The organism is Vibrio sp. 779(2023), assembly GCF_033344285.1.
GTDB classification, from domain to species: domain Bacteria; phylum Pseudomonadota; class Gammaproteobacteria; order Enterobacterales; family Vibrionaceae; genus Vibrio; species Vibrio alginolyticus.
In genome coordinates this window covers 57,672-115,342 of sequence record NZ_JAWPOM010000005.1, presented here as the reverse complement: position 1 = coordinate 115,342, position 57,671 = coordinate 57,672, and the positions used below count along the sequence as shown (strand labels likewise).

Genomic DNA, 57,671 nt, shown 5'->3' with positions numbered 1-57,671 from the left:
GCTTCACGACGCTCATCTACGACAGTAGTGAGTTTATCTAGAGCTTCTTCCAATTGTTCTAGAGTCAGCTCACGAGAAAATGCACGAAGGCTACGGATATTTAGAAGGGTTTTAGTCAGCTCTGACATAACGATTCCTATTAAAAGGTTAATGTGTTGGGCACTTTTTATCGTTACGATTAAATAATGCCAATCTATAAATAAACAAAGAGTCCTTATATTTAACTTTATCTTTTCCTTATGTGCAAATGCTAAATCAAGATTTTGTTTAAATTTGACTATTTTTTAAAGCAATTAATATTATTACACTCGAAATAAATCATTATTAGATGAGAACTAAAATCAACAATCATTATTGTATAGAGAGAGTGACAGCTTGGTTTTTTATAAAAAAATTTGAGTTATTACTTAAAAATATGAAGCATCCATCTTTAATGCTGTGTCATATATCCTTAATTTATTGATATAAGATAAACCATGATATTTCTAAGGTAGTAATAATGTTTCATAAATAACATGATTGATGTGATTTCAGTTGCACAAAACTTATGGAAGTAGGCAAGGTTTATAAATTATCTCAGTCATTATTTATTTGTTTAATTTAGTTTGATGTGTTGCATTGACTCTCATCATAAGTACAATGGCTGCCACCTGATGCAATATTGCAGACAATTTGTTGTTAATTTGTACAGTTAGTGGTTAATTGTTTGTTGTTGCCGTAGAGGCGCGGTCTCGAAGAGTAGCTATTATTGGGGTGATGCCAATGAATAATAGTGGAAGGCGAAGATTGCCGAAGTAAGTAACTCATCAAAGTTACTTGCTGGGGTTGTATCTGAAAGGAACAACACTGCCATAGTATATATTCACATTAAACTATGGAGCGCTACTGTAGGGTTGGGTGGAGTGTTCGCTTCCCTGTCGCTAAGTTCAACATGAGCACGTATCGTATGCTACGTGACTTGTCTGCAGTAGATCTCTAGCCAAACTTTGGTTTTTGAAGATCATGAATTTAATAGATTTTTCTAGTTCTCCTGTTTCATTATTGCCACCTATTGTCGCTTTGACTTTGGCGATTTTGACTCGACGTGTATTAGTTTCCTTGGGTGTAGGTATCGTGCTAGGTGCGGTGCTACTTAATAGCTGGTCTATCAGCGACACCGCAGGTTACGTCAGTTCTCAAGTTTCTTCTGTCTTTATTGAAGATGGCGGAATTAACACTTGGAACATGAGCATTGTTGGTTTCCTAATCTTATTAGGTATGACAACAGCTTTATTAACGCTATCTGGCGGTACTCGTGCTTTTGCTGAATGGGCACAATCTCGAGTGAAGAGTAAACGCGGCTCCAAACTTCTTGCCGCCTTTTTAGGCGTATTCATTTTTGTCGATGATTACTTTAATAGCCTTGCTGTTGGTGCGATCTCTCGCCCAGTAACCGATCGCTTTTATGTGTCTCGCGCTAAGCTTGCGTACATTCTAGACTCAACCGCTGCTCCAATGTGTGTAATTATGCCTGCTTCTAGCTGGGGTGCTTACATTATTACTATTATTGGCGGGATCTTAGTCTCACATGGGATCACAGAGTATTCGGCTCTTGGCGCATATGTTCGTCTTATCCCAATGAACTTCTACGCCGTTTTTGCGCTGCTAATGGTGTTCGCTGTTGCGTGGTTTGGTCTTGATATTGGTAAAATGCGTGAGCATGAGATCTCTGCATCGCAAGGTCGTGGCTTTGATAAAGACAAAGAAAATGACTCGCAAGAAGCGCATGACCTAAACGAAGAGCTAGATATCCGTGAAAGTGAAAAGGGTAAAGTGTCAGATTTGATACTTCCTATCGTGACGCTGATTATCGCGACTATCGCTTCAATGCTTTACACGGGTGGCCAAGCATTGGCTGCTGATGGTAAGGAGTTTGCGCTTCTTGGTGCTTTTGAAAATACAGATGTAGGTACATCACTAATCTACGGTAGCTTGCTTGGCTTAGCAGTTGCACTGTTTACTGTTGTGAAGCAAGGTCTACCAATGGCTGAGATCGCACGTACACTTTGGATTGGTGCTAAGTCTATGTTTGGTGCGATTCTAATCTTAGTATTTGCCTGGACCATTGGTTCTGTTATCGGTGATATGAAGACTGGTACTTACCTTTCGACAATGGCGCAGGGCAATATCAACCCTCATTGGCTCCCAGTTATCCTATTCTTGTTGTCTGGCCTGATGGCGTTCTCAACAGGTACTTCATGGGGTACGTTCGGCATCATGCTTCCAATCGCTGGAGACATGGCTGGCGCAACAGACGTAGCGCTAATGCTACCGATGCTGAGTGCGGTTTTAGCTGGTGCGGTATTCGGTGACCATTGTTCACCAATCTCAGATACGACTATCTTGTCATCGACGGGTGCACGTTGTAACCACATTGATCACGTATCAACACAGCTACCTTATGCATTATCAGTCGCGCTTGTTTCATGCGTCGGCTTTATTGCCCTTGGTATGACTGCTTCAATAGCGTTCTCTTTCATCGCAGCGTCGATAACATTCATTATCGTTTGCGCTATTTTGTCATGGCTTTCAAAGTCTAAAATAGCGTCTTGCCAGAGTGCGTAATTCACTGATTTAAAAAGTAAATTTATAGGAGGCTTCGGCCTCCTTTTTTATTTGTATTATACAATTCGAATTTTTTTAAAATTAAGGGTTGAAAAAAGTAATCAGCTTGGTTAGTGTTGTTGGTAACAAAGCAAATGAGAAGAGCCTTGAAATAAGTATGCGTAATTTTGTAATGAACATTCATCACCATCATCACCCAATCTAGTCTTTCGGGCGATGTACGCATACCCGGGAGGCAGGAAACTCCCGGAGGTAAAATCAAAGTAAAAGCAGATTTTAAACCCTCGGGAGACTTCAATCTCCCGAGGGTTTTTTAGTTTTATTAGTTTGAAAAATACTTAGATATCAAAATCTTGCATAGGGACAAAGCAATGCAAACACAACGTTTAAGAATCGCAATTCAGAAAAAAGGTCGTCTTAGCAAAGAGAGTCAAGCTCTACTAAAACAGTGCGGCGTAAAGTTCAACGTAATGGGCGAGCGTTTAGTTGTCCATTCTGAAAATATGCCAATTGATTTACTCTTGGTTCGTGACGACGACATCCCAGGTTTAATTATGGATGGCGTGGTTGACCTTGGCTTTATTGGCGAAAATGAACTAGAAGAAGTTCGCCTTGACCGCAAAGCATTAGGTGAACCCTGCGAGTTTGTTCAGCTTCGTCGACTTGATTTTGGTGGCTGTCGTTTATCTATCGCAATCGACAAGGACGAAGAGTACAACGGTCCACAAGACTTAGCTGGCAAGCGTATTGCTACAACGTATCCTCAACTTCTAAAAGCGTACATGGATGAAGCCGGCGTTCCATTCTCTACATGTATGCTGACAGGCTCTGTAGAAGTTGCCCCTCGCGCGGGTCTCGCTGATGCTATCGCTGATTTGGTTTCTACAGGTGCAACACTGGAAGCGAACGGCCTTAAAGAAGCTGAAATTATCTTCAAATCAAAAGCGACATTGATTCAACGCACAGGTGAGTTCGACGCAGACAAAGTGGCGCTAATCGAAAAGCTGTTAACTCGCATGCAAGGCGTGCAGCAAGCGAAAGAATCTAAGTACATTATGCTTCACGCCCCAGCAGAGAAGTTAGATCAAATTAAAGCACTACTGCCAGGTGCTGAAGACCCAACTGTTCTTCCTCTTTCTGCAGATAAGCAGAAAATGGCTGTTCACTTAGTGAGTTCTGAAAACCTATTCTGGGAAACAATGGAACAGCTGAAAGAGTTGGGCGCAAGTTCAATTCTCGTTCTACCAATTGAAAAAATGATGGAGTAAGCATCATGAGAACAGTCGTTTGGCAATCATTAAGTGAGAATCAGCAAGACTCTATTTTGGAGCGCCCTGCTATTGCAGAAGGTGCCAATATCACCACTGCTGTGGCCGAAGTTATTGCTAAAGTTCGAGAAGAAGGTGACTCTGCTCTTATTGAGCTGACAGAAAAGTTTGACCGTGTTAAGCCTGAATCCATTCGTGTTTCTTCTCAGGAAATTAAGGCAGCGTCAGAGCGTTTGTCAGAGTCAATGAAGAGCGCACTAGAGCAAGCTTACGCCAATATTTCTAAGTTCCACAAAGCGCAAAAGCCGCAACCGATCAAGGTGGAAACCCAGCCAGGTGTCCTTTGTGAACAAGTAACACGCCCAATTCAAAAAGTGGGTTTGTACATTCCTGGTGGCAGTGCGCCTTTGCCATCGACTGTTTTGATGCTCGGCGTTCCTGCAAAAATTGCAGGTTGTCGTAAAGTCGTTCTTTGTTCTCCACCCCCAATCGCTGATGAGATCCTTTATGTCGCGAAACTGTGTGGCATTGATGAGGTGTATAACGTCGGTGGTGGCCAAGCAGTTGCTGCAATGGCTTATGGCACCGAGACTGTATCGAAAGTAGATAAGATCTTTGGTCCGGGCAACGCTTACGTGACCGAAGCAAAACGACAGGTTAGCAATGATTTCCGCGGTGCTGCGATTGATATGCCAGCAGGGCCATCAGAAGTTCTTGTGATTGCCGATGAAACCGCAGATCCAGACTTTATCGCTGCGGATCTTTTGAGCCAAGCAGAACACGGTCCTGATTCTCAAGTGGTATTGGTGACTCCTTCTCCTGTGATTGCTGATCAAGTGACGGATGCGGTTCAACGTCAGCTTAAGGAGCTATCTCGTGCAGACATCGCAGAAAAGGCTCTGGCATCAAGCTTGATCATTATTTCCGAGTCGATGACGCAGTCAGTTTCTATTTCCAATTACTACGGTCCTGAGCACTTGATTGTTCAGACTAAGAACCCTCGTGAGCTTCTACCTCTACTTGATAATGCAGGCTCTATCTTCCTTGGGGATTGGTCGCCTGAATCTGCGGGAGATTACGCATCGGGGACTAACCACGTCCTTCCTACTTACGGTTACACACGTACTTATTCAAGCTTAGGTTTGGCGGATTTCTCTAAACGAATGACGGTTCAGGAGCTTTCTGCTGATGGTTTAAAGAACCTTGCACCAACGGTAGTCACGATGGCTGAAGCGGAAGGTCTGGACGCTCACAAACGTGCTGTTACTATCCGCGTAGAAAAATTAGCAAGTAAGTAAGAATAAGAGAGTAATGAGATGGAAAAGCTAGCGCGTAAACAAGTCCAACAGCTTACCCCTTATATGTCGGCTCGCCGAATCGGTGGTACGGGTGACGTATGGCTAAATGCCAACGAATCACCATTTAACAATGAATACAAAACAGACTTTGCTCGTCTTAATCGTTACAGCGAATGCCAACCGAAAGAACTGATTTCCGCTTACGCAGCGTATGCGGGTGTGAAACCAGAACAAACACTGACTTCTCGCGGCGCAGACGAAGGTATTGAGTTATTAATTCGTGCATTCTGTGAGCCGGGTGAAGATGCGATTCTTTACTGCCCACCAACTTACGGTATGTACGCCATCAGTGCAGAAACCATCGGTGTAGAGCGCAAAACCGTGCCGCTAACGTCAGATTGGCAACTAGACCTTGCAGGCATCGAAGCTAATCTGGATAACGTGAAACTGGTTTTTGTATGTTCGCCAAACAACCCAACGGGTAACTTGGTTAAGCGTGAGGACATTGTGTCTCTGCTTGAGATGACAAAAGACCGTGCAATCGTGGTGATGGATGAAGCGTACATCGATTTTTGTCCAGAAGCGTCAACGGTAGACCTACTGGCGCAATACCCGAATCTTGCGATTCTGCGTACTCTGTCGAAAGCTTTTGCGCTTGCAGGTCTGCGTTGTGGATTTACGCTTGCGAACGAAGAGCTTATTAATGTACTTCTTAAAGTTATCGCACCTTACCCAGTCCCAGTTCCAGTGGCAGAAATTGCGACTCAGGCGCTTTCGGAAGCTGGTTTAGCACGAGCGAAGTTTCAAGTTCTCGATTTGAATGCAAACCGTGCTTACTTGCAAGTTGGCCTTTCAATGATTCCGGGTTTGGAAGTGTTTGAAGGGTGGGGGAACTACCTATTGGTGAAATTCCCAGATGGCGATGACCTTTTCAAAGCGGCTTGGGATACGGGCATTATTTTGCGTAACTCGCCAATTGAAAACTGTGTGCGTATCAGTGTGGGTAACCGTGACGAGTGCGAAAAAACGCTTGGATTTATCAGAAACTACTACGCATAAATAGAGACAGAATTTATCGCTCTCGCGCAATAGCGGGAGCGCCAAAAGAATAGCAATAAGGAAGTTCGAGTGAGCAAACAACAAAAAATCCTTTTTATTGATCGTGATGGCACCTTAATTGTCGAGCCGCCGATTGATTTTCAAGTAGACCGTTTAGATAAACTAAAACTGGAACCATTTGTTATCCCAAGCCTGTTGTCGTTGCAGGATGCAGGATACCGCCTAGTGATGGTCACGAACCAAGATGGTTTGGGTACCGACAGTTACCCACAAGCTGATTTTGATGCACCACACAACATGATGATGGAGATCTTTGAATCTCAAGGTGTGAAATTTGATGATGTGCTGATTTGTCCTCACTTTGATGAAGACAACTGCTCTTGCCGTAAGCCTAAATTGGGCTTGGTAAAAGAGTACCTTCAAGGTGGCAAAGTGGATTTCCAAAACTCTGTTGTGATTGGCGATCGTCAAACCGATCTTCAACTTGCAGAAAACATGGCAATTCGTGGTATTCAATACAACCCAGAAACCATGGGCTGGAAACAGATCCTAAAAGATCTCACAGTGAAGGCGCGCGTGGCTGAAGTGGTCCGCACCACAAAAGAAACAGACATCAAAGTATTCGTTAATCTTGACGAGCAAGGCGGTAATGACATTTCTACAGGTCTTGGCTTTTTTGACCACATGCTGGATCAAATCGCGACGCACGGTGGATTCCAAATGGTGTGCAAAGTGGAAGGTGACCTGCACATTGATGATCACCACACAGTGGAAGATACCGCTCTTGCGTTAGGTCAAGCGTTGAAGGAAGCACTGAGTGACAAGCGTGGTATTGGTCGCTTTGGCTTTAGCTTGCCAATGGATGAGTGTTTGGCGCAATGCGCACTAGACCTATCAGGTCGTCCTTACCTTAAGTTCGACGCGCAGTTTAGTCGTGAGCAAGTGGGTGATCTTTCAACAGAGATGGTGGTTCACTTCTTCCGCTCTCTGACTGACACATTAGCGTGTACGTTGCACCTTTCTTCTGCGGGCAACAATGATCACCACATCATTGAAAGTCTATTTAAAGCGTTTGGTCGTACGTTACGCCAAGCAATCAAAGTAGAAGGCACTGAGCTACCAAGTAGTAAAGGCGTGCTTTAAGGCTAACGTTAGCAAGGAGAAAAACAGTGACAGAACAGAAAGTTGTCATTATCGATACTGGCTGTGCCAACGTTTCTTCGGTGAAGTTTGCCATTGAACGCCTAGGCTATGACGTAACGATTTCAAAAGATCCGCAAGTCGTATTATCCGCAGATAAGCTATTCCTACCGGGTGTGGGAACCGCCAGCGAAGCGATGAAGAACCTAGAAGAGCGCGATCTGATCAGCTTGGTAAAACAGGTAGAAAAGCCATTACTAGGTATCTGTTTAGGCATGCAACTGTTGGGCAAAGTGTCTCAAGAGAAAGGGCAGAAAGCCGACGAGTTAGTTGAGTGTCTTGGACTTTGTGATGGCGAAGTGAAGCTACTACAAACTGGCGATTTGCCGTTGCCGCATATGGGGTGGAACACGGTCTCTGCAAAAGCAGGTAATCCACTTTTCAAAGATATTGAAGAAGGAGAGTATTTCTACTTCGTGCACAGCTTTGCGATGCCTGTTGGGGATTACACGATTGCGGAATGTGAATACGGCAACCCGTTCACAGCAGCAGTACAAAGCGGTAACTATTACGGCGTGCAATTCCACCCTGAGCGTTCTTCAAAAGCGGGCGCGAAGCTTATTCAAAACTTCTTAGAATTATAAAAGGGATTTAGTGTGATTATTCCAGCTCTTGATTTAATTGAAGGACAGGTGGTTCGCCTTTATCAAGGTGATTACGGCCAAGTAACTGAGTACAAAGTCGACCCAGCAGAGCAGTTCAACTTGTACCACCAAGCGGGTGCTAACTGGCTGCACTTGGTGGATTTAACTGGCGCGAAAGACACGACAGCACGTCAACTTGATTTAATTGCAAAGCTACTAGCAAGCACGCCAGCGAACATCCAAATCGGTGGCGGAGTGCGCACAGAGCAAGACGTGATTGATCTGCTAGAAGCGGGGGCTCAGCGTGTTGTCGTTGGCTCAACAGCAGTAAAACAGCCAGAGCTTGTGAAAGGTTGGATGGAAAAATACGGTGCAGAGAAAATCGTTCTCGCGCTAGACATCAACATCGATCAAGACGGCACACGTAAAGTAGCGATTTCTGGTTGGCAAGAAGATTCAGGCGTGACTATCGAAGCTCTGATCAACGATTACCTGACGGTAGGTTTGCAGCACGTGCTTTGTACGGACATTTCTCGTGACGGTACGCTAGAAGGCTCAAACGTAGAGCTTTATGTCGACCTATGTAAACAGTACCCACAAGTGCAGTTTCAATCTTCAGGTGGCATTGGCTCATTAGCAGATATCGAAGCGCTAAAAGGCAGCGGTGTGGCTGGTGTGATTGTTGGTCGTGCGCTGTTAGATGGTAAATTCACAGCAGAGGAGGCATTTGCATGCTGGCAAAGCGAATAATTCCATGTCTTGATGTTCGTGATGGACAAGTGGTGAAGGGCGTCCAGTTCCGCAACCACGAAATCATTGGCGACATCGTTCCTCTGGCGCAGCGTTATGCGGAAGAAGGCGCTGACGAGCTTGTGTTCTACGATATTACCGCTTCAAGTGATGGGCGTGTCGTTGACAAAAGTTGGGTCGCTCGCGTTGCTGAAGTGATTGATATTCCCTTCTGTGTCGCTGGTGGTATTAAATCAGCGGAAGATGCAGCGCGCATTCTTGAGTTTGGTGCAGACAAAGTGTCTATTAACTCACCTGCATTGGCTAACCCGCAACTGATTACTGACCTTGCTGATAAGTTTGGTGTGCAATGTATCGTCGTTGGTATCGATTCATACTACGACAAAGAGACAGGCAAGTATCAGGTTTACCAGTTTACTGGCGATGAAGAACGCACCAAAGCAACTCAATGGGAAACACGTGATTGGGTGCAAGAAGTACAAAAGCGTGGCGCTGGTGAAATCGTACTGAACATGATGAACCAAGACGGCGTACGTAACGGTTACGATATTGAACAACTTAACATGGTGCGTGAAGTGTGTAACGTGCCATTGATTGCATCGGGTGGGGCAGGTGCTATGGAGCACTTTGCGGAAGCATACCAAAAAGCAAATGTGGATGGCGCGCTTGCCGCATCGGTATTCCACAAACAAGTCATCAATATTGGTGAACTAAAGCAGTATTTGAAACAACAAGGCATTGAGGTACGACTATGAGTGTGAAAGCCGCCGAAGTAAGTTCGCTAGTTGAGCGAATCAACTGGGAAAAGGTGGATGGTCTGGTACCTGCTATCGTACAAGATTTCCAATCAAGCCAAGTGCTGATGATGGGTTATATGAACCAAGATGCGTTGGCAAAAACGGGCGAAACAGGTCAAGTGACGTTTTTCTCTCGTACCAAGCAGCGTCTTTGGACGAAAGGTGAGACCTCCGGCAACGTATTGCAACTAGTGAACATGCAGCTCGATTGCGACAACGATACGCTACTGGTGAAAGTGAATCCCATTGGTCCTACGTGTCACTTGGGTAACACAACTTGCTGGGATGTGGACCCTCAAGAGGAGTCACAAATGGTGTGGCTTCATCAACTTGAGCAGCTATTGGCTGCCCGCAAGAGTGCCGACCCAGATTCCTCTTATACTGCCAGTCTTTATGCCCGTGGCACCAAGCGTATTTCGCAAAAAGTGGGCGAAGAAGGCGTTGAAGTCGCGCTTGCGGCGACGTCGGGCGATAAGGCGGAGTTAGTGTGTGAATCTGCAGATTTGATTTATCACTTAATGGTATTGCTTCAAGACCAAGGCTTATCGATGAATGACGTAGTGAATAAACTGAAAGAGCGTCATAAGTAAGCTTGCGATAAGTGAAAGCCCCTATGCTCTCGAGCCTAGGGGCTTTTTACTTTAGTGTTCTTGATTCGGGGCAAAAACCGGCAACAGTGCTGGTGGCGATTAGATTCTGAATCACGCTCGTCCCTCGCTGTTCAGAATGACGGTATATTTTCTAATGGTACTTGCAGTAGAGTTATTTACTTCAAATAGGTACATATATTCACGTCACTCCAACGAACCTAGGCGAAGTCAAGAATCCAATTAAATCGAGCTCAATAAGCTAGGAGTGGATGATCTTACCCACAACACTTCTTAAATTTCTTACCGCTTCCACAGATACACGGGTCGTTACGACCTACTTTTAGGCTACTCACTGGTTGGTTTAGGCGAGGATCTTGTTCTGGTTCTTCTTCTAGCTCTTCTTCTGGAAACGTGCCGTCAATGTAGTACCAAAGCCCATTTTCTTTTACAAAGCGGGAACGCTCTGTCATACAGTAGCGTTTGCCGTCTTCATCAAAATAAGCGCTAAACTCTACAAAGCCTTCATTGTCATTACTGCCAGCTTCTGTTTTTACAACTTCAAGTTTGCACCAATCGCTGTCGATAGATTGGGCAATGCCTTCACGTTGCTCTTCTGCATTACAGATTGGATGATAAGTGTTGACCACGTAATCGACTAGACCTAACACATGCGCACTGTAACGAGAGCGCATTAACTGCTCTGGAGTGGTGACGTCAGCATGGTTGTTGTGGGCAATTTCACAACACTGTTGGTACGTGCGGTTAGATCCGCAAGGGCAAGAAGAAGCCATAAAATGAAATCTCGATTAATTAAGCGGTAAAAACAAACAACCTCACAATTGCGAGGCTGGAGGTGAGGCATTATAGCGATTTAGGGCGTTTGAGACAGCAGTTCTTGAGCCCACTCGGTAGATTGATTAAAAGCGTCTGCTAATTGAGGTTCGGTTAATTTAAGAACGGTGCAATATCGCTCGGCTAACTCCCAGTCCGCTTGTTCATAGGCGATCGTCATCGAAAGTAAGTGACCAAGTACGCCTTTTCGACTGGTTAATGCGAGTTTTATATCTTCGTCAACGGGGATATCTTCAATGACATCAGAGAGCGGTTGATCGAGCAAAGATCCGAGTAAAGAAAACATGCCTGTCAAAAAAGCCTGCCCAGGGTCATACCTAGTGTTCATTTGACTAAGTAACAGTTCACACATTCGTGCACGCTGAATCGCTAAAGAGTAAAGAGAGTCAGGTTTATCTTCTTGAACGGACGCAATTGCAACTAAGGAAATAAAGCGTCGTAGTCGCTCTTCACCCAGATAAATAAGCGCCTGTCTGAACGATTTGATCTTAGTCGTTAATGTATAGCCTGAATTTACGTAAGTAAGCAGCTTGTATGACAGCGTCACATCAATCGAAAACAGACGTTCAACCTCATTGAAGTCGATGGGCTTATCTGCAATCTCTTTACAAAGTTGGATGACGGTAAGAAACGCGGGGTTCAACCGTTTTTTCTGGATCATCTCAGGTTTGCTAAAAAAATACCCTTGAAAATAGTTAAAACCGGCTTCTAGGGCTTGCTCAAACTCTTCATAGGTCTCTACCTTTTCCGCAAGAAAGTCGATTTTAAATGGGCTCAACGCCTGAATAAAAATGGCAGCTTTCTTAATCGGCACAAGTCTAATATCAAACTTGATCATGGAAACGTATGGAAGAAAACGCTTCCAAGCTTTCGTCGGAACAAAATCATCCAGAGCAATTTTGTATCCGCACTCATGAAGGTGCTTGATGGCTTCTAACAGTTCTTCTGTCGGTTCGCAGTCTTCAAGGACTTCAATGACGAGAGATTCTTTAGGGAACAAAGTTGGGACCAAGTTCACCAAGCTTTGATGCGGAAAGTTAACAAAGCCAAGTTTGTTTCCTAATGTGTTGTAATGCGTCGACAAAAAATGATCGGATAGCAGTCGACTAGTAGCCAGCTCTGGTTCTACTTCAGGGAAGGTATTTTTAGGGCCGTCTCGAAAGAGGAGTTCGTAACCTATGGTTCGTTTTTCTCTATCCAGAATCGGTTGGCGAGCTACGTAAGAATACTTCAATTAGGTACTTCGTTCTGTTTAACTTAGTATTATGATAATAGCGATTTTTTACAAAATATCTACGACTTGAGCGTGAATCTTCTACACGCTCTACATGCTTAACGCAAATTCTGTATGAACGGTCTCGTTTGTAGGTCAAAACTATCAGAATTTACTTTTAAAACTGAGCCTTGCGTATACCAATCCCCTAAAACAATTCGGGTCTTTTTAACGCCATCGACGTCAAAAAAATGTGTGTTCGGGCGATGTGTGTGACCATGAATCATTAAGTTGACGCAGTTCTGAGACATTACTTTCTCGACCTCATTTTGGTTGACGTCCATGATATCTAATGACTTGCTCATTTTATCATCACGAATATCGGATTGAACTTTTGAGACAATTTTCTTCTTAATGAACCAAGGAATACGGTTAAACAACCATTGTAGCCATGGCTTGTGAACGGTTTTTCTAAACTCTTGGTATTTCACATCGTCAATGCAGAGCGTATCGCCATGTAGGATTACGGCTTTTTGACCATAAAGATCAATCGTGCAGACATCGTCGAGTAATGTCATACCGGTTTCTTTGCAAAAGCGTTTGCCGAGTAAAAAATCTCGATTGCCTTGGATGAAAAAAGTTGGCACACCCGCATCCGTCAGTGCTTTAAATTCTGCACGGATTTGGTCTGCAAAAGGGGTGTTGTCATCGTCACCAATCCAGAATTCAAACAGATCGCCGAGTACATAAAGTGCATCAGCTTTTGTTGCTTCTGTTCGCATGAACGTCACAAAACATTCCGTAATATCCGGACGTGATGGGGTAAGGTGAAGATCGGAAATAAATAATGTCGTCATAGAAATAAGGGGAAGCTATGCCTCCCCATTAACTTATCTTTTAAAAATAATTCCTAAGAATTACTCTTCAATTGTTGTACCAGTGATTACTACGTCTTCTAGAGGTACGTCTTGGTGCATGCCGTAAGAACCAGTGCTAACGCCTTTGATCTTATTTACGATGTCCATGCCTTCGATTACTTCACCGAACACACAGTAACCCCAACCGTCTAGGCTTTCGCTACGGAAGTCTAGGAATGTGTTGTTGTTTACGTTGATGAAGAACTGAGAGCTTGCTGAATGCGGCTCCATAGTACGTGCCATAGCAAGTGTACCCACTTTGTTGCTTAGGCCGTTGTTTGCTTCGTTCTTGATAGGTGCACGAGTCGCTTTTTCACGCAGACCAGACTCCATACCACCACCTTGGATCATGAAGCCGTCAATAACACGGTGGAAAAGCGTGTTGTCGTAGAAACCGTCGCGGCAGTACTGAAGGAAGTTTGCGCTTGTCTCTGGCGCTTTCTCTTCGTTTAGTTGAATCTTGATGTCACCAAAATTAGTGTGAAGGGTGATCATGCTACTTTCCTTTACTGTGTTGTGTTGAGCCCGAGATTCTAGCCTAAGTTCTAGTGCTTTAAAAACTCAGGAAGAGGAAATTCTTCGTTTTGTGCTTGAAGTTTAGCCGATTATCGTTTTATCGGTTAATTGCTATTACCTAACTAGGTTGGAGTTGATATACTCATCTTCTTTTATTCATTCACAATCATAGATAGAGATCATGTTAAAGATATATAACACACTCACAAGACAGAAAGAGGAATTCAAACCAATTACAGCTGGCAAAGTCGGTATGTATGTCTGTGGAGTTACCATCTACGATCTCTGTCACATTGGTCATGGTCGTACTTTCGTCTCTTTTGACGTTGTATCACGTTACCTTCGCTACTTGGGCTACGATCTGACGTTTGTACGTAACATCACAGATATCGACGATAAGATCATCAAACGTGCCGCAGAAAATGGTGAGTCTTGCGATTCATTGACTGAGCGTTTAATTGGTGAAATGCACGCTGATTTTGATGCGCTGAACATGAAACGTCCGGACGTTGAACCTCGTGCGACACAGTTTATTGCTGAAATAATCGAATTGGTTGAGAAGCTAATCGAGCGCGGTTTTGCATACGTTGCAGATAACGGTGACGTAATGTTTGAAGTGGGTAAGTTCAACGAATACGGCAAGCTTTCTAAGCAAGACCTTGATCAGCTTCAAGCTGGCGCGCGCGTTGATATCGAAACAGCAAAACGCAGCCCTCTAGACTTTGTACTTTGGAAGATGTCTAAGCCGGGTGAACCAACGTGGGAGTCACCATGGGGTCCTGGTCGTCCAGGTTGGCACATTGAGTGTTCAGCAATGAACTCTTCAATCCTAGGTAACCACTTCGACATTCACGGCGGCGGTTCTGACCTTCAGTTCCCACACCATGAAAATGAAATCGCGCAATCATGCTGTGCACACGATACACAATACGTGAACACATGGATGCACAGCGGCATGGTAATGGTAGACCGTGAGAAGATGTCTAAATCTCTAGGTAACTTCTTTACTATCCGTGACGTTCTTGGTCACTACGATGCTGAAACAGTGCGTTACTTCCTAATGTCTGGTCACTACCGTAGCCAGTTAAACTACAGCGAAGATAACCTAAACCAAGCACGTGCTTCGCTTGAGCGCCTGTACACATCTCTACGTGGTTTAGACCTAAACGCTGCGCCTGCTGGTGGTGAAGAGTACGTATCTCGCTTTACAGCAGCGATGAACGATGACTTCAATACACCAGAAGCGTACTCAGTTCTGTTCGACATGGCGCGCGAAGTTAACCGTCTGAAGACAGAAAACCTAGAGAAAGCGAGCGAGCTAGGTGCGCTAATGCGTGAACTAGCAGATGTGATCGGTATTCTTCACCAAGATCCAGAAGCCTTCCTAAAAGGTGATGCAGGTAACGATGATGAAGTGGCTGAAATCGAAGCTCTGATCAAGCTGCGTAACGACTCTCGTGCTGCGAAAGATTGGGCGAATGCAGATATGGCTCGTGACAAGCTGACCGAAATGGGCATTGTTCTGGAAGATGGTCCAGAAGGTACAACGTGGCGTCGTAAGTAATTGAATTTTCATTTTTAAAGGGCTGATAATTCAGCCCTTTTATTTTCCATTTCCATAAATTAAAACTTTAACTTTAGGTAATGCTCTGTGGCTCAGATGTATTTCTATTACTCAGCAATGAATGCGGGTAAATCAACAACGCTTCTTCAATCCTCTTTCAACTATCAAGAACGCGGCATGACGCCAGTTATTTTTACGGCTGCGCTAGATGATCGTTTTGGTGTCGGTAAAGTGAGCTCTCGTATTGGTCTTCAATCTGACGCACATTTATTTCGTCAGGATACCAATTTGTATCAGGAGATCGCAGCTCTGAATGAGGTTGAAAAACGTCACTGTATTCTTGTTGATGAGTGTCAGTTCTTGTCGAAAGAACAAGTTTATCAACTTACTGAAGTCGTTGATAAGTTGCATATTCCAGTATTGTGTTACGGCCTTCGCACCGATTTTCTAGGCGAACTTTTTGAAGGCAGTAAGTATCTATTATCTTGGGCAGACAAGCTGGTTGAGCTCAAAACAATCTGCCATTGCGGCCGCAAAGCGAATATGGTTATTCGTACCGATGAACACGGCGTGGCAATTAAAGAAGGCGATCAAGTTGCGATCGGCGGTAACGATAAGTATGTCTCCGTATGCCGCCAACATTACAAAGAAGCGCTCGGTAAATAAGCCGTATTGATACATAAAAGCCACCGAACTTGGTGGCTTTTTGTTGTCGGTTAGAAAAAGTTAGACTAAGTCAAAACCAAATCGCTCGAGTAAAACCTGGTAAGAAGATTCGACTTGCTGAGGGATGTTCTGCTCGGTTTGAAATCCTTTCTCTGGATAGCTTTTTACGCGAGAGAAATCTTCCATTAGTGCTTCTAGCACCATCATTAATGGCATGTCTTCATTAATGTATTCAAAAAATGGAAGAGCCGCAGAGCTTACTTGGAGCTGAGTGTAGGGTGACTGCCACTGTTTTTCAAATGTCGCGATTGCTCTACGCTCCATAAACGGTTTTTGTACCAGAATAAACGAGGAACATTGTTTTCCTTCCTCTTTTAATCGTTGCTCAGTAAAGCGGACGTTTTCTCCGCTGTTTGTGGATTTAGTCTCGAGCAAAATTGCTTTGCTTGGAACGCCCGACAACTTTGCAATCTCGGCAAAGGTTTCTGCTTCGCTTTTTTCAAACAGTCCATCTGTGAAGCGACCTTCACCCCCTGAAAATACAATCAAAGGTGCCAACTTTTGGTGGTAGAGCTTGGCAGCGTGCTCCGCTACACGCACATCATTACTGCACATCACAAACAAACAGTCCGCAGGCTTCAGTTCATGTTTAAGTTGCATGTAATCCCAAAGCGTTTCTATATGTCTATAGAGTCTCATAGCGCATCCAAAGTTGAATTGAAGTGAAATCGATAACCAAGTGAGAGTAGTTTGTCAGCAAGAATACGCTTGTCAGCTTGCTCTGTGACGGGTGGAAGAGGTATCTCACTTCCGATTTTGTTTATGGCAGCTTGGTAGAACTCAGCCTTGCTGACAGTATGAGGTGTCGTAACATTAATGACTTGGTTGCTTAAGTTGCCTAAGGCAAATTTCGCAGCCGAGACAGCATCATCTTGATGAAGCATATTAGCTGGTGCTTTACGACTAACTTGTTGAAGCCTTGCTGCAAAGCGAGATGGGTGTCTATCTGGCCCGATTAATCCGCTACAACGTAGAATAACAAAGCTAATATTCGAGTCGATAACATGCTGCTCTGCTTGAAGCATAATACGTGCATTGTCAGAGAAATAAGGGCTTTCGGCTGCTAAAGAGATTGACGCGTCAGCTTCTTCCATATCGGAAGCAAGGTTAGGGTAAACCGTTGTAGAGCTGATCATGAGAAGTTTTTCAACGTTGTTTTGCTTAGCTGCGTTGGCAAGTATTTGCCATTGCTGTGCATATTCTTGACCGCGTCCTTTACGAAATCCTGGAGGAAAAGCACCGATAACGTGCGTAATTTGATGCTGTTTGAGCAGCTCATCTAGCCGTGCTGTGGCGTTCAATTGATTGAAATCGAACAATGCGGAGTGAGTTAATGAGGTGGGTAACTCTTTTAATCGAGTTTGGCTACGACGAGTGACAACAACATAGTGTCCATCTTTCATCAATGTTTCTGCTAGCGGAGTTCCGAGCCAGCCTGCACCTACGATCAATGTATTTGCCATTTGGGTCTTCCTACTTACTTATGTCTGCCCGAATAGGTTGAGCAGTTCTGCTTTGGCTTGTTGATGGAGGGGATCTGAATGCCATTTCTGGTGCTGAATAAGGTCAACATTGACTTGCCAAGCCAGTTTTGTGAAATCATCCCCAACTTTTTTTAATGTATTAGGTGAATACGCGACTAAATGCTGTGGTAGAAAGCACCAACCAAACCCTTTATTCGCCAATTCCAACAAAATATAGTAGTTATCAGCGTACCAGATATCTGGGCTAAATGCTTGATTGAGACCACATGGCTCTGCACTTTTGGATCGTATGACCAATTGACGATGTTGTTTTAGTTGATCAATGTGAGTGATTTGCTGCTTTGCTAAAGGATGTGTTGAAGAGACATAGACATCAAATGCAATATTGCCAAGATTGGTGAAATCGATGTGCCTTGGCATTTGTAAATCACTCAAAATAATCCCAGTCGTGGCGCGTTCCGACTTAACCAATTCAATGATATCAGGGCTTGATGCCGTTAAGCATTCAACTTGTAAGTGTGGAAAGCGTTGCTCTAACTTCTTTAGCACATCCGGCAAGCGAGTCAGAGGAATCCCTTCATCAATAGCTAAGACTAATTTGTTCGTTGGCGTGGAAAAGAGCTGCGATGCCCTATTGTTTAGGCGGTCGAGTTGGCTGATTGTTGCTTGTGCATAAGGTACGAGCGCGAGGCCATTCTCAGTTAATTTAGGGTACCTGCCTGATCGATCAAAAAGCTCAACGCCACAGTCGATCTCCATATTCATGATGTGCTGGCTCACTACAGATTGAGCTCGCCCCAGTTTTCTAGCTGCTCCTGAAAATGATCCTGCTTCTGATGTAGCAATAAAAGCTTGCAGTTGTTCGATGGTAAACATATCGCTTAAACCGATGGTATCTAACTTTTGGTTATCTAAATAATAGATAAAATTCTAAGCATTGAGTAGAACTATTTGGACAGAGAAATATGACTCGTAACGAACGAATTTTTCATGCAGTACTTTTTGAGTTAATCGCACTCGCGATTATTGTACCAGCGGCTTCATTGATCACTGGAAAGGGCTCTAGTGATCTTGCGTTGGTTGGGGTCGGGTTGAGCATGTATACCGTGATATGGAACTACATCTACAACTTGTACTTTGATAAGTGGTTTGGTGGCAATCGAGCTGAGCGAAGTTTAGCGATGCGGCTTGGACACACTGTTGGTTTCGAGGGAGGATTGATCTTTATCTCTCTACCTGTGATTGCCTGGTTCTTAGAAATTACGCTTCTTCAAGCTCTGATGCTGGAAGCCGGCTTCCTCGTTTTCTTCCTATTTTATGCTACTGGTTTTAACTGGTTGTATGACAAGGTTCAACCATTTAGCAAAATGAAAAAGCGATTATTGCCGCAGGCATCGACAGGAAAAATATAGGACTAAAAAACGCCACCGAGTTCGGTGGCGTTTTTTGTTCAAATTACACAGACAAAACTCTTAAAATCTTATCTGCATGTTCTGCAACTTCAATGCCTTCGTCTGTTAGATAACCACCGTCAGGCTGTGTACAAAGTTGCTTCTCATATAGACGAGCAACGGCTGCCTGCATTTCTTCTGACGCGTCTGTATGAACTTTAATACCAGTTGCAGCACTACTTAGGTCGAACTGAAGAAGTAGATTCAATTCGGCGATATGTTCAGCTGAATATTTCATAAATGATTCCTTTGCGCTTTTTTTACCAAGCTAGTCTGAAAAGTAGCGTTGGGCAACATTCAACGACAAGAAGTGTTAAGTATGGCGCTATCAGGCTGATATAACGCAGGATCTTTGTTCGAAAGGCCGAATACTTGTTAAGTATCAATGATACTTACGGTAGCGAATGATAGGCGCTATTTATTGCTTGATCTCCCAATAACAACGATTTTAGTAAACACGCCAAATAGCACTTGAAAAAATAGGGAAATAGAGCGATTATCCGCGCCTCTTTAAATGTTTCTAAATGTTACACCAGAATGAACTTTAATCAGTTTGACTCACTATTACCGCCACAAGCTGCGGAACGCGCGGCTGAAGTGGGGGTAGGCAAAGCAACGAAAGCTCCAATCAAATCTTTTCTGCTCGCCATTTCTGCGGGGCTTCATATTGGTATTGCTTTCATCTTCTATACCACAGTAACGACAGGCGCAGGCGAGCTGCCTTGGGGCATTACACGACTCATTGGTGGTCTGGCATTTAGCCTTGGTTTGATTTTGGTGGTGGTTACTGGCGGCGAGCTTTTCACTAGCTCTGTGCTAACACTAGTTGCGCGTGCGAGTGGAAAAATCTCTTGGCAAGCACTTATCAAAAACTGGTTGGTGGTTTACTTTGGCAATATGGTTGGGGCCATTTTGCTCGTGGCCTGTATGCTAGTTACCAAGCAATATATGTTTGATCATGGCCAAGTTGGTCTTAACGCGATGGCGATCTCCCAACACAAATTACATCATGGTTTCTTTGCTGCTGTTGCGCTTGGCATTATGTGTAACGTATTAGTTTGTATTGCAGTTTGGATGACGTTTAGTGGGCGAACATTGACAGATAAAATAGCGGTCATGATTTTGCCTGTGGCTATGTTCGTGTCGGCAGGTTTTGAGCACTGTATTGCGAACATGTTCCAAGTACCTATGGCGATTGGTATTAAGTACTTTGCGCCAGAAGCGTTTTGGCAAATGACAGGGGCAGATATTGCAAACTACGCGGACTTAAACATGATGGGGTTCATCGTAAACAACCTAATTCCTGTTACGATAGGAAACATTATTGGTGGTGGCGTATTTGTTGGCATGTGGTATTGGATGATTTATCTACGCGATGAAGATAACCATTTGCGATAAGTTTAGAAGATCACAAGAAAGGCGAACCAGATGGTTCGCCTTTCTTTTTATTTGTCTCTGCAAATGTCAAATAAGTCGAGTCATGCTAAATCAACTCTTCGTTGATGCCAAAATCGGTTGGGAGCCAATGAGAAGTTACTTCCTTTGGTTCTTGAACGAGCCAATCCAGAGGTGCATCGGACAGGAGTTCATCGTAATTTTCTTTGATCATTAAGACATCCATGTACGTCTCTCCAAGTTTGTGGTCACTGCCTTTACTATAAAATTAGAACATGTCAGTCACGTGATCAATGCATGACGATTCGATTGATCACTTATGTTGCTATGTTTCTGGTTGCGTATGGGTTTTGGGGGCTTATCCACATTTTCTGTGGATAACCTGTATCAAAGGTCGTGCGTATCTAAACTTGCAAAGAAAATTTCATAAAATTAGAGGCTTATATCAAAAAGAATTCTGCCTGACTTTTCATCTGAAAGCGTCTTGATGAGTGCTCGAAGAATAGTTGAGTTATTCAGTTATAAGTACGTTCGACTTGGCACCATAAGTTGTTTAACGGGCTTTACCCACAAGCGCCAACTAACCGTGAGTTTTGGTCGATTCGGGTTGCTCGATTTTTATCTTGATTCGGCCTTCTTTGGTTTGTACCCAGCGCAATGTCATTTCTAACGTTATGGTTACGGAGGCACTCAACATGACGAAAATAGCCAGCATAATTACTAACTGGTATTTAATCGCAACCATCGGGCTCGCGCCACCTAGAATTTGACCGGTCATCATACCCGGTAAGGTAACCAGTCCTGTAGTGGCCATAGAAGCTAAAGTCGGGGCAAGGGACTTTCTAAGAGCCTCTTGAATGAAGGGGAAGGATGCGTAGCGAGGAGAGGCTCCAAGTGAGATTGCAGCCTCATATTCTGCTTGTCTCTGCTCAAAAGCCGTAAACAAATTCTGAAGAGCGATGATATTACTACTCAAGCTGTTACCCAATAACATACCAGCAAGTGGGATCATGTACTGCGCATTGTAAATAGGGGATGGTTGCACTAGGCCTGCTGTAATTGCTATCAGAAGTGGTATTAGACCACAGGTAAGGCCCGTTAGTAGCGGAAGCATAAGTGGCTTTTTAGGTAAGTGAGCTTTTCCCGCAATTGAGCTGGCACCAATCAGTAGCATGATGGCAAGCCAAAGTATATTGACAAGTAAGCTGTTTAATTGAAAAAGATATTCTAAATACACGCCAATCAATATGAGCTGAAGTGTCATTCGGATAACACTGATTATGGTGTCTTTTGCTATCCCTAATTTGTAGCGGGCATTGATAAAGAAGGGGACCAATAAAATCAAACCAAACAGTGCCAGTTTGACCCAGCTTATATCCACCACGTTATCCATAATCGCTCCTTGAAAATACGCGAATAATTGTATCTAAGCCTCCCCTTTATATGAACCACTATGTGCACTTTTTGCTGTTCTTAAAGTAAACCTTGAGTGCTATTTTAGACATTAATACGCAGCATTCTGTTTACAAGTGGATATCTTTTTCGGAGTTTTTAAGTCGATTTATGGCATGGTAATTACGATTTAAATGTGATCGATGTTTCTTAAATGTTGGTTATTTAACAACTCCTTAAAAGACTTATTTTGTCACATCTGTTCATGTTTTTTAATAAATAACATCAATCCATCATATCTCTGTATGAGCTCAAAAAAGTGTTGAATTACAAGGTCTGAGGTCGCTTATTTGATTGAACCCTACTATTAGTATGGTCTAACATTTTCCATTAGAGATTGTAAAAAACTTAAGCTTGGTTACGCGGGCTTTTCAATAACACTAGATACAAAATAGGCAAATGTATGAGTGATGTTAATAAAATTGAGAGTGGTGAAAAACGCTCCCTGGAGTGGAAGTCGTTCCTCTTCATTGCAGTTGTTCTCTTCCCAATTCTGAGTGTGGCCTTTGTTGGCGGCTACGGGTTCATCGTTTGGATGTTGCAAGTCTTCTTCTTTGGACCTCCAGGCGCGCACGGCATGTAAGCCAGTGAGCTCATAACCACACTTTTGAAAAGATTTTAAGAGAGCAAATAATGAAATCATTAATCATTAAACTGTGGCGTACCATGACGCGCCCAGCTGTACATATCAGCCTAGGTGTGCTGACTATGGGCGGCTTTATTGCTGGTGTTATCTTTTGGGGTGGCTTTAACACCGCTCTAGAAGCAACCAACACAGAAGAATTCTGTATTAGTTGTCACACAATGCGTGACAACGTGTACGTTGAGCTACAAGAAACGGTGCACTGGAAAAACCACTCTGGTGTTCGTGCTACCTGTCCTGATTGTCACGTTCCACATAACTGGACAGATAAGATCGCTCGTAAGATGCAAGCTTCTAAAGAAGTATTTGCACAAGTATTTGGCAACTACGACGAACCGGGTGTGTTCGAAGAGCGTCGTATCGAACTTGCTAAACACGAATGGGATCGTTTCTCGGCAAACAAATCTCTGGAGTGTAAAAACTGTCACAACTACGAATCGATGGATTTCGAGCAAATGTCTCCTACGGCTCGTATCCAAATGAAGCAAGCCGCTGAGAAAGATCAAAGCTGTGTTGACTGTCACAAGGGTATTGCGCACAACCTACCAGCAGGCATGGACAGCATTGGCGGTATCGTGGGTGATCTAGAGGGTATGACTTCTAACACGGATTACGGCGTTGGTCAGCAACTCGTGAGCGTTCGTCACCTACCAATTTACTTTGATGCGCAAGGCAGTAAAGAAGCTGGTCTTCTTAATCCTGCATCGACCGTTAAAGTTCTTGAAGACAAAGGCGAGTTTGTTGAGATCGAAATTGACGGTTGGCGCAAAGCAAAAGGTTTTGGTCGTGTAATTCAAGAAGACTTCGGTAAGAACATTGCGACTGCGTCTCTGATGAAAGAAGCAGCAACAGACAGCAACATTGTGACGACTGGTGAGAAAAAAGTGGATGAGCTAACAGGCCTTCCTTGGGAAAAAGTAGCGGCGAAAGTATGGATTAAGAAAGAGTCTATGCTGAACGACATCAATCCTGTTTGGGAAAAATCTCGTGAAGCCTACAAGACCAATTGTTCTGTATGTCACACTCAACCTGCGGAAGCGCACTTCGACGCGAACACCTGGCCAGGTATGTTCGACGGTATGTTGGCGTTCGTTAACCTAGATACAGACAGTGAAGCACTGATCTTGAAGTATCTACAGAAACACTCTTCAGATTATGCTGAAGGTCACCACTAATAAGCGTCGGATTGGAGTAATTTTAAATGGCTATTACACGAAGAAGTTTTCTTAAAGGTGTAGCAACCACAAGTGCAGCGTCAGTAATTGGTCCTAGCTTATTGGCGTCCGCCTCTGCAAATGCCGTTGAGACGACAGGTACTTGGAAAGTAACCGGTTCTCACTGGGGCGCGTTCCGCGCCCACATCTACGCGGGTAAAGTTCAAGAGATCAAGCCGCTAGAGCTAGACAAAAACCCAACAGAAATGTTGAACGGCATTAAGGGTATTATCTACAGCCCTTCACGTGTTCGTTACCCAATGGTTCGTCTAGATTGGTTGAAGAAACACAAATACAGCGCAGATACTCGCGGTAACAACCGTTTCATCCGAGTAACTTGGGATGAAGCGCTAGATTTGTTTTATCGCGAACTAGAACGTATTCAAAAAGACTACGGCCCATGGGCGCTGCATGCAGGTCAAACAGGTTGGAACCAAACGGGTTCATTCAACAACTGTACTGCGCACATGCAACGTGCAGTAGGTATGCATGGCAACTTCATCACTAAAGTAGGTGACTACTCGACGGGTGCAGGTCAAACCATTATGCCGTACGTGCTAGGTTCAACCGAAGTGTACGCACAAGGTACGTCTTGGTCTGAGATCCTAGAAAACTCTGACAACATCGTTCTTTGGGCTAACGACCCAGTGAAAAACCTTCAAGTAGGTTGGAACTGTGAAACGCATGAGTCGTTTAAGTACCTTGCACAACTAAAAGAAAAAGTGGCGAAAGGTGAGATCAACGTTCTATCTGTAGACCCAGTGAAGAACAAAACTCAGCGCTACTTAGAGAACGATCACTTGTACATCAACCCGCTGACAGACGTAGCGTTCATGCTCGCTGTGGCACACGTGTTGTACAACGAAAACCTGTACGATAAGAAATTCATTGATACTTACTGTCTAGGCTTTGAAGAGTTCATTCAATACGTTCAAGGTAAGACAAAAGACAAAGTAGAGAAGACGCCTGAATGGGCAGCAGCGATTTGTGGCGTGAAAGCGGACAAGATCCGTGAATTCGCACGCATGCTAGTCAGCGGTCGTACACAGATCCTGATGGGTTGGTGTATCCAGCGTCAAGAGCACGGTGAGCAGCCATACTGGGCAGCGGCTGTGGTTGCTGCAATGGTTGGTCAAATCGGTCTACCTGGCGGTGGTATCTCTTACGGTCACCATTACTCAAGTATCGGTGTGCCTTCTACTGGTTTCGCGGGCCCTGGTGGTTTCCCTCGTAACCTTGACCAAGGTATGAAACCGAAGTGGGACAACAACGACTTTAACGGTTACAGTCGTACTATCCCAGTTGCACGTTGGATCGACTGTCTGCTAGAACCTGGCAAAGAGATCAACTACAACGGCGGTAAAGTGAAACTGCCAGACTTCAAGATGATGGTTATCTCGGGTTGTAACCCATGGCACCACCATCAAGATCGTAACCGCATGAAGAAAGCGTTCCGCAAACTTCAAACGGTTGTAACGATCGAGTTTGCTTGGACTGCAACATGTCGTTTCTCTGACATCGTTCTACCTGCGTGTACGCAATGGGAACGTAACGACATCGACGTGTACGGTTCATACTCGAACAAAGGTCTGATCGCGATGCATCGTCTCGTCGATCCATTGTTCCAATCTAAGCCTGACTTCCAAATCATGAGTGAACTAACTCAGCGTTTTGGTCGCCGCGAAGAATACACTCGTGGTATGAGCGAGATGGAGTGGATCGAAAGCCTATACAACGATTGTAAGAAAGCGAACGAAGGTAAGTTCGAAATGCCAGAATTCAATGAGTTCTGGGAGAAGAGCGTACTAGACTTCGGTGAAGGTAAACCTTGGGTTCGTCACGCGGACTTCCGTAAAGACCCTGAGCTTAACCCTCTAGGTACACCGTCTGGCTTCATCGAGATTACATCACGTAAGATCGGCCGTTACGGTTACGAACACTGTCAAGAGCACCCAATGTGGTTCGAAAAATCAGAGCGTTCACACGGTGGCCCTGGTTCAGACAAATACCCATTCTGGTTGCAGTCTTGTCACCCAGACAAGCGTCTGCACTCTCAAATGTGTGAGTCTGAAGAGTTCCGCGCGACTTACGCGGTACAAGGTCGTGAGCCGGTTTACATCAACCCAGCGGATGCCAAAGCAAAAGGTATCAAAGATGGTGATTTGGTACGTGTATTCAACGGTCGTGGTCAGCTGTTAGCTGGTGCTGTTTTGACTGACAGCTACCCACGTGGCGTTATTCGTATCGAAGAAGGTGCATGGTACGGTCCTCTAAACGAGAAAGAAGGCGCAATCTGTACCTACGGTGATCCTAACACCCTAACGCAAGACATCGGTTCTTCTGAGCTTGCACAGGCGACTTCTGCGAACACATGTATCGTAGACTTCGAGAAGTTCACAGGTAAAGTGCCGCCAGTCACTTCATTTGGTGGTCCGATCGAAGTTGCTTAATTAGTGCAGTTTGCATAAATCCAAATACCAGCCTCAGGGCTGGTATTTTTTTATCAAAATTTCAGTGAGCGTTGTCTCAATAGTAACTTCATAACGTTAAACGAGACTGGTATTCGTGATGATGGTAACGAATTGGGTGAGACAAGCAGGAGATAATGCGCCAAGCTAAACAATAATAATTAAGTGAGTAGACTCTTTATGGCTCAGAGCATTCAATTAGCAAATCACACTGAGATCACTGTGAATAACAATGACTTCCAAGTTGAAGTCGAGGGTAATCAATTACATTTTTCTTTTGCTGGCCTTCACAATAAAACCTTTACGGACCGTGAAGTGTTATTCGAAATGCCGTTTTTGTACGAGCACGAGGCCAACGTAATTGGGGATGGTTTTCAAATGTTGGCGCAAACGGCGGGAACGATCAATCACCCCGTTGATATTGGTCGCTGCCCAGACAATAATCCTTCTTATCGAATCTACCCTAAAAATGCACCTAAGCGTTATTACAACTATTTAGTGGTGGAAGGTTCAGCGGGCTACACATTATTTGGCTTCACATCATGTCATCGCTTTGCAGGCTATTTTGATGTTGTGCTGCGTGATGGGCATTGGGTTTTATCAGCCGCAATTGATGGTGAGTTGACTCAAGTGGCGGATTGGGAAAGTAATCAACTTGAATCCGTGGCGGTACTCTGTGGTCAATCGCTGTCCGAGCTTTATCAAACCTATGGCGAGATGATTGCAAAGCATCATCCTGTTCGCCAAGGTGTGACACAAGATGCGCCTGTTGGTTGGTGTTCGTGGTACGCGTACTACGCAGACGTGACAGAGCAAAACATCATGCAGAACGTTGATTGCATGCAAGATAAGCTCGAAGACCTGGAGTGGGTACTTCTGGATGATGGCTATCAAGCCTTTATGGGCGATTGGTTAACCCCATCAGATAAGTTTTCTGGTGGCGTAAAAGAGCTCATTCATAGTATCCGTGCAAAAGGCAAAAAGCCGGCGATTTGGATGGCGCCCTTTATTGCTCAGCCTGAGTCGGAGATCTTCAAACAGCATCCAGATTGGTTTGTTCGCCACAAAGATGGAAGCTTACTTAAAGCAGAAGATGTCACATACGGTGGTTGGCGATGCACGCCTTGGTACATTCTCGATACTTCAAACCCTGAAGTGCAAGATCACCTAACTCATGTGGTCTCTGTTATGCGTCAAGAGTGGGGCGTTGAGCTATTCAAATTAGACGCAAACTACTGGGGCACGTTAAAAGGTAAACGAAGCCAATCGGGTGTCACCGGTGTAGAAGCCTACCGCATGGGTATGGAAGCGATTGCCAAAGGCGCTGGTGATGCGTGGCTTTTAGGTTGCAACGCGCCAATGTGGCCATCTCTGGGGCTTGTGGATGCAATGCGTGTTTCTGACGATGTAGAGCGTCATAGTCGTCGATTCGAACAGATAGCCAAAGAAACCTTTTACCGTAGTTGGCAGCACCGAAAACTGTGGCAAATTGACCCGGATTGCGCCACGTTCACTTCATTAGCTAATCAATCTGCATCCAGAGAAGAGTATGAATTTCATCGCACGGTGTTATTAGCGAGTGGTGGTTTGCTGCTGTCTGGTGACCCGCTCCCTGAGATTACACCGTTTGCTAAGAAGACACTGTCTAAGCTCATGTTACGTCAACAACGTAACCAACAATCTGCAAAGTTTACCGCTTTGAGTTTAAATCACGCGTTTTTAAAACTAACGACGAAGAATGACCTCCATTGTTTGTTTAATTATGCGAGTTACGGAGCGATGGAATTTACGCTGACGTCTGATCAACCGGTGGACTGGTATGATTACTGGACAGGGGAAAAGCTAAACCAAGAACCTTGCCAGTTGTTAATGGTGAGCGTGGATAAAGGGCTCAATGCGAAAGCGATCGTTACAGCATAACGTGAAGTAAATCGCCCAATACCAAGATCAAGAAAGGAGCCTATTGCGGCTCCTTTCTCGTTTTGATGCTCTGGGCGTTAGAACTCGAATAAAAAGTAATACCCGTATCCAACAATAAACGCAGGAATGGACGAATAAATAGTCGCGACCAAAGCAGCTTTCGGTGCCATTGCAATGGCGGGGAATAGGGCGTCACCATCGTTAGAAATCGCATTGGCCAGTTGCGCAGAAAGTGGCGCTGCACCAGAAATGTATAGGCTAGTGACTAAAATTTGCGGTCCGCAACCAGGCAACATACCAATGGCTAGGCCAGCTAATGGCATCCAAATTCCCCAATGAGAAAAGGTTTCTACAAGGTCGAGTCCAGAAAAATAGGTTGTCAGCTCAAACGCCAGAAAAGCAACGATCACCCAAGCACTGACGAAATTCGTATCTTGTGCTGCTTTTTGAATCGGGTGTGAGTCCACGATTTTTTCATCTTCAGAGACCGTTGACTGATAATCGCCAAGTTCTTTGGTCATCGCCCATAATGACATTGTGATCACCGCGAAGATAGCGCCCAGCCATTCAATGGTGTTGGCTTTCAAAGATAGCAACTGATTAATATCTATTTGGAAAGACATTAACACAGCAACGACACTAGCAGGCACAATAAGCCATTTCCAAAATGCGCCTTGTAGATTGATTGCACGTTGTTCAAGAGGCGTGTGTCGGTCTGTCTGGTGTTGGCAACAAGCATGTGTCTGAGGTGCTTCTTTTGGTTCTGGTCGCAGAAAGTTATCAGCATGAAAAGCATTAACGACTAACCCTGAAAGAGTACCCACGATAATGCCTAATCCAACCACGCCTAATCCAACACTTGGTTTGGCGGCCAGAAGTAAAAAGGCAGCGTCACCCATTGTTGAAGTAAGTACCGCGACAATCGCACCAAATCCCACTCGGCCACTAATAAATTGCGTTGTCACAACAATAGCGCCACCACAGCCAGGCAAAGCACCCAATAAAGAAGCAAAGAAAACCTGATGATTACGCGAGCGATGGTAGAGCTCGGTAATTCGATTGGTTTTCGACATAAAGTTTGAAAGATAATGATAAATAGCCAATGTGGCAGCAACATAGCATGACACTGCCCAGAATGAGTCGGATAGCGTCTGTACGGCTACGTCACGTGTATTTTCATTGCCTAGCAAAATGAGCATGACGATAGGGATCAGCAATCGCTTATAAGCTAAACGAAACTGAGTAGGCTGAAACAACTGTTGTGCAGAGTGTAATAATTGGGTCGCGTTCATCGTTTACTCAAATGCAAATAGGAATAATTATCATTATATGTAAATGAGATTTATTCGCAATAGCATTGTGAACTTTTCTTCGTGTCAAACTCTCTGAAATCAGGTAAAGTATCGGCCTTTGTGAGCAAACACGCCCTAATTAACTGTATTAGGCGGCGTATAAAATTGACTTGAATAGGAAGAAACATGATTCTAGTTGTAGGTCATAAGAACCCAGACAGTGACAGTATTTGTAGTGCACTCGTTGCAACTGAACTTCTAAAAGCGCGTGGCGTTGAAGCTATGCCAATTCGCCAAGGCGAAATCAACCGTGAAACTCAGCACATCCTAGAAGTTGCTGGCGCTGAAGTTCCTGAGCTTCGCACATCAGTTGCGGGTGAGACCGTTTGGCTAGTAGATTACTCAGATCTAGCACAAGCACCAGACGATATCGCAGAAGCTGAAATTGCGGGTATTGTTGACCACCACCGTCTAGGTGACGTGATGACAGTAAACCCAATGGAAGCATGGATCTGGCCTGTTGGTTGTACCAACACTGTTCTATTCAACATGTTCAAGATTGAAGGTCACGCGATTACTCCACAAATTGCTAAGCTAATGATGTCAGCAATTCTATCTGACACAGTAGGTTTTGCTTCTCCAACTTGTACACAAAAAGACAAAGATGCCGTTGCTGAACTAGCGGCAATCGCAGACGTACAAGATGTTGACGCGTTCACTAAAGATCTTCTAATTGCTAAAACAAACATCGAAGGTCTATCAGCGGCTGAGCTTGTTGAGAAAGACCTTAAAGGTTACCCATTCAACGGTCGTGACGTAGTGGTTGGGCAAGTTGAACTTGCAACTCTTGAGCAAGTTGACGGTATGATCGAAGCACTAGAAGCAGACCTAGAATCTCGTTGTGAGAAAGATAACCTAGCGTTCGCTGCTGTAATGCTAACAGACATCACGACTGCTCAAACTCGTCTTCTATACAAAGGTGAGTGGGCTGAGAAGCTTGTTAAGCACGAAAAAGACGGCATGCTAATGATGGAAAACACGCTAAGTCGTAAGAAGCAAGGTTGGCCTTGGCTTCAAACTGAGCTAGCTTAATTTTCTAGCATATACTTTAAATGCCCGCCTAGCTGCGGGCATTTTTCTATGGGAAATAGGAGACGAATATGTCTGAGCAACTGACCCAAGAGCAGATGGATACCATTAATCGCTACAACGAAGAGCAACGTTTAAAGTACTGCGTAAAAGAGATTGTGGCGAATCGTAAGGTTTGGATTCTGAAAGACGAACATGGCTGTGTCATGTTAAATACAGAAGATGATGATTGTGTACCAGTATGGCCAAACGAAGAGTTCGCTTTGCAATGGGCGAATGGTGATTGGGAAGATTGCGAGCCAGAAGCGATCTCTCTAAACAAGTGGCACAGCCGTTGGACCTCTGGTCTAGAGGATGACGAGCTATCGATTGTTGTATTCCCAAATCAAAATGAAGAAGGGGTCGTATTGTTTCCTGACGAGTTTGATTTTGAACTGCGCAAACAAGCGAGCCGCCGTTAGTTTTTTGATTAGTACCCATGCAATAAAGAAGCCTGCGTTAAAGCAGGCTTCTTTACATTTGCACGATTACATCTTTGATAAGCTATTTTGTTTGATGGCTTGGCGCTTTGTAAAAGTGGCTTTCGACTAATCGTTGAGTAATAGGATGCTCGGGATGAGTCAGTACTTGGTTGGTCTCGCCAAACTCGACCACTTCACCTTCATGCATCACCATCACTTTATCAGTAATATGCTTAACAATGCCAATATGCTGAGACACGTACACAAATGACAATCCCATCTCTTCTTGCAACTCGAGGAATAAGTTAATGATCTGCGAGCGCATTGCCATATCCAAACCGTTTAACGCCTCATCAGCGACAATGATTGAAGGTTGAAGAATAAGTGCACGAGCCAAACATACGCGCTGTTTTTGACCGGCAGCTAGCATTTGTGGATAAAAATAGGCGTGCTCAGGCAGCAATCCTACGCGGAGCAGGGTGTTCTTTACACGCTGCATGCGCGCATCTGGCGGCATGTTGGTATTTCGCTTTAGCGGACCTTCTAAAATACGACCAATCTGGATTCGTGGGTTTAACGATGTGTTTGGATCTTGGAAAATCATGCGGATGAGCTTGCAGCGTGTCGCGTAATCTTTGTGCTCCAATCGTTCGCCATTCACACGGATCTCTCCGGAGCTTGGTTCAACAACGCCAGCAAGCATACGAGCTAGTGTGGATTTTCCTGACCCGTTTTGACCAATAAAACCAATAGTTTGCCCTGGCTCTAAAGTAAAGCTTACCGGTTTTACTGCCTCATTAACCTGGCGTTTGAACAGACGGGAGCGCGTAACAAATTGCTTCGATAAATTATCGACTTCAAGTAACGCACTCATGACTTTTTCTCCGTGTTCAATGGAAAGTGGCAGTTAAATTTATGATTCTTAATTCGTCTGGTGTGTGGAATTTCTACACATTGTTTCTGCGCATATGGGCAACGTGGTCCGAGGCGACAACCGATAGGTAGATGCTGCAATGGCGGAATCGAGCCCGGTAGGGATTGGAGTTTTTGCTTGTGTGGTACCCAATCATTAAAGTCAGGCATCGCTTTAAGCAAGGCATCGGTGTACGGGTGCTTGGGTGCCGCAATGATTTTACTGGTATCGGCAGACTCCACCGACTGACCACAATACATTACCGTAATACGTCCTGCCCACTGTGTTATGGTCGCTAAGTCGTGGCCGATAAGCAAAATGGTTGTGTTATTAAGTTGGTTCATGCGGCTCAACAGACGCAAAATTTGCGATTGAGTAATTGGGTCTAAGTCGTTGGTTGGCTCATCTGCGATCAGCAACTTTGGTTTGGTCGCTATCGCCATGGCAATCATGACTTTTTGACACTCACCATCAGTCAGTTCATAAGGGTAGCTACCCATTAAACGCTTGTGATCTTTAATACCCACTTTATGCAAAAGCGCGATGGCCTGTTTTTTACGCCATTTAAATCGCTCCCACCATTTCCCTTCAAATGCGCGAGATGGAATGGATTCAATCAATTGACGCCCGACTTCCTCTGAAGGGTCAAGACAAGTTGAAGGCTCTTGGAAAATCATCGCAATATCACGAGCAATGACGCGCCGACGCTCTTTTGGCGTAAGCTGAAGCAAGTCAATATTGCCAAGGCGCATACGGTCAGCGGTGATGCGCCAGTTATCTTTACTCACACCGACAATCGCTTTTGCAACTAAGCTTTTCCCTGAACCAGACTCACCTACAAGACCACGAATTTCGCCTTCGTTCAAAGTTAGGCTCATTCGGTCAACGGCTTTGACCAACCCTTGAGGTGTTTCGATCTCAATGGTCAAATGTCGAATATCTAACAACGGCATTATTCGATCCCCGCATTAAGCGCTTGACGTACACCTTCACCTACTAAGTTTAGGGTAATAACAGTAAACATGATGGTCAGGCCGGGTAGGGTCACTGTCCAAGGTGCAATATAAATAAGCTCGACAGAGTCACCTAATATTGCTCCCCACTCGGTGCTTGGTGCCTGTGCGCCTAGGCCAAGAAAACCCAGTGCCGTAATATCTAAAATCGCAGCAGAGAGCGCGAGTGTGATTTCAGCGGCAATGACCGTCAGAATGTTAGGAAGAATTGAACTCCACAGTAAGTAGAAATCATTAGCGCCATCAAGGCGTGCTGCCATTATGTAGTCTTTTTCAACTTCGGTGTGGACTGCGATATAAACGGAGCGAATAAAACGCGGAATCAAAGCCAAGCAGATTGCGAGTAAAATATTGAACCCACCAAAGCCTAGAAATGCCACAAAAATGATTGCTAATAAGAGCGACGGGATCGACATGACGGTATCGAGCAAGTGGTTGAGAGTACTCGACAGTAAGCCTTTCGTCATACCTGCCAATACGCCAATTAAACAGCCTACAACGGCAGCAATTGCGGTGATGGCGACAGCAGCGCCAAATGTCAGCTGAGAGCCCATAATCAGGCGCGAAAGAATATCTCTACCTAAGTCATCGGTCCCCAAAAAGTAATCAACCGTTCCTGCTGGAGCCCATGATGGCGGCACAAGCAACTCACCTGACTGTGCTTGGGCGTCAAATGGTGCAAGTAGGGGGGCAAAAATGGTAATAAGGACGATAAACACCAAGCACCACAAGCCAAACATGGCTAGTCCGTTGGCGCGGTAGCTTCGCCAAAAACGCTCAAACTGTGTTGGAATGCGCTCTTCCTGATAAACGTTATTTGTTAGCATACCATTCCTTTCGAACTAAAGGGTTAATCATCGCGCCAATCAAATCCGAGAGTATGTTAGCGGTAAGAACCAAAGTCGCAAGTACCATCACGCCAGCTTGGATAGATGCATAGTCTTGGCTTGCTAGCGCATCTAAAAGCCAACGACCAATACCTGGCCAGTTAAAAATAGACTCCGTGATGATAGCTAAGGTAATCATACTCGAAAGTTGAACACCAACCTTGGGAATGATAGGCGGTATCGCATTCCGCAATACATGTTGAGTTACGATTTCGCGGTTAGAAAGACCTTTGATTCTCGCTGCACGGATGTAGTTTTGGCTCATCACTTCCGCTACCGAGGAGCGCATTAGTCCGACAACCTGGGTGGTTGGAGCCAAAGCAAGCACCAAACATGGCAGCACCATATGCTCAATAACGCTTTGCAGTGCGTGAGCGCGGTATTCGCCTTTCGCCATGAATGCGTCGATAATGGCAAACCCGGTTACATGATCAATTTCGTAAAGTAAATCATACCGTCCCGCAACGGGAAATAGTTGGTATTCCAATGAAAAGACCATGATAAGTAGCAGAGCTACCCAAAAGATTGGGGCGGAATAACCAGACATTGACATGAATGAAATGCTGGTATCGAGCCATTTACCTTGCTTCATCCCAGCCACGGTTCCAAGTGGAATACCGATCAAAAGGGACACCAAAAAGGCAAAGAAACACAATTCCAAAGTGGCTGGGAATACAACGGCGAGCTCGTCATAAATCGCGTTGCCGTTTTTACTTATGCCAAAATCAAGCTGAGAAAGGTTGATTAAGTAAGTTTGCCAACCAGACCAAAAATCAACGTTTGCCCAGTGCGAGAGAGGGTCAAGGCGCAGCAGAGAAAAACCCACTAATGTAAGGATCATCAAAGTGATGATAAATAGGTTAAAGCGTCGAACGGTATACCAAAACATCAGTGAATTCTCTCAACTCTATCAAACGGTTGGGCATTGAAAGGGCTTGATTTGAAGCCTGTCAGCGATTTGTCGTGCACACGGAACTGCACGCCATGCGCCAGAGGAATAACCGGGAACTCTTGATTCAAAATGTTCTGTGCTTGGCGATATAGGTTCAAACGGTAACGCGGTTCTTGAGTTTCTAAAGCCAAATCGAGCAAGAAATCGAAGTCATCGTTACACCACATGGACACGTTAAGGCCAACGCGGTCAGACTCGCAAGATAATAAAGGGCGGAAAAAGTTGTCAGGATCCCCGGTATCACCAATCCAACCAGTTAAAAGTAAATCGATATCGTTGATGTTCTCCAAATCCACACGTTCAAACCTATCATCGGTAAGTAGCGTTAATTTAACCCCAATATCGGCAAAATTCGCTTGGATTAGCTCTGCGGTCTTGCGAGGGCTTGGGTTAAAAGCACGTGGTTCAAGTGGTACCCACATGGTCAATTCTAGGCCGTCTTCGTAGCCTGCATCTCGAAGTAGTGCCAATGCATAATTCCGGTCATAACGAATTTTTACGCTGTCTTTTTGATAAGCCCATGAATTAGGTGGTAGCAAGGTATAAGCTTGGGAGCCAGTTCCGTAGTAAACCGAATCTAAAATATTTTGACGGTTGATCGCTAAGTTAAGAGCTTGGCGAACTCGAGCATCACTCAGCGCGGTGGTTTCTGTGTTTATCGCAATAAAGGAAACGTTGTTAGCTGGTGTAGCCGTCAGCTCAAGGTTGTCATTTTCTTGAATGACAGGTATTTGGCTCGAAATAGGTGAAGAGAGTACGTCACACTCGTTTCTTAAAAGTTTAGCTAATGTACCCGTCCCTCTGTGAGAGATATCGAACACCACTTGTTCCATTTTTGCTGGTGACTTCCAGTAATTTGAATGACGCTCTAATCGAATCAAGTCGTTCACTTGGTACTCTTTTAATTGATAAGGGCCGGTACCGATAGGAAGTTGGTCGATTTCTTCTTTATGATCTTTTGCTGCCAATTGCTGTCCATACTCCGCAGACAAGATAACCGCATGGCTGGTGGCAATATTGGCCAAGAAAGAAAAGTTTGGCTGAGATAACGTAAACCTTACCGTATACTCATCTATTGCAACCACGTCTTGGAGTAGGTTTTGAAAATCTAACCCTGCAAACCATGGATAAAAACCACCACCTACTTGGTGAAAAGGATGGTCTACATCGATGATTCGCTTGAAGCTAAATACCACATCTTTTGCATTCAATGGGCGAGTGGGTGTGAACCAAGGTGTGGTTTGGAATTTAACACCACGTTTAAGCTTAAACGTGTATTCCGTCCCTGATTCATTTACTGACCAACTCTCGGCGATGCTTGCCACGGGCTGATGTGATTTAGGATCGAGCGTGAGCAGCGTATCGTACAGCTGCGGGCTCAGAGCCTCTGCGGTAATACCGCTATCAATAAGCTGAGGGTTAAACGTGGTCGGCTTACCTTGTCCGCAAAACACAAAGCCAGCTTTGCGAATATCATTGTGGTCAATTTCATCGCCACAAGCGGTCAGTAGGCTAATCCCAATAAGGCTCAGCGATAATCTTATAAAAGCATTCATAATATGAAATGTTCATTGGATCTTGCTCGTTTCGTTTGATCTTACTCTTTCAAAGCTAACAAGCGAAAATGATCTCGCTAATTTATCACCTTTGTGAACTCGCTCCAAACATAAAATCCATACACTGTAAGGTGTTATGCCATAAATGCATGCGAATTAGAGCGCAGTCACGAGCTCGTGTATTGATTGAGTACTCTCGGTCAAGTTAGCTTTGTCCGACCAAACCATATTTTCTAACCATCCCTCGTAATTGGTGATAGCTCAAGCCAAGTAGCTCGGCTGCTTGTCGTTGATTAAACTTGGCTTCTTCCAATGCACGATTGAGTAAATGGATATCTTGTTCCTCTTGCCATTGTTTATAGTCTAGAGGGAATTGGATGGTGTTGCTTGATGCTTCCTCTTCTTGTTGTTCTGCTTGTTTTGCACTATGGCCAAGCGCGCTGTGCCAAACCGTTTCAAAAGGATTGAAAACCAGTTCATCAATTGGGTGAGCATTCAGACCATGTTGGTAAATCGCACGTTCAATCACGTTTTTTAGTTCGCGGACGTTACCGGGCCATTCATATTCAATAAGCGACTGCTGCGCTTTTGGGGTAAAACCGACAAAGTATTCCAGTTGCAGTTCACGACACATTTTCATCGCGTAGTGCTCTGCTAAAGAGAGAATGTCTTCTTTGCGCTCGCGAAGAGGCGGTAACATAATGACATCGAAGGCTAGCCTGTCGAGCAGATCTGCACGAAAATCACCTTGCTCTGCCAATTTTGGTAGGTCGGCATTGGTTGCACAAACAAGTCGAACATCCGCATTGAGAGCGGTATGACCGCCAACTCGCTCATATTCACCATATTCGATGACGCGTAATAGCTTTTCTTGAACTAAAAGTGGTGCGGTCGCCAGCTCGTCAAGAAACAAAGTACCGCCCTCGGCACGCTCGAAACGCCCTTTATGCTTACCTTTAGAGCCTGTGAAGGAGCCGGATTCATGTCCAAACAATTCGGAATCTATTAGCCCTTCGCTTAATGTCGCACAGTTGAGTGATAGTAGTGGTTTATCCCAACGTCTTGATAAATAATGCAAACGCTGAGCGATGAGTTCTTTACCCGTACCTCGTTCACCAATGATGAGGACAGGGCGCTCAATGGGTGCAAGTTGTGATACTTTATCTAGTACAGCGAGAAAAGCAGGTGATTCACCAATCAGGTTTTGCTTCATAAAGTCCTTCTTATTTAACAGCCGAGCCATGATTTAGAGATAGAGTTGGTAAATTTCACCAACAGTTGGTGAAAAACATCATAGCACAATAGTGTGTAACGACAACAAAATGAATAACACTCTGATTTAAAAGAAAATTATAAGTTGGCACGTTACTTGTTATATATTCAGGGAGACACAAGGTTAATCACCACCTTGTCGAGTTTTAATAGGAAAAAAGAGGAGTTCCGTTATGGGTATTTTTTCTCGATTTGCAGATATCGTTAACTCAAACATCAGTGCATTACTGGACAAGGCGGAAGATCCTGAAAAAATGATCCGTCTTATCATTCAAGAAATGGAAGACACACTTGTTGAAGTGCGTACTAACTCGGCTAAAGCGATTGCAGACAAGAAAGAGTTGGCTCGTAAGGTTGAAACGTTAGAAGAGCAAATTGGCGAATGGGGCCAAAAAGCGAGCTTAGCATTAGTTAAAGAGCGTGAAGATCTAGCTCGTGCAGCGTTAATTGAAAAGCAAAAGCTAGAGCAAGTGATTAAAGGCCTCCACACTGAGCAAACCTTAGTGGAAGAAACGATCGATAAGCTTACTGGCGAGATTGGTAAGTTGGAAAGCAAAATTGCTGAAACGCGCGCAAAACAGCAAGCACTAGCAATTCGTAACCAAACTGCATCTAACCGTCGTGATGTGCAAAAACACCTGCACACTAGCCGTACTAATGAAGCGATGGCGAAATTCGAGCAATACTCACGTAAAGTGGATGAAATGGAAGCGGAAGCAGACCTGTATGCTCAAACCGGTAATGCTAAATCGCTAGAACAAGAGTTTGCAGAGTTGCAGGCACAAGACGAAATTGAAAAAGAGTTGGCAAAACTGAAAGAACAGATGTCATCGAAAGATAAATAAGAAAGGAGCCATTTATGTCGGCATTTTTTATAGCAGGACCAGTGATTGTCTTTTTAATCTTTGTCGCTCCACTATGGCTCTTCTTACACTATCGCAGCAAACGCAAAACAGATAGTGCACTGTCGAGCCAGGATTTAGAGCGCCTTCAGGTACTATCTGAAAAAGCAGAAGCGATGCAGTCCCGAGTTGATACATTGGAGCGCATCTTGGATGCTGAGTCACCAACATGGAGACGCAAGTATGAATAATCGAGAACTGTATCGTGATCCAGTAAATGGCAAAATCTCCGGTGTTTGCGCCGGTATTGCCAACTACTTTGGTGCAGAAGTTTGGTTGATTCGTATTGTAGTGATTTCTGCAGCGCTGTTAGGTGGTACGTTTTTGGTATTGTTAGCGTACATCGCGATGGCGTTTATGTTAGAAAAGCAACCAGTAACGTATTCTGAAAATATCAGAGCGCAGCAAGAGCATACGCTCAAAAGTAAGCCTTGGCAGAAAGGGCAAAGCCCTGATCAACTGCTCAGTGTGTTGGAAAGGGATTTTGACCGTCTTGATGGCAAAATTCGTAACATGGAAGCTTATGTTACGTCTGATACATATAGGGTGAACAGAGAATTCAGTAAGCTCTAGGCATTTTGTATCCAAAGAAGATTTAACTGAAGCAGGCATAAAGCCTGCTTTTTTATCACAAATTACTAATTTTAAAGCACTATTAATCTTTTCTGCTCTGGAAGTTCGTTCAAAATTCATCTACTTTAAAAATAATCCCCCAATTTTTATGGATGAATGTAATGAGAAAATTGCTCATTCCTATTGCCATCTCGGCTGTCTTGTCGGGGTGCGGTAAAGAACTTCCTCCTGTTCCTGAACCTGAATCGCGCCCTGCGAAGCTATTTACAGTATCTGTTGGCAATGCCCAGTTTGAGCGACATTTTCCTGCCACTACGGAAGCTGGCGATAGAGCAGTACTGACATTTCGAGTTCCAGGGCTTCTTCAAACGATAGAAGTGAATGAAGGTCAAGTCGTCAGTAAAGGTGATGTTTTGGCGTCATTAAACCCAGATGAATATTCTCTGCTCGAACAGCAAGCTCGGGCAAATTTTTTGCTCGCAGATGTGCAATACAAGCGATACCAAAAGCTACGTAAAGACCAAGTAGTATCTGAGCAAGATTTTGATGAGGCAAAAGCGAACCACAACTCGGCAAAAGCTCAATGGAATCAAGCAAAGGCAAACTTAAGATATACCAAACTTGTCGCGCCATATGATGGCACTATTTCGTACATTCCAGCAGAAAACCATGAATATGTTGCCGCGAAAGAAGGGGTGATGAATATTCAGTCCAACCAACTCCTCAAAGTGATATTCCAAATCCCAGACTATCTTCTAAATCGTTACACCCAGGGGAGCGATGTCTCTGCCAGAATGATATTTGATGCGTTCCCCGAGCGAGCCTTTGACTTAACCTTTCAGGAAATCGATACAGAAGCCGACCCTAAAACGGGCAGTTACAAAGTCACGATGGTCATGGAGCGGCCAGCAGAAATAGGCCTTTTGCCGGGAATGTCTGGCAATGCTTACCTCCTGTCCAAAAGTGCAGGAGCGACAAAGATTCCTAACTCCGCGTTGCTAGAAGAAAACGGCAAAACATACGTTTGGCGTGTCGATGAGCAAGGCATTGTGTCTAAAGCCGCAATTGAGATGAATGACAAAAATCAAGTGTTAGCTGGGCTTAACGATGGCGACCAAATCATTATCTCGGGTGTCAGTGTAATTGAACCCGGAATTAAGGTAAGAGCGTGGATTAAGGAAAGAGGGTTGTAATATGAAAGGAATCATCTCTCTAGCGACTTTACTTTCAACGCTTTTTCTCGTTGGCTGTGGGGATAAGGCGCCAGAAAAAGAGCTCGAAACGCCACGAGTTAGAGTTACGTCATTAGCGGGAAACAAGGTGGATGACAACTTGTACTTCCCTGCGGTTGCGAATGCAGCGGATCGCTCTCATTTGAGCTTCAGAGTGACAGGAGAAGTCAGCCGCATCATGGTAAAAGAGGGCGACAAAGTCATGAAGGGTGATGTTATTGCAACGCTAGATCCCACGGACTATGAGTTGGATGTAGATAATGCGAGTGCGCGTTTTTCTGTTGTCGACAGTCAGTATCGCCGCTCACGCCCTTTGGTTGATAAAGGCCTATTAGCTAAGTCTCAGTTTGATGAAATTGCAGCACAACGACAAATCGCCTTAGCTGAGCTTCAGTTAGCCAAACTTCGTCTATCATTTACTGCCTTAAAAGCGCCCGTGGATGGGATTATTTCGCGAGTTAATATCGACCAATTCGAAAATGTTCAAGTCGGACAGCATATCGTTAATATTCACAGCTTGGAGCTAGTCGAAGTGTTGATTCAGCTTCCAGACCGCCTCTATGTGAACCAACCGCCAACGGAAGAAAGACTCACAGCGATCAAAGCATTGGTGCGCGTTCCCAGCGGTAACGAATATAACGCGACGGTAAAAGAGTTTACGACTGAGCCCGATCCAACAACAGGTACGTTTACTGTCACATTGTCGCTTCCTATGCCGGAAGAAGAGTACATCCTAGATGGGATGGCTGTTGAAGTAACGTCTAAAGACGAGAATGTTGGGCTTGATTTAAACCTAGGAATTAATGTCCCTATCGAAGCCATTTTTAATGCGGATGGTGACGAGCTGGGGCGTGAAAACAAATTTGTTTGGGTACTGAATGACGACAATACGGTATCGCGCAAACAGGTGCGAGCAGGTAAGGCATCTAAAACGTCCATTCAAATCCTTGATGGTCTCATGCTCAAAGACAAAGTTGTGATTGCCGGTGTTTCTCGATTAAGGGATGGCATGAAAGTGGAAGTGATACAGGAAATGGCTACGCAGGAGGCCGGTCTATGAGCGATCTTAATAAATCAGTGCCTCAAAGTAATGATGATGTGACCGGTATTGCTGCGTACTTCATCCGCAATCGCGTCATCAGTTGGATGGTCGCACTGATATTTTTGATTGGTGGTATCGCCGCATTCTTTGGTTTAGGGCGTCTTGAGGACCCTGCTTTTACTATTAAAGATGCGATGGTAGTGACCTCTTACCCTGGTGCGACACCGCAACAAGTCGAAGAAGAAGTGACGTACCCAATCGAAAAAGCGATTCAGCAGCTTACTTATGTTGATGAAGTAAATTCGATTTCTAGCCGGGGATTATCTCAAATCACGGTCACGATGAAGAACAATTATGGCCCTGATGATCTACCACAAATTTGGGATGAGTTGCGCCGTAAAGTGAACGACCTTAAAGGGACGTTGCCTCCAGGTGTGAATGAACCTCAAGTGATCGATGATTTTGGTGATGTTTACGGGATTTTGTTAGCGGTGACTGGCGACGGTTATAGCTATAAAGAGCTACTGGATTACGTCGATTACTTACGCCGAGAGCTCGAACTGGTTGATGGTGTGAGTAAAGTTTCGGTATCCGGGCAACAGCAAGAGCAAGTTTTCATCGAAGTATCGATGAAAAAGCTGAGCAGTATAGGTCTTGCTCCGGATACCGTGTTTAATCTTCTTTCGACGCAAAACGTGGTTTCTGACGCAGGAGCGATCAGAATTGGTGACGAGTACATCAGAATTCAGCCGACTGGCGAGTTCCAGAGTGTGGAGGAGCTGGGTGATTTGTTAATTACTGAGTCGGGCGCTCAGGGGCTCATTTTCTTGAAAGATGTGGCGGAAATAAAACGCGGGTATGTAGAAGTACCGAGTAATGTTATTAATTTTAACGGCAGCCTTGCATTGAACGTGGGTGTTTCTTTTGCTGAAGGCGTCAATGTGGTTGAAGTCGGAAAAGCGTTTGATCATCGCCTTGCCGAGCTAAAGTACCAACAACCTGTCGGTATCGAAATCTCGGAAATTTACAGTCAGCCTAAAGAGGTGGATAAATCGGTTAGCGGTTTTGTTGTCAGCTTGGCTCAAGCTGTCGGTATCGTCATTATCGTACTTCTGTTCTTTATGGGGCTACGTTCTGGGCTACTTATCGGTTTAATCTTGCTGCTGACGGTGCTGGGTACGTTCATTTTCATGAAGTATCTCGCGATAGATTTACAGCGGATTTCATTAGGTGCCTTGGTTATCGCATTGGGTATGCTGGTGGACAATGCCATCGTTGTGGTTGAGGGGATTTTGATTGGTACTCAAAAAGGGCGAACTCGACTCCAAGCAGCGACCGACATTGTTACCCAAACAAAGTGGCCATTACTTGGGGCAACTGTGATTGCGGTAACTGCATTTGCGCCAATTGGACTGTCTGAAGACTCGACGGGCGAATACTGTGGCACTTTATTTACGGTTCTGCTGATCTCTTTAATGTTGAGCTGGTTTACCGCTATCTCGTTGACACCATTCTTTGCTGACATCTTCTTTAAAGGCCAGAAGATTAAACAAGGTGAAGGGGAAGAAAATGATCCATATAACGGGGTTATTTTCGTTATTTATAAAAAGTTTCTTCAGTTTTGTATGCGTCGTGCTTGGTTTACCGTTGTGGTGCTGATTGCGGGATTAGCGGCAAGTGTTTACGGGTTCACCTTTGTGAAGCAAGCGTTTTTCCCATCGTCGACAACGCCGATTTTTCAGTTAGATGTATGGATGCCAGAAGGAACTGATATTCGAGCAACTAACACAACGCTTAAAGAGTTAGAAAGTTGGTTAGCTAAGCAAGAGCATGTTGACCATATCACGACGACCGCGGGTAAAGGTTTACAGCGCTTCATGTTAACGTACGCGCCAGAGAAAAGTTATGCGGCTTATGGTGAGATAACCACTCGTATGGAAAATTACGAAGCGTTAAAACCATTAATGGCGAAGTTTCGAGAGTATTTAAAAGCCAACTACCCAGAAATCAATTACAAGCTCAAACAGATTGAGTTAGGCCCTGGTGGTGGTGCAAAAATTGAAGCTCGCATTATTGGCTCAGATCCAACCGTCCTTCGTACGATAGCCGCTCAGGTCAAGGACATCATGTACGCCGACCCTCAGGCAACAAATATCAGGCATGATTGGCGTGAACGAACCCAAGTTCTTGAACCTCAGTTTAACGAGAGTCAGGCACGTCGCTATGGCATTACCAAATCAGATGTCGATGACTTCTTGTCCATGTCATTCTCTGGAATGACGATAGGCCTTTACCGAGACGGCACGACGCTCATGCCTATCGTGGCTCGTTTACCTGAAGATGAACGTATTGATATTCGTAACATTGAAGGCATGAAAATATGGAGTCCAGCACAGAGTGAGTTTATCCCACTTCAACAAGTCACAATGGGTTACGACATGCGTTGGGAGGATCCTATCATCGTACGTAAGAACCGTAAGCGTATGCTCACTGTGATGGCAGACCCTGATATTCTAGGTGAAGAAACCGCATCGACATTGCAAAAACGCTTACAGCCCCAAATCGAAGCGATTCAATTACCACCAGGTTATTCCTTAGAGTGGGGTGGTGAATACGAATCTTCAGGTGATGCTCAAGAGTCACTGTTTACTACTATGCCAATGGGGTACTTGTTCATGTTCTTGATCACTGTATTCCTATTTAACTCTATCAAAGAGCCACTCATTGTTTGGCTTACCGTACCGCTGGCGTTAATTGGCGTCACCACTGGTTTGTTGGCACTCAACACGCCGTTTGGTTTTATGGCATTGCTCGGCTTCTTAAGTTTATCGGGAATGGTGCTCAAAAATGGCATCGTATTACTGGACCAAATTGAAATTGAAATGAAGTCCGGTAAAGAGGCTTATGACGCGGTCGTTGATGCTGCGGTAAGTCGCGTCCGTCCCGTTTGTATGGCTGCTATCACGACGATCCTTGGTATGATCCCACTGTTGCCAGATATTTTCTTCAAACCAATGGCGGTTACGATTATGTTTGGTTTGGGTTTTGCGACAGTCCTGACACTGATTGTCGTGCCAGTGTTGTATCGTTTGTTCCATAAAGTGGCAGTACCGAAACAGGCTTAGTGCTACTGATATAACGATGAAAAATATCGCGCCTCTAGCTCATCAGTTAGAGGCGCTTTTTAAGGAAGAATAATGACAGAACAAAAAACGTGTGCGTGGGCGATGAATCACCCATTAGAGCGCGAATATCATGATTCCGAATGGGGCGTGCCAGTATATGACGACCAAGTCCTGTTTGAATTTATTACTTTGGAAGGTGCGCAAGCTGGTCTTAGTTGGATCACCATCCTTAAAAAGCGCGAAGGTTACAGAGAAGCGTTCGAGAATTACGATCTAGATGCGTTGGAACAAAGAAATGAAGAACGCGCTGAATACATCGTGGAAAACTTCGATGTTGTAAGGCATCGCGGAAAGATTAACTCGGTTTTCAGTAATGCCAAAGCGGCCAAAGCGTTAATTGCTGAATACGGAAGTTTATCAGACGCGTTGTGGCAGTTCGTGGACGGCGAACCAATCATTAATCAATGGCAACATATGAGTGACGTGCCAGTTTCGACAGAGCAATCCAAAGCCATGAGTAAATTCCTAAAAAAGAAAGGCTTCAAGTTTGTCGGTGAATCCATCTGTTATGCTTTCATGCAAGCCGTCGGCATGGTGGATGACCATATCGTTGGATGTCCTAAAAAGCAGAATAAGTAACGTTTGGCTATTAAGCTAATGTTGTTAGTTCTGGCTATCATGAATACGTTCCAAAGCTTCGATTCGACGCCATTGAGTGGCATCGAAGCTTTGTTTTCTTAAAGCAATGATTTCTGCCTGTTTTTCGTCTTGCCCTAGAAAATCTCTATTCAGAATATTTTGACGCTGCTTTAAGTAAGTGGCGAGTTGAGTCTCAAATGATTCTCTTTGCTCATCAAGTTTTTGCAGCCTCTGCGCTCCGGCATCTCCTACCAGAGCAACACGGGCGATGTACTTGTCTTGTGAATCAAGCTGAGAAGCTTGCTCGAGCTGCTTTGCTAATGCGTTATTGCGTTCACTTTCTCGTATGTAATCCGGTTGTTCTGATAACGCTTGATTGAGAAGGTGCTCTTGACTCTCGATATCCGATGCCTGTGTTTTAATCGTCAGCTTTTCTAAAGCAAGTTGGCGAAGTCGGTTTTCTTCGTCAAACAATTGGGTTATCTGCGCCTCGCTAAAGTATTGAAGCTGTAAGTTCAGTATTGCTTCATTCAGCATGGTTAACTGTTCAAGCGTTAGGTGATTGTGCTCAAAAGGCTCTAATGCAGAGAGTGCTTGCTTGTAGGAAAGGTAGGTTTGAAAAAGTTTGGCATCAATATTCAGAGTTTGCTTTGCTAAAGTGTCATCATTGACTTCCGCTTTGATCGTATCGAGATCTTCTTCGCCCAGCCGGCTAAGAGAATATTCGAAGAAATCTTTTGGGGAAGAGACATCGGCGGCTATATCTTGCTGAGATGGCGAATGGTTAGAGGTTATCTCTTGTTGTTTGTCGCTTTGCAACAGAGAAAGCGCTCCCACGCCAAATATCGAGAGCAGGATAAAAGTGGTGAGAGCGACTTTCTTCATTGTGATGACCTCTTATAAACCTTGAAGTTTGAGACGATTTGCATGTTGGCGATAAAGCGTGACTGGATCGGTTTCAAAAAGATGATGAATACCGAGTAGACCGTTAATTTCATCCAAATGGTTCATTTGATAATCATCACGTATGACTTTGCCTAAATGTGTGCTGCACGCACCAACTAAGCCATCATTCGGCCCATCAAAGGCTAAGCCAAGTACCATCATGGCAGCGTCAGTCGGATCGAAAACGTTTGTAAAAGTGGATGATCCGGTCCATGAGTAGTAATAAACGCCATTTGAAGCTAGCAAGTCGCCATTACCACATTCACTGGTAGGGACTCCCTCTGGGTAGTGCTGGTTAAACGCCAATGATCCTTCCGTGGTCAAGGCTGCTAATGAGGCTAAAGGGTCTTGGTCGAGATCAGAACCACCTGATAGAAGATTAATAAGAGTGGTTAAACCTTGCGCCAGTTTTACCGCGAGCTGCTCACTTCCCGAACCCTCAGATACGGTGCCACGAACTAAATCGGCTACTTTAGACCCTTTATTAACGCCTCCTATACTCGTAACTGATGCGACTAGGTCAGGACGGACAGAGGCAACATAGCGCGTTGTTGGACCACCATGACTGTGACCAATGAGATTGACTTTCTCTGCGCCTGTAGCTGCAAGTAAGGTTTCTACTTGAGCAAGCAGTTGCTCCCCTCGAACTTCGCTGCTATTGGTCGCGGATACCTGTGCAACATAAACTTTAGCACCATCTTTTGTTAAGGAATGTGGTATTCCGAAAAAGTAATCAACGCCTGCCAGGGTATCAAAACCAAACAAACCGTGAACCAAGACAATCGGATACTTGGTTTGGGTATAACCTGTCGCAGCGTATACGGAGGTTATTGGGACGGTAACTAAGGTAAAAAGCATTAGCGCTATAAATTTGAGTTTCAAAACTATCTCCTTGTGGTATGACCTCTTATGAATGATAAAAAGTAGGAGAGAAACTCTAAATTTGAAAAGCCTATTTATGGCACATTATTTCATTCTGTGACTGCTCAATTGAAAAACAACACAAATGATTAACATTAATTAATGGTTCGGGCGAATGTTAGTTAATTCTAATTAAGTCAGAGGGTTATAAAAACGCCCCGCAATGCAGGGCGATTCAATCATTGTTATAGGGAGGCTTCTTTTTCAAGCATTAAGGCATTATAACGCGCAAAACCAGCCTCTAAATCAGCGATCAAGTCATTTACGTCTTCTAAGCCAATATGAATACGAACCAAAGTACCTTCAAAGTGTGGGTGAGCTACGGTTCTCAGGCTGTTAAAGCTCTTAGGTTCGTTAGCTAGAATGAGGCTTTCATAACCGCCCCAAGAGTAACCCATACTGAAGTGTTTCATACCATCAAGCAGAGCCGTCGTCGCTTTTGGATAAGACGTTTTGAGAACAAATGAAAACAAGCCGTTTCCACCTGTGAAGTCTCGTTTGAAAAACTCATGGCCAGGGCTTGTTTCTAAAGCTGGATGGCGGACATGATCAACTTCTGGGCGAGAAGCGAGCCACTGAGCGACTTTTAAACTGCTTTCTGCGTGCTGTCTTAGGCGAACATCCAACGTGCGAATACCTCGAAGACCTAGGTATGCGTCGTCAGGAGAAACGCACTGACCCATCAGGTAGCTTTGTTCACGAAGCTGATCCCAATACTTTTCAGAAGCCACAGCAGTACCTAGCATGACATCTGAATGTCCAACAATATACTTAGTTGCCGCTTGAATGGAAATGTCTACGCCATGCTCGAAAGGAGAGAAGTTCACGCCTGCTCCCCATGTGTTGTCAAGCATCACGATGATATCTTGCTCGTGGGCAATGCGCGCTAATGTAGGTACATCTTGGACTTCCATGGTTATTGAACCAGGAGACTCCAAGAAAAGGACTTTGGTATTCGGCTGAATCAAGTCTCGGATACCTTCACCGATCATTGGGTCATAATAGGTGGTTTCGATGCCCATTTTCTTCATTATGGTGTTACAAAAGTCACGAGTTGGTTCGTAACAAGTGTCCACCATTAGAATGTGATCGCCAGTTTCAACGAAAGAGAGGATGGCGTTTGAAATTGCTGCCGTTCCACAAGGGTAAAGCGCGCAACCAGCTCCACCTTCAATCTCAACCATTGCGTCTTGGAAAGCAAAGTGCGTGTTGGTGCCTCGGCGACCATAAAACAACGTTTTGTTTGCACGATTAATGGTGGCTTGGTTCTTTTCTGCAACGGTATTGAATACCACAGTTGAAGCGCGTTGAACGGGTGGGTTTACAACACCATTTGTCCACTTTTTATCGCGGCCAGCGGTAATGAGTTTGGTTTTTTTTCCCTCTGACATAAAAGTTCCCTGTCTTAAATATTGCGGTTTTGAATATTTAAAACATGGACGACGTAGGTTATGCAAGGGAAAAGTCGACTATCAGCCAATAACAGCCAAGATGAACAGGTAATGATGTCGAGAGGTATCGTGTAGATAGGGAGCTAAAAGAACAAACCTCCAGCAGGATGCATGTAGCGCTGGAGGTTTTTTAGTCGGTGTATTTGAGGTATTAGAGGAGTGGGTTGAAGAGATAGAACACTCGCTCTAAGAACCGAGAAAATAGGCTCCTTTTCTCCCACTCTTCCAATACAACAGTGTGAGATTGCTTAATATAGCTATCTTGTAACCAAGACATTTGCTTGGTGAACTCTTCGTCATCAACGGCGAGGGTCACTTCGAAGTTCAGCCACAAGCTGCGCATATCCATGTTTACGGTGCCAACTAAACAGAATTGGTCGTCAATTACGACAGATTTTGTATGCAGCAAACCACCATAAAACTCATAAATCTTGACCCCTGCACTCAAGAGCTCACTATAAAAAGCGCGTGAAGCCCATTGCACCATCATAGAGTCATTTTTATGGGGAATAATGAGTTCAACGTTAATGCCTCGTTGTGCTGTCATCTTTAACGTTTCGAGTAAATCAGCATTGGGCACGAAATATGGTGTTGTGATTCGTACCGAGCGATTGGCTTGGTTTATTGCCAATGTTAATACTTGATAGATCAGATATTCCGGCATACCTGGGCCAGAAGGCACAACCTGAATAGGGTGTTGGAATTCACTCTCATCGATCTTGCATTCAGGTAGTCTTGGTAAATGACGTTCGCCAGTTTCGACTTCCCAATCCCAACAGTGGATGGCACTCAATACGTTTACCGTTGGTCCTGTAATGCGAACCATGATATCCACCCAATGCCCAACGCCACTATTTTGCTTGAAGTAAGCCGGGTCAACCAAGTTCATTGAACCTGTATAAGCAATTTCATCATCAATTACGATGATCTTGCGATGTTGGCGAAGATCAAGACGACGTAAGAAAATACGCCACATCTTCACTTCTAGCGCTTGAATAACTTCAATTCCAGCATCCTGCATCATTCGATACCAAGGACTTCTGAAAAAACGTGGACTACCTGCTGAATCGAGCAATAGTTTGACATCTACGCCGCGTTTAGCCGCTTGAATAAGCGCAGAAGCGACAGAGTCAGCCAAACCACCCGGATGCCAAATGTAGAATACCATTCGAATACTGCTCTGCGCGTTTTCGATGTCTTCAATAATGGAATGCAAAATCTCATTAGGTGACTGTTGCAGCGACAATGTATTACCGCTCAATGCGGGAAGACCAAGGCGGTTGTTACAAAGTTCATCAATTCGGTAGATGTGCCTTCCCATCGTTTCTGGGTTGTGCGCGTTACAGTCGTTAAGCTGACTGAACCACTTCTCGAATGGTGTAAACATCTCTTTCGCACGTTCGGCTCGCTTTCTGCCTAAGTTCAGTTCACCGAAGAGGAAATAACATGCGACACCCAGAACGGGAAGGATATAAATGATCATTAGCCAAGCTAAAGACACGCTCACTGCACGGCGCTTTAAAACGACACGAATGGTCACACCTGCGACCAGTAACCAATATAGCCCGATGCCAGCTAAAGTAAGAAAGTGATAAAACTTGTCCATATACGCTCAGAGTAATATGCCCTTCTAGGATATTAAGCATAAAAGTGGGTTGGGGGAATAGATTTCCCATTTAGACGTGGGATTGACCTTATATGAGGAACGAGTTTCATAACAGCTGATTCTGTTATTTTAATGTGAAAAATAAGGTCATTCTTTAACTTTTGAACAAAAAAGCAGCATTTAACCTGCGTAACTCGACACTTGTGCGATAAATGTACTTTTTTGGGGTTCCAATTTTAAAGGGGAGCTGCTTTACTTTCTAGATATAGTGCGTCGAACGCTTATTTTATAAGTGTACAATAATTTTTACATAAACTTTTTAGACGCCTATCTCTATGCATACACAACAAACTAATTTTGGAGAAAAAGCGTGGCTACAACTAATACAGCAGCACCACGTGATACGTGGGGGTCTAAACTAGGCTTCGTAATGGCAGCAGCGGGTTCCGCTGTCGGTTTAGGCAATATATGGAAATTCCCTTACACAGCAGGTGAGAGTGGCGGCGGTGCATTCGTTGCTATCTATCTTATCTTTGTAATTTTTATCGGCTTTAGCGTGATGCTGACAGAGTTCGCTATTGGTCGTAAGACAGGTCTTTCTGCCGTAGGTGCATTCAAAACAACTGACCGACGCTGGACGTTCACTGGCGTTATGGGAGTTTTCAGTGGTCTTTTGATCATGGGCTTCTACCCTGTGGTTGGTGGTTGGGCATTGGCCTACATCTTTAAAGTGGGCGGTGGTCTACTCAGCGCGCCAGAAGCAATTGGCGACAGTTTTGGCGGTTTCATCTCAGATCCGATTCAACCTTTAATGTGGATGGGTGTTTACCTGTTCCTTAACGTCATGATCGTGATGAAAGGGATTTCGGGTGGTATTGAGAAAGCCGGTAAGGTTCTGATGCCGCTTCTGTTCTTAATCCTAATCGTTGTTTCTGTTAAGGGCTTAATGCTGCCAGGTGCAATGGCTGGCCTTGAGTTCTTATTCATGCCGGACTTTTCTAAAGTCGACAGCAACGTGGTTCTTGCTGCACTAGGACAGGCGTTCTTCTCACTTAGCTTAGGTATGGGTTGTATGATGACGTACGGTTCTTACCTGAAGAAGAAAGAGAACCTAGTTCAAACAACCGGTATGGTTACAGCGATGGATACTGGTGTCGCGATTCTTGCTGGTGTTGCTATGTTCCCAGCAATGTTTGCCTTTGGCATGGAGCCTGCGGCAGGCCCTGGTCTTGTATTCGTTGTCGTTCCTCAGCTATTTGCTGAAATGGGCGGAGTGATTGGGTTGCTATTCGCGTTGCTATTTTTCATCGGTTTGACGGTGGCGGCATTAACTTCTTCAGTATCACTATTGGAAGTTGTCGTGTCTTACCTAATCGACGAGAAAGGCATGAAGCGCTCTAACGCAGTTCTGTCTGCAAGCGCAGTTATGGCGGCATTATGTATTTTTGCGTCACTATCGTTAGGTGGAATGGGACCAACGCTGTTTGGTACCGGTGCCTTTGATATCTTCGACTTGCTAACGGACAAAATCTTCTTAGCGGTTGGTGGTATGTTGGTTTGTATCTTTGCTGGATGGCGCCTAAGCCGTGCTGAGCTAGAAAAAGAGATCACTAATGACGGCGAAGTATCCTTCCCGCTATTTGGATTGTGGTACAACCTAGTTAAATACCTGATTCCTGTTGCGATTGCTATTGTTGCCTTCATGGGGATTAAGTCTGGCTTTGACAGTGGCAAAGGTGAAATCATGCTGCTGGGTATCGCAATCATTGGTCTTGCTGGCATTTTCTCTAAGAAGCTTTAGCAAAGACCTTAGGGCAAGCCTCGATAGCTTTGTCCGGTAACTTATGTATACTGCTGGCTCCAAACGTGGAGCCAGTTTTTTATGTTCGATATTCTACATACCCATCCCGATTTTCTGATCATCAATAAGCATCCCAACGTCTCTGTTCATAGAGACGATGGCGACACAATGCTGCTGCAAGAAGTGGCTAAGCAGAGTGGTGATCAGCAGCTCTATCTTATCCATCGCTTGGATAAAATGACATCGGGTATTCTGCTCCTCGGACGTAACGCCAAAGCGGCCAGTGCGTTATCGCAAGCCTTCGCTGACCGCCAAGTAGAAAAGTTCTACCTAGCGATTGGCTCTAAAAAGCCGAAAAAGAAACAAGGTTTGGTCGTTGGTGATATGGAGCGTTCGCGCCGTTCATCATGGAAGCTGGTCAACAGCAAAAATAACCCAGCCGTTACCCAGTTTTTCTCTCTTGCGGCAGAGCCCGGAGAGCGTTTATTTTTATGTAAGCCGCACACTGGTAAAACGCATCAAATCCGCGTGGCATTAAAATCGGTTGGCTCAGGTATTGTTGGCGACCCGATTTACAATGCAGGCAATGAGGCTGATCGCGGTTATCTGCATGCATTTTCACTTTGCTTCCAATACCGAGATGAGCAATATCGCTTTGTTTGCGATCCACGAGAATACAAAGTGCTTGGTAACAAATGGCACAGTGAAATCGTCTCTCAGGGTTTGGATACTTGGCTTTCCCCCTGGGAACTGAACTGGCCTACGATCAAATAACCGTCACAAAGAAAACTAATAAGAGAACTCGATGCAAGCATCACAACTTTCGCTGTTTTTTCAGCATCTAGAAACCGAGCTCGCGCAAGCTCCGAATGAAATTCGTCGACTGTTTCACGGTCGTGGCCGTCGTTTTGAAGGTCTAGAGCAAATCACCTGTGACTGGTTACAAGGTCAGTTGATCATCAACTTGTTTAAAGAAGTCGACGACGCGTTTCTCGCTGAGCTGAAAAGCGGCCTCAATGCGTTGGCACAATCACAACTGTGGGCAAATAAGCAAGGCCGCACTATGGTTCTTCAGCACCGTTATGCCGATGGTGCGCCTTCAGAAGTGCTTGTCGGTGAATTAGACGCTCGCCCTGTCGTTGAAGAAAGCGGTTTGAAATACCAATTGGATATTGGCCGCAACCAAAACTTCGGTCTGTTTTTGGACATGCGCTACGGTCGTGATTGGGTACGCGAAAATGCGAAGCATAAGAACGTGCTTAACTTGTTTGCTTACACGTGTGGCTTTTCTGTCGCTGCCATTGCCGGTGGCGCAGATAAAGTGGTTAACGTCGACATGGCGAAAGCGTCGCTGTCTAAAGGTCGTGAGAACCACAAGCTAAATGGTCATAACATCAACCAGGTAAGCTTTATGGGGCACGATATCTTTAAATCTTGGGGTAAGATTAAGAAATCTGGTCAGTATGATTTGATCATTATCGATCCGCCTTCATTCCAGAAAGGCAGCTTTGCGCTGACTAAAGACTACAAAAAGATTCTACGTCGATTGCCGGATTTGTTGGCAGAAGGCGGTCAAGTGATGGCATGTGTGAACTCACCATCTGTGACAAGCGACTTCTTGATTGAAAGCATGAAAGAAGAAGCGCCAGAGTTGACATTCCGTGAGCGTCTGGATAACCCACCAGAGTTTATGGACGTAGACAGCGAAGCAGCATTGAAAGTGTTGCTGTTTAGCGAGAAGCAATGACGACGAAACGAAAGTTGTACCTATCTATAATACCAGCCGTTTGAGTAAGGCTGGCATCTCCGCGATACCCCGTCAATCTGAATAGCGAGACGCGAGTGTGATTCAGAGTCTATTATCAGAGTGAGTTATTCCTAACACGCTGATATTAGATTCCTGATCTCGCCTAGGCTCGTCGGAATGACGGGAAACAATAAAAGTTCGATACCAGCAGCATTAACCGATCTGCACTTCAAGATCCGCTTCGATGATTGATGAGCAGGCGAGCACATAGCCTTGTTCAATTTCTTCTGGCGTCAATGTTTCTAGGCTAGTGGAAGAGACGTTGCCTTTACGAACCTTGCATTTGCACGAGCCACAAATCCCGCTTCGACAAGCGACGATTAATGGTAAACCTGCGCCTTCGAGCACATCGGCCAGTACCTGACCTTTTTGAGCATCGATGCTTTGAGCAAAATCAGGAACAGAAACGTTAACCGTCTCATCGGAGACCGATGATTCTGCGCCAGTCGCTGGCGTAAAACTCTCTTGGTAGAAGTTCGTCATGTCAAAACCAAGGTCATTCAAATAGCCGTGAACATCTTGCATAAACTGGCTTGGACCACACAGGTAAACGGTGCGCTGTTTGAAATCAGGAGCAAGCTCTTTAAGCCAGTCGGCATTCAAACGACCTTGTGGATGCGATGTTCCTTCGCGGTTTTTCAGCAACAACTTTAAATTGAAGTTGGGATACACAGCGTCTAACGTTTCTAGCTGATCGTAGTAAATCGTCTCTTCTGGGCTGCGTGCAATATGAAGAAATGCGATGTCCACATCGTTGTCGTTTTCATCTTGATTACTCAGCCAGTGCTTTGCCATCGAAAATACGGGCGTGACGCCGCAACCTGCACTGATAAGCAAGGCTTTTGTTTCGCCATCACGTAACACGGGTGGATGGTCGATGCAGTTAAATTCGCCTGCTGGTGGTAATGCTTGAACAGTATCACCGAGCAGCAGCGAGTCAACGATGTAGTTCGATACTTTACCGCCAGATACTCGTTTGATGGTGAGTTGAAGGTGATCGTCTTCATTGATCGAGCTGATTGAATAGGCACGAAACTCCATTTTTCCATCAATTTCGACGCCCAAGTTAATAAACTGGCCAGGCTTAAACTGAAACAGAAGTGATTCGGTTAGTTCGGCCAATTTTATGCTGACGGTGTCGTGTGTTTCGAAGTATTTGTCGATGCAACGGAGTGTGACGGGTTGGTTACCTTGCCATTCAAAAAACATAACAATCTCTTTGGTTGTGGCTATTTTTGGTTCGAAATAGATAGCGCCTCCGCGTAAGGAGGCGCGTAACAAGCAAGTTTATTAAGCTGCTAGGATGGCTTTTAGATCATCCTGAACATTGCCAATACTGCGCATATCGAACTTCTCTTGGATGATGGCGATTAGGTTTGGCGTTAGGAATGCCGGTGCAGAAGGGCCTGTGTAAATGCCTTTCACGCCCAATGCAAATAGCGTTAGCAAGATAACGATCGCTTTTTGCTCGAACCAAGAAAGCACAAGCGTGAGTGGCAGTTCATTGATGTCACAGTCAAACTCTTTCGCCAGTGCAAGTGCAAGCTGGATTGCAGAGTAAGCATCGTTACATTGGCCCACATCCAATAGGCGAGGAATGCCGTTGATATCGCCAAACGTATTCTTGTTGAAGCGGAACTTACCACACGCCAAGGTCAGGATTAGCGTGTCTTCTGGTGCTTCAGCCGTAAAATCGGTGTAGTAGCTACGTTCCGCTTTATCGCCGTCACAACCGCCGACTAGGAAGAAGTGCTTGATGTTGCCTTGCTTCACTTGGTCGATAACCGCAGGGGCGGCGTTCATCAGTGCATTTCGACCAAAACCAACCGTGATGTGGTGTTCGATTTCATCGTGTTGGAAACCATCTTGCGCTAGAGCACATTCAATCACTTGGCTAAAATCATCGCCTTCGATGTGAGCCACACCAGGCCAGCCAACAATACTACGAGTGAATAAACGGTCTGCGTATTGACCCACATTTGGATTCAACAAGCAGTTTGACGTCATTACGATTGCGCCAGGGAAGTTTGCGAATTCTTTCTGCTGGTTTTGCCATGCGCTGCCGTAGTTACCGACAAGATGAGAGTATTTCTTCAGCTCAGGGTAGCCGTGTGCAGGCAGCATTTCACCATTGGTGTAAACGTTAATGCCTTTGCCTTCGGTCTGTTGCAGGATTTTTTCTAGGTCATGCAAATCATGGCCAGAAACAAGAATACATTTACCTTTTACTGGCTTGACGTTCACCGTGGTTGGTTCTGGATGGCCGAAGGTCGTTGTTTCACCTTGGTCGAGCATTTCCATCACTTTGTAGTTCATCAGGCCAATGCGCATTGAGCAATCAAGTAGTTCGCCAAGATCTTCAGGGTCTGTGCCCAACCACGCCATGATTTCATGGTATTCGGCATAGATATCGTTGTTGGTTTGCTCAAGAACACGTGCGTGCTCCATGTACGCGGCTGCACCTTTAAGTCCGTATAGGCAAAGTAGGCGTAGGCCAATAACATCTTCATGTACTTGGTCTTTACCACGGTTAACCGCGACTTGAGGAGCAAAAGCTAAGATCGCTTCTGCGCTGTTTGGTAGCTCGAAGTTGGCAACGGCAGGAATGTCAGTAAGGTTGGTGTTTGACAAAGTTGCAGCAGACATTACTTGCTCTTTTAGCAATGCTTTGTACGTTGCCGCTTGAGAAGTTAGCTCTAGGACACGTTCAGGGTCAAAGTTTACGTTCGTCAATGTAGAGAAAAATGCCTTTGGTGCCCATTGGTTGATTTCATCGTTAATGATGTTGAATTCAAGTGCTTTTGATGCCCAAAAAGAAACCCCTTGCAGTGTGTAAACCAACACGTCTTGAAGGTCAGATACTTCAGAAGTTTTACCACACATACCTTGTGCAAAAGAACAACCTTTAACAGCAGGGGTTTGAATTGTCTGTTCACATTGAATACAGAACATATTGGGTTCTCCAGTGATTGTTTTAATAGTCGTGATGTTGACCACTAGAGAGCAGAATGTGTGCCAATTATTATCTTGTTGATTTATATTGAATTTTATCAGATTTAGGAGAGTGGTTGATGTAATTAAGACAACGGGGTTGATGTCTTAATCACATCGACTTCTTGTGGTCGGTTATTTATTGATCCCGAGCTTTTTACCCATCCGATATAAGTTCCCGCGATCCATTTGTAAAAACTCCGCTGCTTTTGCCCAAACGCCACCAGTTTGGCTCAAAGCATGTTCAATTAAATCACGTTGATAGCTTTCTATTAGCTCTCGCATTGGTTGGCTTTCTTTAGGCAGATAATGCGATGTGTTTTTTACATCATCGAGAGCCAGTGAGGTGTCAAAATGGTTAAGCATGATCGTGCTTGCACCTTGTTGAATAGCGTGTAAAGCCGCGCGAGTTAAAGTGTGTTCGAGCTCGCGTACGTTTCCGTACCAAGGTAAAGACTCCAGTTGAGTCAACACTTTAGGGTGAACGTGAAGATTGGGCGCATTAAATTGTTGGCGTACCTTTTCTAACAGATATCCGGCTAAAACGGGAATATCACCGTCACGGGCACGAAGTGGGGGAACTTGGATTGGGAATACGTTTAAACGGTGGAAAAGGTCTGCTCGAAACGTGCCAGCTTCGACCTCTTTTTCTAATTGTCGATTGGTCGCGGCGATGATGCGCACATTGACCATCAAATGCTGATCGCTACCCACACGTTGCAGCTCGCCTTGCTGAATTACGCGCAGCAATTTTGCTTGCAAAATCATAGGCAGTTCGCCCACTTCATCAAGGAAAATCGTTCCACCGTCTGCCAGTTCAAACTTACCGGCACGGTGGCTATTAGCACCTGTAAATGCGCCTTTGACATGGCCAAACAGTTCACTCTCAGCCAGACCTTCAGGCAGGGCCGCACAGTTGACGTAAATCATCGGCTTATCGCTACGATGAGATTGCGCGTGTACCGAGTGCGCGACCAGTTCTTTACCAGTACCGGTCTCTCCTGTGATAAGTACTGCGTAATCTGATTGAGCAACAGTCGCAATGTTGTTTCGTAACTGGTTGATCTGTGGACTCAAACCCACCATTTCGCCATGTTGAGAACGGGCTTGCTGGATAAGGGTTTGAGTGACGCTTTTTTGCTTCTGGTTTTGCGCTTTGAGCGCTTTTAACTGAGCAATGTTACGCAATGTCGCAGCGGTCAAAGCCGCAAAGGTTTCGATAGCGACAGGATCGAT

General features: G+C 44.7%; 54 protein-coding genes, 1 riboswitch and 1 other annotated feature (2 of these 56 cut by a window edge). Of the genes, 29 read left to right on the top strand and 25 right to left on the bottom strand.

Features of this window, described 5'->3' with window-relative positions:
• Positions 1-128, bottom strand: the start of a protein-coding gene (locus R8O70_RS08920) for an H-NS family nucleoid-associated regulatory protein (protein WP_005378185.1). Its footprint begins 280 nt before the window's first position; only the first 128 of its 408 coding nucleotides appear in the window; the start codon lies at positions 126-128; its stop codon lies beyond the left edge, outside the window.
• A 582-nt stretch (positions 129-710) separates the two neighbouring features.
• Positions 711-893, top strand: a riboswitch (Lysine riboswitch).
• Positions 894-1,002: 109 nt separating this feature from the next.
• Here R8O70_RS08920 and tet(35) point away from each other — a divergent pair.
• From tet(35) to hisIE, 9 genes are all read left to right on the top strand, one after another.
• Positions 1,003-2,604 (top strand): tetracycline efflux Na+/H+ antiporter family transporter Tet(35), encoded by a 1,602-nt coding sequence (gene tet(35), locus R8O70_RS08915; protein WP_017634691.1) that lies wholly within the window; start codon positions 1,003-1,005, stop codon positions 2,602-2,604.
• Positions 2,605-2,784: 180 nt separating this feature from the next.
• Positions 2,785-2,922: a sequence feature (His leader region), on the top strand.
• 53 nt (positions 2,923-2,975) lie between these two features.
• Positions 2,976-3,872, top strand: coding sequence for an ATP phosphoribosyltransferase (gene hisG, locus R8O70_RS08910; protein WP_005378180.1), 897 nt, complete (start codon positions 2,976-2,978; stop codon positions 3,870-3,872).
• Between the two features lie 5 nt (positions 3,873-3,877).
• The gene (gene hisD / locus R8O70_RS08905; protein ID WP_172563320.1) at positions 3,878-5,170 is read left to right on the top strand and encodes a histidinol dehydrogenase; all 1,293 of its coding nucleotides are present in this window, start codon (positions 3,878-3,880) and stop codon (positions 5,168-5,170) included.
• Between the two features lie 18 nt (positions 5,171-5,188).
• On the top strand, positions 5,189-6,229 hold the full coding sequence (gene hisC / locus R8O70_RS08900) for a histidinol-phosphate transaminase (protein ID WP_017634689.1): 1,041 nt from the start codon (positions 5,189-5,191) through the stop codon (positions 6,227-6,229).
• A gap of 69 nt (positions 6,230-6,298) precedes the next feature.
• Positions 6,299-7,372 (top strand): bifunctional histidinol-phosphatase/imidazoleglycerol-phosphate dehydratase HisB, encoded by a 1,074-nt coding sequence (gene hisB, locus R8O70_RS08895; RefSeq protein WP_005378173.1) that lies wholly within the window; start codon positions 6,299-6,301, stop codon positions 7,370-7,372.
• 26 nt (positions 7,373-7,398) lie between these two features.
• Positions 7,399-8,013, top strand: coding sequence for an imidazole glycerol phosphate synthase subunit HisH (gene hisH / locus R8O70_RS08890; RefSeq protein ID WP_017821716.1), 615 nt, complete (start codon positions 7,399-7,401; stop codon positions 8,011-8,013).
• 12 nt (positions 8,014-8,025) lie between these two features.
• Positions 8,026-8,763, top strand: coding sequence for a 1-(5-phosphoribosyl)-5-[(5-phosphoribosylamino)methylideneamino]imidazole-4-carboxamide isomerase (gene hisA / locus R8O70_RS08885; RefSeq protein WP_005390889.1), 738 nt, complete (start codon positions 8,026-8,028; stop codon positions 8,761-8,763).
• On the top strand, positions 8,745-9,518 hold the full coding sequence (gene hisF, locus R8O70_RS08880) for an imidazole glycerol phosphate synthase subunit HisF (RefSeq protein WP_004749837.1): 774 nt from the start codon (positions 8,745-8,747) through the stop codon (positions 9,516-9,518). The genes hisA and hisF overlap by 19 nt, the downstream gene beginning before the upstream one ends.
• Positions 9,515-10,150, top strand: a complete 636-nt coding sequence (gene hisIE / locus R8O70_RS08875) for a bifunctional phosphoribosyl-AMP cyclohydrolase/phosphoribosyl-ATP diphosphatase HisIE (RefSeq protein ID WP_005378160.1) — start codon at positions 9,515-9,517, stop codon at positions 10,148-10,150. Before hisF ends, hisIE begins: the two co-directional genes overlap by 4 nt.
• Before the next feature lie 275 nt (positions 10,151-10,425).
• Here hisIE and R8O70_RS08870 read toward each other — a convergent pair whose 3' ends face one another.
• The 4 genes from R8O70_RS08870 to R8O70_RS08855 form a co-directional block, all read right to left on the bottom strand.
• Complete coding sequence (locus R8O70_RS08870; RefSeq protein WP_042522052.1) at positions 10,426-10,941, bottom strand: YchJ family protein; 516 nt, start codon at positions 10,939-10,941, stop codon at positions 10,426-10,428.
• An 80-nt stretch (positions 10,942-11,021) separates the two neighbouring features.
• Positions 11,022-12,236, bottom strand: a complete 1,215-nt coding sequence (locus tag R8O70_RS08865; protein ID WP_005378158.1) for an EAL and HDOD domain-containing protein — start codon at positions 12,234-12,236, stop codon at positions 11,022-11,024.
• 98 nt (positions 12,237-12,334) lie between these two features.
• Complete coding sequence (gene lpxH / locus R8O70_RS08860; RefSeq protein WP_005389817.1) at positions 12,335-13,072, bottom strand: UDP-2,3-diacylglucosamine diphosphatase; 738 nt, start codon at positions 13,070-13,072, stop codon at positions 12,335-12,337.
• 60 nt (positions 13,073-13,132) lie between these two features.
• Complete coding sequence (locus R8O70_RS08855; protein WP_005378156.1) at positions 13,133-13,627, bottom strand: peptidylprolyl isomerase; 495 nt, start codon at positions 13,625-13,627, stop codon at positions 13,133-13,135.
• Between the two features lie 202 nt (positions 13,628-13,829).
• Here R8O70_RS08855 and cysS point away from each other — a divergent pair, with 202 nt between their 5' ends.
• Positions 13,830-15,212, top strand: a complete 1,383-nt coding sequence (gene cysS, locus R8O70_RS08850; RefSeq protein ID WP_005378155.1) for a cysteine--tRNA ligase — start codon at positions 13,830-13,832, stop codon at positions 15,210-15,212.
• Positions 15,213-15,299: 87 nt separating this feature from the next.
• On the top strand, positions 15,300-15,878 hold the full coding sequence (locus R8O70_RS08845; RefSeq protein ID WP_005378154.1) for a thymidine kinase: 579 nt from the start codon (positions 15,300-15,302) through the stop codon (positions 15,876-15,878).
• A 60-nt stretch (positions 15,879-15,938) separates the two neighbouring features.
• Here the strand turns inward: R8O70_RS08845 and R8O70_RS08840 are convergent, their stop codons facing one another.
• The 3 genes from R8O70_RS08840 to R8O70_RS08830 are packed head-to-tail and all read right to left on the bottom strand — an operon-like array spanning position 15,939 to position 18,298.
• Positions 15,939-16,577, bottom strand: a complete 639-nt coding sequence (locus R8O70_RS08840; protein WP_017821723.1) for a YdcF family protein — start codon at positions 16,575-16,577, stop codon at positions 15,939-15,941.
• Positions 16,574-17,401: an NAD-dependent epimerase/dehydratase family protein gene (locus tag R8O70_RS08835; RefSeq protein WP_017634682.1), complete on the bottom strand. Its 828-nt coding sequence runs from the start codon at positions 17,399-17,401 to the stop codon at positions 16,574-16,576. The genes R8O70_RS08840 and R8O70_RS08835 overlap by 4 nt, the downstream gene beginning before the upstream one ends.
• An 18-nt stretch (positions 17,402-17,419) precedes the next feature.
• Positions 17,420-18,298, bottom strand: a complete 879-nt coding sequence (locus R8O70_RS08830; RefSeq protein WP_005378151.1) for a LysR family transcriptional regulator — start codon at positions 18,296-18,298, stop codon at positions 17,420-17,422.
• A gap of 89 nt (positions 18,299-18,387) precedes the next feature.
• Here R8O70_RS08830 and R8O70_RS08825 point away from each other — a divergent pair, with 89 nt between their 5' ends.
• On the top strand, positions 18,388-18,834 hold the full coding sequence (locus R8O70_RS08825; protein WP_005378150.1) for a PACE efflux transporter: 447 nt from the start codon (positions 18,388-18,390) through the stop codon (positions 18,832-18,834).
• A 43-nt stretch (positions 18,835-18,877) separates the two neighbouring features.
• Here R8O70_RS08825 and R8O70_RS08820 read toward each other — a convergent pair whose 3' ends face one another.
• Entirely contained in the window at positions 18,878-19,111 is a 234-nt protein-coding gene (locus R8O70_RS08820; RefSeq protein ID WP_005378148.1) for a TIGR02647 family protein, read from the bottom strand.
• A 299-nt stretch (positions 19,112-19,410) separates the two neighbouring features.
• Between R8O70_RS08820 and focA the strand changes: the two genes are divergently transcribed.
• A complete protein-coding gene (gene focA, locus R8O70_RS08815) occupies positions 19,411-20,271 on the top strand; it encodes a formate transporter FocA (protein ID WP_005378146.1) in 861 nt (286 codons plus the stop codon).
• Between the two features lie 85 nt (positions 20,272-20,356).
• Here the strand turns inward: focA and R8O70_RS08810 are convergent, their stop codons facing one another.
• Positions 20,357-20,494 (bottom strand): hypothetical protein, encoded by a 138-nt coding sequence (locus R8O70_RS08810; protein ID WP_005378145.1) that lies wholly within the window; start codon positions 20,492-20,494, stop codon positions 20,357-20,359.
• Positions 20,495-20,848: 354 nt separating this feature from the next.
• Positions 20,849-21,661 (bottom strand): ABC transporter permease, encoded by an 813-nt coding sequence (locus R8O70_RS08805; protein ID WP_017634681.1) that lies wholly within the window; start codon positions 21,659-21,661, stop codon positions 20,849-20,851.
• Positions 21,662-22,123: 462 nt separating this feature from the next.
• On the opposite strand from R8O70_RS08805, the gene torE reads away from it, so the two are divergent.
• The 4 genes from torE to R8O70_RS08785 all read left to right on the top strand — a co-directional run bounded on the left by torE (position 22,124) and on the right by R8O70_RS08785 (position 27,965).
• Positions 22,124-22,303, top strand: coding sequence for a trimethylamine N-oxide reductase system protein TorE (gene torE / locus R8O70_RS08800; RefSeq protein ID WP_005378141.1), 180 nt, complete (start codon positions 22,124-22,126; stop codon positions 22,301-22,303).
• A 50-nt stretch (positions 22,304-22,353) separates the two neighbouring features.
• Positions 22,354-23,538 carry a pentaheme c-type cytochrome TorC gene (gene torC / locus R8O70_RS08795; RefSeq protein ID WP_005378139.1) on the top strand — a complete coding sequence of 395 codons (1,185 nt, stop codon included), beginning with the start codon at positions 22,354-22,356 and terminating at the stop codon, positions 23,536-23,538.
• A gap of 26 nt (positions 23,539-23,564) precedes the next feature.
• Positions 23,565-26,027, top strand: coding sequence for a trimethylamine-N-oxide reductase TorA (torA, locus tag R8O70_RS08790; RefSeq protein ID WP_005378138.1), 2,463 nt, complete (start codon positions 23,565-23,567; stop codon positions 26,025-26,027).
• Between the two features lie 198 nt (positions 26,028-26,225).
• On the top strand, positions 26,226-27,965 hold the full coding sequence (locus R8O70_RS08785) for a glycoside hydrolase family 36 protein (RefSeq protein WP_053303207.1): 1,740 nt from the start codon (positions 26,226-26,228) through the stop codon (positions 27,963-27,965).
• Between the two features lie 77 nt (positions 27,966-28,042).
• Here the strand turns inward: R8O70_RS08785 and R8O70_RS08780 are convergent, their stop codons facing one another.
• Positions 28,043-29,257: a putative manganese transporter gene (locus R8O70_RS08780; protein WP_005378133.1), complete on the bottom strand. Its 1,215-nt coding sequence runs from the start codon at positions 29,255-29,257 to the stop codon at positions 28,043-28,045.
• Between the two features lie 186 nt (positions 29,258-29,443).
• On the opposite strand from R8O70_RS08780, the gene R8O70_RS08775 reads away from it, so the two are divergent.
• On the top strand, positions 29,444-30,349 hold the full coding sequence (locus R8O70_RS08775) for a manganese-dependent inorganic pyrophosphatase (protein WP_017634678.1): 906 nt from the start codon (positions 29,444-29,446) through the stop codon (positions 30,347-30,349).
• A gap of 68 nt (positions 30,350-30,417) precedes the next feature.
• The gene (locus R8O70_RS08770; RefSeq protein WP_005378129.1) at positions 30,418-30,807 is read left to right on the top strand and encodes a DUF2750 domain-containing protein; all 390 of its coding nucleotides are present in this window, start codon (positions 30,418-30,420) and stop codon (positions 30,805-30,807) included.
• Positions 30,808-30,889: 82 nt separating this feature from the next.
• Here R8O70_RS08770 and R8O70_RS08765 read toward each other — a convergent pair whose 3' ends face one another.
• The 6 genes from R8O70_RS08765 to pspF all read right to left on the bottom strand — a co-directional run bounded on the left by R8O70_RS08765 (position 30,890) and on the right by pspF (position 37,341).
• Positions 30,890-31,681: an ATP-binding cassette domain-containing protein gene (locus R8O70_RS08765; protein ID WP_005393308.1), complete on the bottom strand. Its 792-nt coding sequence runs from the start codon at positions 31,679-31,681 to the stop codon at positions 30,890-30,892.
• Positions 31,678-32,673: an oligopeptide/dipeptide ABC transporter ATP-binding protein gene (locus R8O70_RS08760; RefSeq protein ID WP_005378126.1), complete on the bottom strand. Its 996-nt coding sequence runs from the start codon at positions 32,671-32,673 to the stop codon at positions 31,678-31,680. The genes R8O70_RS08765 and R8O70_RS08760 overlap by 4 nt, the downstream gene beginning before the upstream one ends.
• Positions 32,673-33,560, bottom strand: a complete 888-nt coding sequence (locus tag R8O70_RS08755; RefSeq protein WP_005378123.1) for an ABC transporter permease subunit — start codon at positions 33,558-33,560, stop codon at positions 32,673-32,675. Before R8O70_RS08755 ends, R8O70_RS08760 begins: the two co-directional genes overlap by 1 nt.
• A complete protein-coding gene (locus R8O70_RS08750) occupies positions 33,547-34,509 on the bottom strand; it encodes an ABC transporter permease (protein ID WP_005378122.1) in 963 nt (320 codons plus the stop codon). The genes R8O70_RS08755 and R8O70_RS08750 overlap by 14 nt, the downstream gene beginning before the upstream one ends.
• Positions 34,509-36,128 (bottom strand): ABC transporter substrate-binding protein SapA, encoded by a 1,620-nt coding sequence (gene sapA / locus R8O70_RS08745; RefSeq protein ID WP_033905101.1) that lies wholly within the window; start codon positions 36,126-36,128, stop codon positions 34,509-34,511. The genes R8O70_RS08750 and sapA overlap by 1 nt, the downstream gene beginning before the upstream one ends.
• Before the next feature lie 205 nt (positions 36,129-36,333).
• Complete coding sequence (gene pspF, locus R8O70_RS08740) at positions 36,334-37,341, bottom strand: phage shock protein operon transcriptional activator (RefSeq protein ID WP_017820869.1); 1,008 nt, start codon at positions 37,339-37,341, stop codon at positions 36,334-36,336.
• Between the two features lie 232 nt (positions 37,342-37,573).
• Here pspF and pspA point away from each other — a divergent pair, with 232 nt between their 5' ends.
• The 7 genes from pspA to R8O70_RS08705 all read left to right on the top strand — a co-directional run bounded on the left by pspA (position 37,574) and on the right by R8O70_RS08705 (position 44,913).
• Complete coding sequence (gene pspA, locus R8O70_RS08735) at positions 37,574-38,245, top strand: phage shock protein PspA (protein ID WP_005378119.1); 672 nt, start codon at positions 37,574-37,576, stop codon at positions 38,243-38,245.
• Between the two features lie 14 nt (positions 38,246-38,259).
• Positions 38,260-38,493: an envelope stress response membrane protein PspB gene (pspB, locus tag R8O70_RS08730; protein ID WP_005378117.1), complete on the top strand. Its 234-nt coding sequence runs from the start codon at positions 38,260-38,262 to the stop codon at positions 38,491-38,493.
• Positions 38,486-38,875 carry an envelope stress response membrane protein PspC gene (gene pspC, locus R8O70_RS08725; protein WP_025766867.1) on the top strand — a complete coding sequence of 130 codons (390 nt, stop codon included), beginning with the start codon at positions 38,486-38,488 and terminating at the stop codon, positions 38,873-38,875. Before pspB ends, pspC begins: the two co-directional genes overlap by 8 nt.
• 161 nt (positions 38,876-39,036) lie before the next feature.
• The gene (locus tag R8O70_RS08720; protein ID WP_005378114.1) at positions 39,037-40,068 is read left to right on the top strand and encodes an efflux RND transporter periplasmic adaptor subunit; all 1,032 of its coding nucleotides are present in this window, start codon (positions 39,037-39,039) and stop codon (positions 40,066-40,068) included.
• Position 40,069: 1 nt separating this feature from the next.
• Complete coding sequence (locus tag R8O70_RS08715; protein WP_318184145.1) at positions 40,070-41,167, top strand: efflux RND transporter periplasmic adaptor subunit; 1,098 nt, start codon at positions 40,070-40,072, stop codon at positions 41,165-41,167.
• A complete protein-coding gene (vmeI, locus tag R8O70_RS08710) occupies positions 41,164-44,274 on the top strand; it encodes an efflux RND transporter permease subunit VmeI (protein ID WP_258623578.1) in 3,111 nt (1,036 codons plus the stop codon). Before R8O70_RS08715 ends, vmeI begins: the two co-directional genes overlap by 4 nt.
• A 72-nt stretch (positions 44,275-44,346) precedes the next feature.
• On the top strand, positions 44,347-44,913 hold the full coding sequence (locus R8O70_RS08705) for a DNA-3-methyladenine glycosylase I (RefSeq protein WP_258623576.1): 567 nt from the start codon (positions 44,347-44,349) through the stop codon (positions 44,911-44,913).
• A 24-nt stretch (positions 44,914-44,937) separates the two neighbouring features.
• Here R8O70_RS08705 and R8O70_RS08700 read toward each other — a convergent pair whose 3' ends face one another.
• The 4 genes from R8O70_RS08700 to cls all read right to left on the bottom strand — a co-directional run bounded on the left by R8O70_RS08700 (position 44,938) and on the right by cls (position 49,836).
• Positions 44,938-45,798, bottom strand: a complete 861-nt coding sequence (locus tag R8O70_RS08700; RefSeq protein WP_047100759.1) for a lipase secretion chaperone — start codon at positions 45,796-45,798, stop codon at positions 44,938-44,940.
• 12 nt (positions 45,799-45,810) lie between these two features.
• Positions 45,811-46,716, bottom strand: a complete 906-nt coding sequence (locus R8O70_RS08695) for an esterase/lipase family protein (protein WP_005378107.1) — start codon at positions 46,714-46,716, stop codon at positions 45,811-45,813.
• 248 nt (positions 46,717-46,964) lie between these two features.
• Positions 46,965-48,170, bottom strand: coding sequence for a cystathionine beta-lyase (locus R8O70_RS08690; RefSeq protein ID WP_042522027.1), 1,206 nt, complete (start codon positions 48,168-48,170; stop codon positions 46,965-46,967).
• A gap of 211 nt (positions 48,171-48,381) precedes the next feature.
• Positions 48,382-49,836, bottom strand: a complete 1,455-nt coding sequence (gene cls, locus R8O70_RS08685) for a cardiolipin synthase (protein ID WP_017820861.1) — start codon at positions 49,834-49,836, stop codon at positions 48,382-48,384.
• A gap of 430 nt (positions 49,837-50,266) precedes the next feature.
• On the opposite strand from cls, the gene R8O70_RS08680 reads away from it, so the two are divergent.
• The 3 genes from R8O70_RS08680 to R8O70_RS08670 all read left to right on the top strand — a co-directional run bounded on the left by R8O70_RS08680 (position 50,267) and on the right by R8O70_RS08670 (position 53,384).
• On the top strand, positions 50,267-51,637 hold the full coding sequence (locus R8O70_RS08680; RefSeq protein ID WP_042522154.1) for a sodium-dependent transporter: 1,371 nt from the start codon (positions 50,267-50,269) through the stop codon (positions 51,635-51,637).
• Between the two features lie 81 nt (positions 51,638-51,718).
• The gene (locus R8O70_RS08675; protein WP_054577940.1) at positions 51,719-52,411 is read left to right on the top strand and encodes a TIGR01621 family pseudouridine synthase; all 693 of its coding nucleotides are present in this window, start codon (positions 51,719-51,721) and stop codon (positions 52,409-52,411) included.
• 31 nt (positions 52,412-52,442) lie between these two features.
• The gene (locus tag R8O70_RS08670) at positions 52,443-53,384 is read left to right on the top strand and encodes a class I SAM-dependent methyltransferase (RefSeq protein ID WP_054577939.1); all 942 of its coding nucleotides are present in this window, start codon (positions 52,443-52,445) and stop codon (positions 53,382-53,384) included.
• Positions 53,385-53,597: 213 nt separating this feature from the next.
• On the opposite strand, the gene R8O70_RS08665 is transcribed toward R8O70_RS08670, so the two are convergent.
• From R8O70_RS08665 to norR, 3 genes are all read right to left on the bottom strand, one after another.
• On the bottom strand, positions 53,598-54,653 hold the full coding sequence (locus R8O70_RS08665; protein ID WP_054577938.1) for a hybrid-cluster NAD(P)-dependent oxidoreductase: 1,056 nt from the start codon (positions 54,651-54,653) through the stop codon (positions 53,598-53,600).
• Positions 54,654-54,734: 81 nt separating this feature from the next.
• A complete protein-coding gene (gene hcp / locus R8O70_RS08660; protein WP_318184144.1) occupies positions 54,735-56,396 on the bottom strand; it encodes a hydroxylamine reductase in 1,662 nt (553 codons plus the stop codon).
• A 174-nt stretch (positions 56,397-56,570) separates the two neighbouring features.
• On the bottom strand, positions 56,571-57,671 hold the 3' portion of the coding sequence (gene norR, locus R8O70_RS08655; protein ID WP_053349518.1) for a nitric oxide reductase transcriptional regulator NorR. 429 nt of this gene lie beyond the right edge of the window; 1,101 of the gene's 1,530 nt are visible here — the last part of the coding sequence; the start codon falls outside the window, past its right edge; its stop codon occupies positions 56,571-56,573.

Coding starts and splice junctions, on each gene's coding strand:
- hisG (WP_005378180.1), top strand. CDS start 2,976: ATGCAAACACAACGTTTAAGAATCGCAATTCAGAAAAAAGGTCGTCTT.
- hisD (WP_172563320.1), top strand. CDS start 3,878: ATGAGAACAGTCGTTTGGCAATCATTAAGTGAGAATCAGCAAGACTCT.
- hisC (WP_017634689.1), top strand. CDS start 5,189: ATGGAAAAGCTAGCGCGTAAACAAGTCCAACAGCTTACCCCTTATATG.
- hisF (WP_004749837.1), top strand. CDS start 8,745: ATGCTGGCAAAGCGAATAATTCCATGTCTTGATGTTCGTGATGGACAA.
- hisIE (WP_005378160.1), top strand. CDS start 9,515: ATGAGTGTGAAAGCCGCCGAAGTAAGTTCGCTAGTTGAGCGAATCAAC.
- R8O70_RS08870 (WP_042522052.1), bottom strand. CDS start 10,941: ATGGCTTCTTCTTGCCCTTGCGGATCTAACCGCACGTACCAACAGTGT.
- lpxH (WP_005389817.1), bottom strand. CDS start 13,072: ATGACGACATTATTTATTTCCGATCTTCACCTTACCCCATCACGTCCG.
- R8O70_RS08855 (WP_005378156.1), bottom strand. CDS start 13,627: ATGATCACCCTTCACACTAATTTTGGTGACATCAAGATTCAACTAAAC.
- cysS (WP_005378155.1), top strand. CDS start 13,830: ATGTTAAAGATATATAACACACTCACAAGACAGAAAGAGGAATTCAAA.
- R8O70_RS08840 (WP_017821723.1), bottom strand. CDS start 16,577: ATGAGACTCTATAGACATATAGAAACGCTTTGGGATTACATGCAACTT.
- R8O70_RS08835 (WP_017634682.1), bottom strand. CDS start 17,401: ATGGCAAATACATTGATCGTAGGTGCAGGCTGGCTCGGAACTCCGCTA.
- R8O70_RS08830 (WP_005378151.1), bottom strand. CDS start 18,298: ATGTTTACCATCGAACAACTGCAAGCTTTTATTGCTACATCAGAAGCA.
- R8O70_RS08825 (WP_005378150.1), top strand. CDS start 18,388: ATGACTCGTAACGAACGAATTTTTCATGCAGTACTTTTTGAGTTAATC.
- R8O70_RS08820 (WP_005378148.1), bottom strand. CDS start 19,111: ATGAAATATTCAGCTGAACATATCGCCGAATTGAATCTACTTCTTCAG.
- focA (WP_005378146.1), top strand. CDS start 19,411: ATGAACTTTAATCAGTTTGACTCACTATTACCGCCACAAGCTGCGGAA.
- R8O70_RS08810 (WP_005378145.1), bottom strand. CDS start 20,494: ATGGATGTCTTAATGATCAAAGAAAATTACGATGAACTCCTGTCCGAT.
- R8O70_RS08805 (WP_017634681.1), bottom strand. CDS start 21,661: ATGGATAACGTGGTGGATATAAGCTGGGTCAAACTGGCACTGTTTGGT.
- torE (WP_005378141.1), top strand. CDS start 22,124: ATGAGTGATGTTAATAAAATTGAGAGTGGTGAAAAACGCTCCCTGGAG.
- torC (WP_005378139.1), top strand. CDS start 22,354: ATGAAATCATTAATCATTAAACTGTGGCGTACCATGACGCGCCCAGCT.
- torA (WP_005378138.1), top strand. CDS start 23,565: ATGGCTATTACACGAAGAAGTTTTCTTAAAGGTGTAGCAACCACAAGT.
- R8O70_RS08785 (WP_053303207.1), top strand. CDS start 26,226: ATGGCTCAGAGCATTCAATTAGCAAATCACACTGAGATCACTGTGAAT.
- R8O70_RS08780 (WP_005378133.1), bottom strand. CDS start 29,257: ATGAACGCGACCCAATTATTACACTCTGCACAACAGTTGTTTCAGCCT.
- R8O70_RS08775 (WP_017634678.1), top strand. CDS start 29,444: ATGATTCTAGTTGTAGGTCATAAGAACCCAGACAGTGACAGTATTTGT.
- R8O70_RS08770 (WP_005378129.1), top strand. CDS start 30,418: ATGTCTGAGCAACTGACCCAAGAGCAGATGGATACCATTAATCGCTAC.
- R8O70_RS08765 (WP_005393308.1), bottom strand. CDS start 31,681: ATGAGTGCGTTACTTGAAGTCGATAATTTATCGAAGCAATTTGTTACG.
- R8O70_RS08760 (WP_005378126.1), bottom strand. CDS start 32,673: ATGCCGTTGTTAGATATTCGACATTTGACCATTGAGATCGAAACACCT.
- R8O70_RS08755 (WP_005378123.1), bottom strand. CDS start 33,560: ATGCTAACAAATAACGTTTATCAGGAAGAGCGCATTCCAACACAGTTT.
- R8O70_RS08750 (WP_005378122.1), bottom strand. CDS start 34,509: ATGTTTTGGTATACCGTTCGACGCTTTAACCTATTTATCATCACTTTG.
- sapA (WP_033905101.1), bottom strand. CDS start 36,128: ATGAATGCTTTTATAAGATTATCGCTGAGCCTTATTGGGATTAGCCTA.
- pspF (WP_017820869.1), bottom strand. CDS start 37,341: ATGAAGCAAAACCTGATTGGTGAATCACCTGCTTTTCTCGCTGTACTA.
- pspA (WP_005378119.1), top strand. CDS start 37,574: ATGGGTATTTTTTCTCGATTTGCAGATATCGTTAACTCAAACATCAGT.
- pspB (WP_005378117.1), top strand. CDS start 38,260: ATGTCGGCATTTTTTATAGCAGGACCAGTGATTGTCTTTTTAATCTTT.
- pspC (WP_025766867.1), top strand. CDS start 38,486: ATGAATAATCGAGAACTGTATCGTGATCCAGTAAATGGCAAAATCTCC.
- R8O70_RS08720 (WP_005378114.1), top strand. CDS start 39,037: ATGAGAAAATTGCTCATTCCTATTGCCATCTCGGCTGTCTTGTCGGGG.
- R8O70_RS08715 (WP_318184145.1), top strand. CDS start 40,070: ATGAAAGGAATCATCTCTCTAGCGACTTTACTTTCAACGCTTTTTCTC.
- vmeI (WP_258623578.1), top strand. CDS start 41,164: ATGAGCGATCTTAATAAATCAGTGCCTCAAAGTAATGATGATGTGACC.
- R8O70_RS08705 (WP_258623576.1), top strand. CDS start 44,347: ATGACAGAACAAAAAACGTGTGCGTGGGCGATGAATCACCCATTAGAG.
- R8O70_RS08700 (WP_047100759.1), bottom strand. CDS start 45,798: ATGAAGAAAGTCGCTCTCACCACTTTTATCCTGCTCTCGATATTTGGC.
- R8O70_RS08695 (WP_005378107.1), bottom strand. CDS start 46,716: ATGCTTTTTACCTTAGTTACCGTCCCAATAACCTCCGTATACGCTGCG.
- R8O70_RS08690 (WP_042522027.1), bottom strand. CDS start 48,170: ATGTCAGAGGGAAAAAAAACCAAACTCATTACCGCTGGCCGCGATAAA.
- cls (WP_017820861.1), bottom strand. CDS start 49,836: ATGGACAAGTTTTATCACTTTCTTACTTTAGCTGGCATCGGGCTATAT.
- R8O70_RS08680 (WP_042522154.1), top strand. CDS start 50,267: ATGGCAGCAGCGGGTTCCGCTGTCGGTTTAGGCAATATATGGAAATTC.
- R8O70_RS08675 (WP_054577940.1), top strand. CDS start 51,719: ATGTTCGATATTCTACATACCCATCCCGATTTTCTGATCATCAATAAG.
- R8O70_RS08670 (WP_054577939.1), top strand. CDS start 52,443: ATGCAAGCATCACAACTTTCGCTGTTTTTTCAGCATCTAGAAACCGAG.
- R8O70_RS08665 (WP_054577938.1), bottom strand. CDS start 54,653: ATGTTTTTTGAATGGCAAGGTAACCAACCCGTCACACTCCGTTGCATC.
- hcp (WP_318184144.1), bottom strand. CDS start 56,396: ATGTTCTGTATTCAATGTGAACAGACAATTCAAACCCCTGCTGTTAAA.